The following is a 57671-nucleotide window of genomic DNA, read 5'->3' as shown; positions in this document are numbered from 1 at the left end:
AGAAACGTTTGACCCAATGGGGATTCCTGTTGGCACGATTGCTCCAGAAACATATGGCATGATGGACGGAGAAAAAGCGTTGAAAGATGTCTTGGGTTTGATAAAAAAATCAAAAGCGACAAAGTAGAGTGACAAAATGAGATTTTCGATCGAAGAATTATGTCCTCAAACAAAAATAAAGCAACTGGATGGGAGGAAGAAACATGCAAAAATTTTTGGATTGGTTAGAACGTGTGTTAACACCAATGGCGAAAACAATCGGTGAAAACAAGTATTTGATTGCGGTTCGTGATGGTTTTTTGCTATCAACACCCTTATTGATCGTAGGATCGCTCTTTTTAGTTTTGACTAATTTTCCAATTCCAAATTGGAATGAAACGATGAGCCATATTCTCGGAGATAACTGGTCAACGATGTTGAATATGCCTGCCACGGCAAGTTTTGATATTATGACGATTTTAGCAGTTGGGGGTATTGGCTATAGTCTGGCAAAACAATTTAAAGTAGATGCCATGCAAGCGGCAATTATTTCATTGGTCGCTTTTTTTATCGTGACCCCTTTTACAACCCTGTTTACACCAGAAGGCTCCACTGAAGTCTATGAAGTAGGAAGCTTGCCATTACGTTGGATGGGCTCTAGTGGCCTGTTCTTAGGGATGGTCGTGGCTTTGGTTGCTACCCGATTCTTTGTCGCTTTATTACGTAAAGGTTGGACGATCAAAATGCCAGAAGGTGTGCCACCAACCGTCGTACAATCCTTTGAAGCGTTGATCCCAAGTTTTGTGATTGTTACTCTTTTTATGATTGTCAATTGGTTGGCCAATCTAACCTCATATGGTAATTTACAAGAAATACTATTTAAGTTCCTACAAACTCCTTTACTTAGCTTAGGAAATACTCTAGGCGCGATGATCATAGCCTACTTATTCTTGCACTTTTTTTGGTTTTTCGGTATCAACGGTTCGAGTGTGGTTGGGGCAGTATTCAATCCGATTTTACGAGCACTATCCGTTGAAAATTTAGATGCTTTCAAAAATGGCGCAGATATACCAAATATCATCACAGGTCAATTTCAAGATATGTTTGCTACTTTTGGTGGTGGGGGATCTACGCTTTCATTGATTCTAGTCATGATTCTAGTATGCAAAAGCCAACGAGTGAAAAAACTGTCGCAATTGTCACTAGTACCAGGGATTTTTGGAATCAATGAACCGATTATTTTTGGTTTACCAATTGTTTTAAATCCAGTCTTACTTATTCCATTTGCACTCGTACCCACGATCAATATCATCATTTCCTATTTTTGTATGGATTTAGGATTAGTAAACTATACAAATGGTATTCAACTGCCGTGGACAACACCACCGATCATCTCTGGCTTCTTAGTTAGTGGGTGGCAGGCATCTTTTTGCAAGCATTACTGATCCTACTAGGAATGGCTATTTATTATCCTTTTATCAAAGTGCTAGATAATCAGTATTTAAAAGAAGAAGCAGAGGCGATACAGGAAGAAGAAGAAATCGATTTTGACGAATTCGATTTTGATGATTTATAGGAAAAGAGGCCGTAGGAATGAAAAAAATAGTCTTGATTCTCAATCATTTAACTGCAGGCTTGGGCAGTGATGAAAATGCCCAGCTATCTCCTGGAGGCAAAAAAACAGCCCTTGGACCTGGGCGTACCTTAAATCCACTTTTTCAAGAGCACGATACAGAAATCATTGCTACATTGTATTGTGGTGATCAGTATTATCTCGATCACCAAGAAGAGGTGAATAAAAAATTTGTAGGATTTGCCAAAAAATTTAGTGCAGATGCTGTTCTTTGTGGACCCGCGATGCATTATGCTAATTTTGGCATGATGGCAGCCCAATTAGCCTTGGCCTTCAGCGAACAAGGAATTCCCAGTGTAGCAGCGATGTCTGAAGAGAATCCTGCCTTTGCCATTTACACTGAAAAGATCAACATAATCAAAATGCCTAAAAAAGGCGGAATTGGTTTAAATGATTCATATAAAAATATCAGTCACTTTATTTCAACCCTCGCTCATCAAAATCAATCATCATGACTAGATTTCGATGAATCAACTAGTTTGTGCTAAGCAATCATCAGAAATAAATACCTCTAGGTCGGAATAGAATCAACCTCTAGAATTAAGGGTAACAATCACGAAATTGTTCTATAAATGCTTGTGGTTGTTGCCCTTATTTTATAGAGGTTTTTTTTTTGACGTTTATTTGGTATAGAGTGACAGACAAAATTTACCGTAACTTTTGTCTCAAATTTTTTAATAATCGAGAGTATAATCTTTGACCAAAGCTGACCAAATGAGTATAATAATCATGTAAAGGTTAAAGAAAACGAGACTTTAGACGGATGTTATAGACGTTAGAGAAAGTTATAGTTGACTTTGACCAAACAACTTCTACTACAGGAGGGAAATATATGAATAGTGAAAAAATGACAACTACGCTCCAAGAAGCGATTGCAGAAGCACAACAAGTAGCGATGACAAGAAAACATCAAGAAATCGACATCGTTCATTTATGGAAGATCTTTTTACAGCCAAATCATTTTGGCCGTAATCTATATACAGATGCAGGTATCGATGCAGATGCGTTTGAACAAGAGATTGATCGAGTGTTAGATGAGTATCCAACAGTCTCAGGCAGCAATGTCCAATACGGACAAAATCTTAGTCAAAATCTTTTTCATTTATTGAATGAAGCGGATCAATTGAGAGAAAGTTTTGGTGATGAATTCTTATCCACTGAGATCGTGCTATTAGCTTTAATGAAATTAAAAAATTATCCACTGACTGTTTATTTGACAAAACAGGGACTGAATGAAAAAGAATTGCGTAAAAATATCGAAGACATGCGGGGAGGAGAGCGTGTGACCTCAAAAAATCAAGAAGAACAATATAAAGCGTTAGAAAAATATGGTGTCGATCTCATCCAACAAGTTCGTAGTGGCAAAATGGACCCGATCATTGGCCGAGATGAAGAAATTCGTGATGTGATCCGGATCTTGTCACGTAAAACTAAAAACAACCCTGTGTTGATCGGGGAACCTGGTGTTGGTAAAACAGCGATCGTTGAAGGATTAGCGCAACGTATCGTTCGCAAAGATGTACCAGAAAACTTAAAAGATAAAACCATTTTTTCTTTAGATATGGGTGCCTTGATTGCTGGAGCAAAATTCCGTGGGGAGTTTGAAGAACGCTTAAAAGCAGTCTTGAAAGAAGTGAAGAAAAGCGATGGACGGATCATCTTGTTCATCGATGAGATCCACAATATCGTCGGTGCAGGAAAAACGGAAGGTAGTATGGATGCCGGTAACTTGCTTAAACCGATGTTAGCTCGTGGGGAACTTCATTTGATCGGGGCGACTACTTTAGATGAATACCGCCAATACATGGAAAAGGACAAAGCGTTAGAGCGCCGTTTCCAAAAAGTATTAGTGAAGGAACCAACTGTTGAAGATACGATCAGTATTCTTCGAGGATTGAAAGAGCGTTTTGAGATCCACCATAGCGTCAATATCCATGACAATGCCTTGGTTGCGGCAGCTACATTATCCGATCGCTATATCACAGACCGCTTTTTACCTGATAAAGCCATTGATTTGATCGATGAAGCAAGTGCTACGATCCGAGTAGAAATGAATTCCATGCCAACGGAATTAGATCAAGTGACTCGTCGTTTGATGCAGTTGGAGATCGAAGAAGCAGCTTTGAAGAAAGAATCTGATGATGCAAGTAAAAAACGTTTGAAGAACTTACAAGAAGAATTAGCCGATCTTCGAGAAGAAGCCAATGCGATGAAGATGCAGTGGGAAACTGAAAAAGAAGAAGTAAATACCGTTTCTTCTAAACGTGCAGAAATCGATAAGGCAAAACATGAATTAGAAGACGCAGAAAACAATTATGATCTTGAGCGTGCTGCTGTTTTGCGTCATGGTACCATTCCACAATTAGAGAAAGAACTAGCAGAACTTGAAGCAAAAACAAAAGACAGTGATATCAAGATGGTACAAGAATCTGTCACTGAAAATGAAATTGCGCAAGTTGTAGGTCGTTTAACAGGGATTCCAGTAACAAAACTCGTGGAAGGTGAACGCGAAAAACTAATCAAGTTGAATGAAACACTTCATAAACGTGTCATTGGGCAAGATGAAGCGGTAGACGCAGTGAGTGATGCGGTCATTCGTTCTCGTGCGGGATTACAAGATCCAAATCGACCATTGGGTTCATTCTTATTCTTAGGACCAACTGGTGTCGGTAAAACCGAACTAGCAAAAGCTTTAGCAGAAAACTTGTTTGATTCTGAAGAGCATATGGTGCGGATCGATATGAGTGAATACATGGAAAAACATGCCGTTTCTCGTTTAGTTGGTGCGCCTCCAGGCTACATTGGCTACGAAGAAGGTGGACAGCTAACAGAGGCTGTGCGACGAAACCCATATACGATCGTTTTGCTCGATGAAATTGAAAAGGCACATCCAGACGTCTTCAATATTTTATTACAAGTATTAGACGATGGTCGTTTGACGGATTCCAAAGGTCGTCTCGTTGACTTTAAAAACACGGTGATGATCATGACAAGCAATATCGGTTCTCAATTATTGTTAGAAGGTGTCACTCCAGAAGGAACGATTCCAGAAGAAGTCGAAGAACAAGTGCGAACGCTCCTTCGTAGTCATTTCAAACCAGAATTCTTGAATCGTATTGATGACACGATCCTCTTTACGCCATTAAGTCTAAACAATGTCAAAGGGATCGTTGACAAAATGATTTCTCATTTGGCACATCGTTTAGAACATCAAGAAATCATTTTGGAAATCAGTGACGAAGCAAAAACATGGATTGCAGAAAATGCGTACGAGCCTGCATACGGTGCTCGTCCATTGAAACGATTCATCACAAAAGAAGTTGAAACGCCTTTGGCTAAAGAAATCGTAGCTGGTAAAATCATGCCAAAATCGAAAGTAACGATCACTTTGTTTGATCACCACTTGGCATTCGCAACTGAAAACTTACCCGAAGATGAATCATAAGAAACGCTTGTACCACCCTTATACATGACAGAAGGGGAAAGCATTACCTGTCAAAGTAAAAGACTATTACTAATAGTCTGCACTTTGACAGGTATTTTTTTCGTCTATACTTAATAAACAATTACATGGTTCATTGAAGGACCAGAACTAGAAAATGAATGGTGGTCGTCAAGTTAACGGCTAAACCTATGATTTACTGTATTCAAAACGGTAAAAGTAAGTGTTTTCATAAATCGGTAGACAAGCTAAGATAGGAAATGTAGATGAGGTGATAGTGTGATGATCAAGGAACGAGAAAAAGCAATCATTCAATATATTTTGATCAACGAACATACGACGGTCACAAAAATAGCGAAACACATGAATTTATCGAATAAAACAGTTTCACAATCATTAAAATTGATCGATGAACTATTTAGCGGAACAACCATCGAACTAATTAGAAAACCACGAGTTGGTGTTTCGATCAACGGTGATCCAAACGAAGTACTAAGTGGGCTTGATACGACGACAATGGTAACAGTTCCAGCTTCTAAAAAAGAACGTATCCAATTCCTCTGTTTTGAACTCTTGAAAAAAAAGACCTATTTCACTCGCCAAGAACTACAAGATACACTATTTATCAGCAAATCGACATTAGAAGGTGATATGAACCAAGTCCATGAGATTTTCCGCCATTTCAACGTTAGCATCGATCGCCTGCCTGGTAAAGGTTCATTTCTAAACTTATCAGAGCAAGAAAAAAGACGCTTAGCATTTGATCTAATCTACTATTTTTGGGGTAGTAATTGGAAAATCACCAAAAAGAATCAACTATATCTACACTCGATCCAAGGGATTCCTCCTTTTGTCAATGAGTTCATCGACATGAAGAACATCAAATTAGTTGATACATTATTGCAGGAATACCTAAAAGAGGCACAAATAAGGTTGAATGATACGACCTACCATTCATTATTGCTCCATCTGTTGATTATGATTGATCGCGTAAGAGAAGATAACTATTTAGAAAGTGAAGGAGTATTTGGAAAAGTCAGAGAAAATAAACCATTTGATTTATTCATTCGAAAATTAGAAAAAACTTTCTTATTGACACTACCTTCTTCTGAAGTCCGTTATATTCTCTTACACTTAGAAGGTGATACATTGCTTGAACAAACGAAGCAAATGCATGAAGTGACAGATGAACACATTCGACAATTGATTCACGAAAATGTAACCCTTTACAACGAAAGTATCATTTTAGGGTTAGTTACGCACATCAAAGAAGCAGTCTTGCGTATCAAAAAAGGATTATTGATCCATAATCCTTTTTTACAAGATGTGAAGAAAAACTTTCCTGTGGCTTTTACAGAAGCCATCCAATTAGCGAATGCCTTAAGCCAAGATTTTTCCATCAACGTCCCAGAAGATGAAGTCGCTTTTCTTGCTGTCCATATCCAAGCAATGAAAGAGCAAAAAGAAGAAAAACATCAAAAGAAAGTCAGTGTCTTACTTGTTTGTAGCAGTGGCAAAGGCACCTCACAACTCTTGGCTGCCCGACTTCGTAGAAATTATGAGAAGATCGAAATTTCTAGGATACTTTCGATCCAAGAGTTGATGCAGACATCGATCGATGAAGATCTGGTGATATCGACTGTCAACTTGAACCTAGAGACGATACCAACGATCAATGTTTCACCGGTTCTCAACAAATTAGAACGTCAGAAAATCGAGCAATTTTTAAAAAATGCCCAAAATAAACCAATCAAAACAACGAATCACTTTGGGAAGTTGATCAAAGATGACTTGATCTTTTTGGATCATTCATTCACAGACTATCAAGAAGTGATCCAATTCGTAGGACAACAATTGATTAAAAAAGGATACGCAGAAGAAAAAATCATCTCTTCTTCTTTAGAAAGAGAACAGCTTTCTTTTACCTCTTTTGGAAAATTTGCAACACCACACGGGGTCCCTAAATATGTTAAAAAATCGGCGATCGTCTTTTTACGATTAGCTAATGAATTGATGTGGGGAGAAACGAAAGTCAAATATTTATTTTTCATCTGTATTAAAGATGAAACAGCACAAGAGCTGGAAGAAATCTATGATGTCATGCTAGAGATCATCGAATCTGGTGAAAAAAACTATTTGTTAAAGGGAACAAAAAATGAGATCAAAAACTATTTGAAAGAGGAATTTTAATATGAGCATTGCAACTTTACTACCTTCTGATCATATTTTTTTAGATATGGAGAGTACAACCAAAGAAGAAACGATTCGTCAATTAGGGGAAGTTCTAACGAATAACGGCTTAATCAACAACAAAGAAGCATATATCCAGTCTGTATTAGAAAGAGAAGAACATTCGACGACAGGCATTGGGAACAATATTGCCATTCCTCATGGGAAAAGTGAAGTAGTCAGTGAGCCAGCAATTGTTTTTGCTAGATTGAAACAACCAATCGATTGGCAATCATTAGATGAAGAGCCAGTCTTTGTGGTCATATTATTGGCGATCCCAGAGTCACAAAAAGGGGATACTCATCTAAAGATCTTATCTGAAATTGCGATGAAATTGATGGATGATGACATTACGGCACAGTTAAAAAATGAGACAGATAAACAACAAATCGCGAAACTATTATGCGAATAAACAAATGAAAAGAGGAAAAAGAGATGAAAAGAAAAATTATCGCAGTTACAGCCTGTGCTACAGGGGTCGCTCATACGTATATGGCAGCCCAAGCACTTAAAAAAGCAGCAGCAAAACGTGGAGATTTGATCAAAGTGGAAACACAAGGAGCAACAGGTATCGAAAATGAATTGACTGAAAAAGATTGCAACATTGGCGAAGTCGTTATTTTTGCAGTGGATACAAAAGTGAGAAATGAAGAGCGTTTCAAAGGAAAAACAATCTTAAAAGTACCAGTCGCAGCACCAATCAAGAATGCCGAAAAAGTCATCGAAGAAGCTTTAGGAATGATCGACTAATCAATTAATCAGTGGGGGAGAAAGTAAATGAAAAAAATAGCAAGTGAAATCAAAAATCATGTTTTAACAGGAATTTCTTATATGATACCTTTGGTAATCGCTGGAGCGGTCATCATGGCCATTTCTCGTGTGGGTGGTTCATTTTACGGGATTGTTGATATTTGGGACGGTTCTCATGGCGAGAGTGGTAATGCAATCATTCGTTTATTGCATAGTTTAGATTGCTTCGGTGGCACAGCCCTTGGTTTGATGTTCCCAGTGATTTCCGCATTTATTGCCTATTCGATCTCAGACAAATTAGGAATTGCTCCTGGTTTAATTGGTGGGATGCTAGTGAAAGATATCAATGCAGGCTTTTTAGGCGCCATCGTTTCTGGTCTGATTGCTGGTTATGCGTGCTTGTTGATCAAAAACAAAATCAAATTGCCAAAATCAATGGCATCCGTTGTACCAGTATTTCTAGTACCAGTATTAGGCACATTGATCACCGTTCTATTAGTCAATTATGTGATTGGGACGCCATTTGCAGTATTGAACGTTGGTTTAGAATCATGGTTGAACGGTTTAAGTGGTGGGAATGCCATCGTTATGGCAGCGGTCGTTGGCGCAATGGTTGGATTTGACTTAGGTGGACCAGTCAATAAAGCGGCAGTGACCACAGCAATGGCACTATTGACTAGTAATGTTTATGCACCAAATACTGCGGCACAAGTGGCCATCATCATTCCACCCATCGGATTAGGGTTAGCCACGATCTTTGCGAAAAATAAATACAACAATGAATTAAAAGAAGCTGGGAAATCAGCTGTGATCATGGGGCTTGTCGGTATTTCTGAAGGAGCGATCCCGTTTGCCGTTGAAAATCCATTGAAAGTTATCCCGATCAATATGATTGGTTCTGCTTTAGGTTCTGCGATGGCAGTTGGTTTAGGGGCAGTGAACACTGCACCGATCTCAGGATTCTATGGCTGATTCACCGTAGAAAAATGGCCGATCTATGTACTTTCGATCGCTACAGGTGCGTTGTTTATCGCGATCCTAACTAGCGTGCTACGTTCAAAAGATGCTGGACAAGAAGTAGAATCAGCAGTTGAAGAATTTGATGAAGCTGCTTGGGAAGAACAGTGGGAAGCGTAACTATGACAAATATACACATTGTAAATCACACACATTGGGATAGAGAATGGTACTTTACTTCAATGGATTGCATCGTTTTAAGTGATCAGTTGTTTACAGGTGTTTTGGAAGAGTTGAAAAGACAACCTAATGCTACTTTTGTTTTAGATGGACAGCTTTCGATCCTCGATGATTACTTGGAACTATATCCAGAGAAATTAGCAGAGATCAAAGAATTAGTTGCGAAGGGTCAATTATTTATTGGCCCTTGGTTCACACAAACGGATGCGTTTTTTGCCTCAGGGGAATCTATTTTAAGAAATGCAATGGTGGGCGTCTTTGAAAGTAAAAAATATGGGGAGTATCTACCTATTGGTTATCTTCCAGATACATTTGGATTCAACGCACAAATGCCGACGATTTTAAACGAAGCTGGGTTTGACAATATCATTTTTTGGCGTGGGATCGACTTAGGCGAACATGTCCAATCGCCATATTTCAAATGGAAGAGTTTAAGCGGGGAGAATGAATTGTATGCAGTGAACTTTCCCCAAGGATATGGTGCGCAACAACAACTAGAGCCAACGAAGAGTTATGTGGAAGGACGATTAGACAAAGGCATTGATTTTATCAAGAGCTACGCAGATGAAACAGAAATTTTGATTCCAACAGGAAACGATCAATTAGGGATCATCTCGTCTTTAGAAGAAAAAATCGATAAAATCAATCAAATCGGTAAATATAACTATAAAACAAGCACGTATCAAGCGTTCATGGATTTGGTCCGTCAAAAGGATCTGGAAGAGTATCAAGGAGAGTTTCGCGCGCCTGTTTTTGCCCGTGTGCATAAGACGATTGGTTCTGTCCGCATGGATCTAAAACGTGAGATTTTCAGATTAGAGAATAAACTGACACTTGAAATCGAACCAATGGTCGTGATTGCCAAGGAGCTAGGCATCGTTTTGAGCAATCGGTTAGTCATGAAGGCATGGAAAAAATTATTTGAGTGCCAAGCACATGACAGTTTAGCTGGCTGTGTGTCAGATAGTGTTGCGCAAGACATCGCCCATCGTTTGAAAGAAGTATCAGAAATCTGTGACAGTATCGAAAACTTGGTATTGAAAAGAATTTCTGAAGGACTACAGCTGACAGATCAACAATTCTTGATTTTGAATACTTCAGTTACACCTTTCAAAGGAAAAAAAGTGGTAAAACTTATCTCAAAAGTCAATCAAATCGAAGTATTGGGCCATGATTCTGCTGTCATCTCGGTGGATTATGTGCCTAGCCGCCAAAATATCATGCAAGAAACACCTGCCGGCAATCGATTTATTGAAGAGCCAGGGTACTATATTTTACAAGTAGCAGTTGATTGTTCCTTTGATGGACTAGGTTATCAAGTCTTCGATTTCGTCGAACAGACTACAGCTGATCTACCTGATATGACGCCACGAACGATGATCTCAAAAGGGAACTATTCTTTGACTTTTGAAGAGGGACAACTTGCCTTTTCAGATGGTGACCAAACGATCAGAGACTTCTTGAAAATCGTGGATGATAGCAATGCCGGAGATACTTACGATTATTCGCCGATACCTAATGATCACCCAGTCTCTTTGACATTTGATTCATGTAAAGGCAACGAAGAAACCTTGATCTTGGAAGGAAAACTAGAGCTTCCTTATACATTGGCAGAACGTATCGCCGGTCAAACAACGAAAGTCTTCGCTTACCAGCTGACATTGAAGTTAACGGAACAGGGAGAGGTCCAAGGTTGTCTTTCTTTTAGAAATTCTGTATTAAATCACCGTGTCCGTATCAAAACAAAGTTGAATCAATCGATTGAAAAGGTCGTCTCTGCGATCCAATTTGGTTACTTAGAAAAAACAAGCCAGTCAATGAACGATTGGGAACAAAAATACTCTGAGATGCCAGTAAATATCGAGCCCTTTGAAAAACAAGTGATCGCGTATAGTTCTGAAGAGGCATTAGTGTTTTATACCGAACAAAGTAAGGAATACGAATATATCAATGACTCCTTATACGTCACGGTATTAACCACGACGGATTCGTTAGGGAAACCAGATTTGCTGTATCGTCCAGGGCGGGCTTCAGGAGATACGACGAAAAAAGGGCATATCATGATGGAGACACCGCTTGCTCAAATGGAAAATCAACGGATCGATTTTGACTTTTCAGTGCGCATGGCGCCAACTGATATTTCAGAACACACATTAGTGACATGGAAATCAGACAAAGAACAACCGTCGATTTCGTATCAATTGCAAGATTTGAATTATTTCGTTTATCGAATCGACAATAAGATCCAAAGTAGAATCCAACCACTTCCTTTGAGTGAAACGACGTATACGCAAATTTCGTTAGATTTGGAAGAAGGATTGGCTGTCAGTGCGATCCATAACGCTTATTATTCAGAAGGCGTAGTGATTCGATTAGTTAATGGAACTTCAGAAAAGCGTTACCTTGAGCCAGAGAAGCTTTTTGCAGGGTTCAAATACACACGTATCAATGCCTTAGAAGAAGAAGTGACAGAGACAAAAACGATCAGCGGCTATGGCTTAGCCACTTATTTATTAACAAAATAAAAAAACGTTGAGGCACAAGTTGATTCTCAAGGAGTTGCTTCTGGAACACCGTTTAGCGGGTTTTAGGAACAGCAAGTTGACTACTTGTGTCTCCGTTTAGTTGTAAAATTGAAAGAGGAGAAATCATGGCGATACACCTTTTATTTTTAGCTTTGATCCCAGCATTAGGGTGGGGCATGATGCCAATATTATCTAAGATCATGGGGGGCAAGTCAGAAGAACAATTGATTGGCACCACCATTGCTGCTTTATTATCTGGGTTGATATTTAGTTTGTTTCAGCAAGTAACATACCAAACGGTTTCATTCATTGTTTGTTTTTTGTCCGAAGTATTCTGGGCGGTGGGGCAATATTTTCAGTTCCGCGCATTAGAAAAGGCTGAAGTGTCAAAAGCGATGCCCATATCTGTTGGGACACAATTAGCCTTTGTCACGCTTATTTCAGGAATTTTTTTATTGGAATGGACGAGTTTCTTTGTCGCTATGATGTCGATCGTGGCGTTGGCGGTCATTTTAGTCGGTGTGCTATTGGTGACTAAGACAAGCAATGGAAACAGCGCAGTGGCGAAACAAGTGATTGTCTTTTTTGTGCATTTCATCTGCGTTTTTGATGCTATATGTAACGATCACTAGTTATTTTGATATTCATGGACCGCAAGTGTTTCTACCTCAATCCATCGGCATGTTTGTTGGAGGGATGATCCTCTCAATGAAGAAAATCAGACAATTGAAAGTCAACGCTATCGCTCGAAATATCCTCACTGGTAGTTCCTGGGTGATCGCTAACACGACGTTATTTGCTGTGTCTGCGTCTTTAGGTGTGGGTATTACTTATGCCTTTTCGCAAATGAGTTTACTTGTCGCAACTTACGGAAGCATCATTATTTTGAGAGAGAAGAAGACATCATTAGAAAAACGCTCAATCTATTTGGGTACATTGGTGTATGTAGTGGGTGTGGTTGGAATGAGTCTTTTAAAATAAAGAATTGAAAAAAATGACAAAGGATCAAACAAAATCCCTTGCCAATTTTTTTTATTTATCTATCATACTTGTTACGATTGATCAGTGATCTAATTTTTGTAGTCGGTAACTCTCAAAATGTGCTGGGTCTTTTTTCACTTGGACCCACGCATAAACACCCATGATAAAGGCGCCGACTGTATTTGTTAGTAAATCTCCCATTGTATCCATCAATGCTTCGCGTCCGACGAAGAGTGTACCATCAGATGCAGCAAACCGTTGCAAGTTCATTCCTAAGAATTGGTCGCATAAAAACTCCCAGAATTCCCAGAAAACACCGCATAACCCAGCAAAAGCAAATCCAAATAAAAGAAATAGCCAAGGACTTGTTTTCTCGATTGGTGCGTCTTTCAGCAAGAAGCCGATCAAACCGTAACCTAAGGCAGTCAGAACCATCGGGCTAACGGCGTGTAAGATTTTATCCCAAAATGAAATAATACTGATCAAGTGCATACCTGTTCCTAAAAAGACAGAAATGAACAAGAAAAACCAATAAAATAAAACAATGGCATCAGGAACATGGATCTTGAATAATCGGCGAACGATCTGTGGCAAATAAATCAATAGGATACCTGCCAGTGATTCGACGATAAAGGTGATTCCTTGTGTGGTCGAATATTTGTTTGTTACAAATTCGAAAATGTTATAACCAACAACAAATAGACCGAAAATCGTTAATGCAATCTGAACTTTTTTTACTGTCTTACTCACTAATTTTTCCCCCAGCTAGATATGATTTCAATGCTTTGAACAATGCTTCTTCAGAAGACACGATCGTTCCGTTCAACTTGATCAAGCCGACCGTATAAAGATTTAAATAATGGAACTGATTTTCACCAGCCTGTTGCAAGGCAGCGACTTTTTTTGGATGAGTCGCACCTTGTTGGCGGCTGTCTGTATATAAACCAATGATCGGGATGCCTTTAGCATAGGCGACACCGATCTCAGAAGCAACTCCGGCATCGATCGTCAATCCGTCTAAAAGTGCGATCATCAAGTCACTTTCTAGTACTTTTTCTGTATCAGCCAAGGCAATCATTTTGCTGTCTGCATATGCAGTCTTATCATTGATTGCTTCGTTTTCTTGTGGTAGATAGATCGACAAATCAGAAGAAATCTCTCTGATTTTTTTGACAAGAGATTCGTTATAAAGCAAATCTCCTTTTGCAAAAAGTGGTGCTGCAAAATAAATATTCATTCGTTTCAACATCCTTTGTATTAGAAATAGTCACTAAAATAAGCTTCCATGTTTGGGATGATTCGCTCTAATGTCTTGACCATCTCCTCATCTGTGGTTATGCGCTCGATTCGAGCAAGGTAAGAAGCACGACGATAATTCATCATTAGACACGTCAATGTTTGGATATCTAAACGAACCATTTTACCAATCGGTTCATTAACGATTGACAAGTGGCCATCTCGCCACGTCAAGCCAAATACGCCATTATTCCAAGGTGCCACGGAATCTTCCACGATGAAATGGAAGTCTTCTGCTGTACCAGAAAAAGGGAAGCGCTGGATAAATTCTTTGACGTCAACGATCCTTGCCATAAAGTAAGGTTCGATCTGTTCTTTGATTTGACTATCTTCTAATAAAAAAGCAAGGGGTTCATTTTTGTAGATATCGCCATGTACCCAGTAAACCATTGAAAAATGTGCAGAGATGAAGTTCCACAATCCGTTACGCGCCTCTTGGTTCAAATAAAACATCTCTTTGACATGGAAGACTTCTTCGGCGACCCAATAAAAAAGCACTCCGGTTGGTTCATTGTCACTATTGTAATAAATCGCCGCAGTCCGTTCTTCTTCATTTTCAAAACGCCAATATTCTTCCCAGTGAAAGGCACTACGAAACAGCGCACCATGATTCTTTCCCGCAAACTGTTGATAGACACGGAAAACATCTTCGTGATCGACAGGCAGTCGTTCCACGATACCAGAAACAGGTACTTGTTTAGGTAGTTGCGTATCACGTATTTTAAAGGATAACTTATCTGACATGATTTCCCAACCTTTACGCCTGTAATAAGGGATATTGTAAGGATAAAGATAAGAGACCCACTGTTTGTTTTTGCGCATGTTGTCTAATGCGACGATGATCAAGTCTTGCATCAATCCATGGTTGGCATATTCAGGATAGGTTCCAACACCAGTCACTCCGCCCATTTGGTACCGTGTACCGTGGATATTAACCTCGCAAGGATAGATCGCGATTTGAGAAATCAATTTTTCTTTATGAAACCAGCCGAATACATTTGATAATTCTAGAATCGGTCGCTTGGAACGTACAAATTCCCGTTTGTTTTCAAATCCACTTTCTTCAATATCAGAGTCAGTGACTTGAAAAACGTAGGAAAGTAACTCATTGAACTGGTCAACATGTTCCTCCGTGACAGGCTTCAACTCAAAATTTTCTCTAAAATCTGTTTGGTCCATTTTTTCAACTCCAATTTAGTTACTTGTTCACAGTATAACAAAAGTTTCTAAAAAAAACTTCTAAAGTCCTTAGAAGGAAAAAGTCTTTAAATTCCTCCTTTTCGTTGGTATAATGAAAAGTGCTGATTATATGAAAAGAGGAGACGCTATGGATATAAAGAAAATGAAACAACGCCAACAGCAAATTCGAAATTTTTCGATCATTGCTCATATCGACCATGGGAAATCAACTTTGGCCGATCGGATTTTGGAAAAGACGAACACTGTGACGTCTCGCGAAATGCAAGATCAGTTATTAGACTCCATGGATCTAGAACGTGAACGTGGGATCACGATCAAACTTAATGCCGTAGAATTGAACTATACGGCTAAAAACGGGGAGACGTACATCTTCCATTTGATCGATACCCCAGGGCACGTCGATTTTACCTATGAAGTATCTCGAAGTTTAGCTGCCTGTGAAGGCGCAGTCTTAGTCGTGGATGCCGCTCAAGGGATTGAAGCACAAACATTAGCCAATGTTTATTTGGCATTAGATAATGACCTAGAGATTTTACCAGTCATCAATAAGATCGATTTACCAGCCGCAGATCCAGAGCGTGTGCGTAATGAAATCGAAGAAGTGATCGGCATCGATGCCAGTGAAGCGGTCTTAGCAAGTGCGAAGTCTGGAATTGGTATCGAAGAAATACTGGAACAAGTAGTGGAATATGTCCCAGCACCTTCAGGCGATCTAGAAGCTCCTTTGAAAGCCTTGATTTTTGATTCAATCTATGACAGTTACCGCGGGGTTATTTTAAACGTACGTATCACCGATGGTGTTGTCAAAGCAGGGGATAAAATCAAATTGATGAGTAATGGCAAGACCTTCGATGTGACCGAAGTCGGCGTTTTCTCACCAAAAACGATTGCTCGTGACTTTTTGATGGTCGGTGATGTCGGTTATATCACCGCAAGCATCAAGACAGTTCAAGATACAAGTGTTGGGGATACAGTGACACTTGCGGATAATCCAGCTACAGAAGCATTACCAGGTTATCGTAAAATGAACCCAATGGTCTATTGTGGTTTATACCCGATCGACACATCACGATATAATGATCTGCGTGAAGCATTGGAAAAACTTCAACTGAATGATGCTGCTTTGCAGTTTGAACCAGAAACATCACAAGCACTTGGCTTTGGTTTCCGTTGTGGCTTCTTAGGATTACTTCACATGGATGTCGTCCAAGAGCGTTTAGAGCGTGAGTTCAATCTTGAATTGATCACGACAGCGCCTTCTGTAATCTATCATGTCAACAAAACAGACGGTTCGATGGTCGTTGTTGATAATCCTGCTGATTTTCCTGAACCAGTCACGATCCAAGATGTCGAAGAACCTTTTGTGAAAGCACAGATCATGGTACCTAATGAGTACGTTGGTGCAGTCATGGAACTTTCGCAACGTAAACGTGGCGATTTTATTACAATGGATTATTTAGATGATTATCGTGTCAATGTCGTTTATAACTTGCCTTTGTCAGAGATCGTCTTTGATTTCTTTGACAAACTAAAATCAAGCACGAAAGGCTACGCTTCACTTGACTACGAAATGTCAGGTTATCAAAAGAGCAAGCTAGTGAAAATGGATATCTTGCTGAATGCTGAAAAAGTCGACGCATTAAGCTTCATCGTTCACCGTGATTTTGCCTATGAACGCGGAAAAGCCATCGTTGAAAAACTGAAAAAACTGATCCCTCGTCAACAATTCGAGGTACCGATCCAAGCGGCGATCGGACAAAAAATCGTTGCCCGTTCAGACATCAAAGCCTTACGTAAAAACGTGTTGGCCAAATGTTACGGTGGTGACGTTTCCCGTAAACGTAAACTTCTTGAAAAACAAAAAGAAGGTAAGAAACGAATGAAACAAATCGGTAACGTCGAAGTCCCTCAAGAAGCCTTCATGGCCGTTCTGAAAATGGATGAGGATGAACCGAAGAAATAGCCTAATAGGCTATTGCAAAAAAACTTAGTTCTTTGTCAAATGATGTTGGTTAAGAGGAATATTAGAATAATTATGACAGAAAGAAGTGGAGAATTTCTTTCTGTCTTTTTTTCTGGAAAACAATGTTTTTCCATGTTGAAACAAGATCCTTCATTTGAAAAGGTAATGACTTCTATCACTTTAAGGGTTTCGCTTTAATATCTTAAGATAATTGTTAGCTATCCAAGCATTCTATTAGAATAGCTAAAACATAGTAGGTTCTTGATGCGTATTTTTTAGATTGATTACTTAATCTTTATACATAATAAGGCTAAAGTCTAATTGTTACTACAATTTTCTTATGCTACCTTAAATTTAGATATGTTAAATGAGGAGGCAACAGATAAATGTTTAAGTTGATTTTAAAGCAATTTTTACAGCATTGGAAAATTTGGCTATCCATCCTACCTATTTTTATTGTTTCTGGATTAATATTTAGCACTGCTTTTGTGATATTAAATGCTTTAAGTAGGGCTGATCTTAACAGTTCAGTTGATTATGGTGTTTTTATGCAGTTACCAATAGTAATAGGGATAGTAATGTTTTTTTTATTGACTATCAATGCAATGAAACAGTGTATAGACTTTTTTGATGGAACAAATGACATATTGCTTCTTTTAGGAGCTTCTCCTGCTCAAATCAGTTTGGTGATGACTGGACAAATGTTAGTAATTGGTATGATTGGAGCTGTTATTGGGAGCGGCTTTTCCTTAAAAGCTTCACAGCTTTTTTTGACCACCTTACCTTCGAGTTCTGCTAAAGATTCTCTTGTACATATCCCGCTTCAATTCTCATGGAATGTTGTTTTTGTTGTGATATTGATCCAACTAGCAATTATTCTATATACATGTATGCGTTATTGTCTTAAAAATTATAAGAAAAGAAAGGGGAGCCTTTCTTCCAACAGAGCGTTTATTAAAATGAAGAATAGCGGCAAATTTTTGGGAATACTTGCATCACTAGTGAGCGTAGGGGCAACAATATATTTATATTTAAAAAATGTTCCTGATCCAACTTTAATAAAAGAATATACTCGAAGTATGAGTAACTCGATGAATTTATTGCTTCTTCTGTGGTTGTCTGTACTGATTACTATGAATTTTTTGATTCGTCCCATATTTCGAGGGATAGTACATAGAATTGTTAGGGTGCCAAAAATGACAAAGAATCCGATGATCCGCACTGCACTTTACAATATACAATACAATATAAAAGAATTAATAAAATTAATTCGTCCAGTCAGCATCATTACTATGCTAGTTGGGAATTTTATAGCTTTGTTTCTCAACACTAAACTACTAATTGATGGAACAAATGATAGTTCTTATATCTCAGATTTGATCATCAACCTTATTTTTGTATTCGGGGCGCCAATACTCATTAGTTTAGCAAATGTAATTGTGTCAATTTGCCTTTTTAGAATAAAAACAAAAGTTGAATCTAAAAATTATTTTTATACTGGATGTACACCAGATTGGATTTTTAAAATGAGAATCATTGAAATCAGTTCAGTTTCATTCATTTCAATAATAATTACCTTCATTGGAACAATATTGTTTGCGATTCCACTGCTAAGAGTGACCTATCTGGGTGGTGGCAATATTTTTAAGGCAAATTGGTCGGTTAATCTCCTATTATCGTTAGGCGCTTTTCTAATATTCGGTTTATGTTTTATTGCAATTTATTGGTTTGAGCACTATACGTTAAAAAAGTATGTCGAGTAGATTTATTAATATACTAAAAGAATAGATTGTTTTAATTGAATCAAACATAAGAAAGTAATTAATTCAGATTGAAAGAAGGAAAGAAATTGCTGAATTGGGAGATCCTTCTACTATCAATGAGTAGTTTGCGTCCTACAGTTTTGTATGAGAGTTTGATTTATAAACTAGAATGATTTTATGGAGGTTAATATCGATGAGAGAGATAGTTATTTCAATAAACGAATTAAAAAAAGAGATACAGCTTGCGAAAGGAAATCTTTTACAAGTGCTGACTGATATTTCTTTTGAAGTAAAGCAACAAGAGTTTGTATCGATCGTAGGACCTTCTGGTTCAGGAAAAACAACGTTGCTTCATTGTATTTCTAGCTTATTACCTCCTACAAAAGGAGAGGTGTTAATTGATGGTTAATCACCATATGGATGGAGTGCAGCGAAATTAGCAAAGTTTCGTCGTAAAAAAATTGGTTTTATTTTTCAAGATTTTCAACTCATACCTTCATTGTCAGCCTACGATAATATGGTACTCCCAGGAACATTGAATGGGCACAAAATAAAAAGGGGAAATGTCGATACTTTGGCAGAACGATTGGAATTAAAAGCGGATTTACACCAGCCTATTGATGCTCTTTCGGGTGGTGAACAACAAAAAGTTGCAATTGGGCGCACAATATTAGCAGATCCAGAAATATTGTTTTTAGATGAACCTACTAGCGCATTAGATACTCACTCACGTATCCTTATTATGGAAGTACTTAAAGAATTAGTAAGCAAAGGAAAGACAATCGTTATGTTGACTCATGATCTAGAGCTTGCCAGTCAATCTTCCAGAGCAATTGTTATAAAGGATGGGCGCATTCATAATAATATAAGTTCGCCAACATTGGAAACCCTCATATTCTAAATGATACGATTCATTCATTTCTACCTTAGCTCCATCTACTTTTACTAAATGAAATTAGCGTATGCTTCCTTTGGTTCTCAAATAGATTAAACAAATCATTCGGACAAAAAAATAGATTCATGTATAATTTAATCAGAGTTTATATTACTATCGTTATAATATTTTTAGGAAACATCTTATGTAAAATCTATTGCTATTTTTTGTTCATTTATGAGGAGGAAAAAGATGAAAAGGGGATTTATTTCTAAGGGGATTTGTGGGTTCACGATACTTGCGATTTTAGCGAGTTCGTTTGGTGTGAGTCAAGTTTTTGCAGAGGATTCGTCTAGAATGGAAACCTCGACTGAATCGACTCAAACGTCAGCAGCTCCACAGATAAAAAGTACAGAAACGAATGAAGTCAGTCAAGAGAAAGAAACAGAGATACCCGCGCAAGAGACACAACAAACACCACCAGTACAAGCGAGTGAAGCAAAAGAAGCTCAACCAGAGCAACCACAAACTGCAATCGTCGATGGAGTAGAAGTAGTTTTGCAAGCGCCGGAAAAAGCTGGTAAAAACGAAGCTGATATCACGCAAGCGCCAAAAGAGGAATTGATCGAAGGTTCTCCAAGATTATTTCGAGCAGCTGTGCAAACGATTCCAATGTATCGTTTATTCAATCCACATAGTGGGGAGCATTTTTACACGAGAGATACTGGTGAACGAGATCATTTAAGAAGGATTGGTTGGAATTACGAAGGTGTTGGTTGGCAGGCACCGACAAGTGGTGATCCAGTCTATCGTTTGTACAATCGCTACAATGGAGAACATTTTTATACGTTGAACGCAAAAGAAAGAGATAGTATCACGAAACAAGGCTGGAAGTATGAAGGAATCGGTTGGTATTCCTATAAAGGAGCGAATGCCATTCCTGTCAGTCGTTTATATAGTAAACGAGTGAACTGGCACCATTACACATTAGATGAAAACGAGAAAAAAGTAATCACGAAACAAGGCTGGGTCTATGAAGGTGTTGGTTGGTACGCAGTTGGCAGTGGTCAACAAAATCAAGAGGACTATAAGCTATTGGGTGTGAAAAATTACAACCAATATGCGTTGGGTGCGCCAAGTGGATGTGAAGGGGCTTCTTTATTACAGGCACTTCAATATAAAGGAAAGATCACCAACTGGAGTTTGACTCAATTTTTGAATACAATTCCTAAATCTCCGAATGGTAATCCAAACAGCGGTTTTGTCGGCAGCCCATTTGTCGAAAACTCATGGACTTATTCTGCAATTTATCCTACACCTTTGACGGCGTGGGGCAAGAAGTACGGAAATGTCCAAAATATTTCAGGTAGCTCGATGAGTACGTTGTTAAACGAAGTCAAAAATGGCCATCCGGTTGTTGCTTGGGTGACGATCAACTTTCAGCCAATCCGTTGGGGAAATTGGAATTTTGGTATCGCAGCGAATAATAATCATGCGGTCACTCTTGATGGATATAATAAAGGAAGTAATCAAGTCCATGTATCTGATCCTATCAGTGGTTCTTATTGGATGAATCGGGCAACATTTGAGAATATTTATAATGCACGTAAATATGCGGTAGTTGTAAGATAGACTAAAGCTTAACAAAAACAATGGTTGCAGTAATTCTTTTCCCATAACCTGTAAAATCCGAGAATAGTTTGGATTTTATGGGTTTTTTTTATTGCATTATTCTATCTAGTTCAAAATCAATGGTTAGAAACAAATTCTATTACGTTAATGTAAGTTAAACATAGGAAGAATAGATTTCGGATCATTGCCTTATTTTATAATTTAGACAGGAAGTGAAAAAGAATAGGGAAGTGGAAATGATAATGGGAAAACTAGTAAAAGGATTATTAGTAATTGCGCTTATTTTAGGAATCGGTGCATTTTTTATTGAATCAAAGACAGAAGGCTTTCAAGCATTAACGGATAATTTTTTATCTGATAAAGAAGTGAAAGAATACTATGTCAAAACAAGTAGTGGGGATAAAAAAGGGAAGGATTATCTCTAGACGTTTGAAGGATACGATGAAGATGACACTCAACAAACAGTAAATAAAATTAGCGGATCACAAATTAAAGTAAGGTCGATACTTGTAAAATCGATGCAAAAGGTTTACAAGGAAAGCGCTGGAGTGAAGTATCAGAAAACGAAGTGCCTACGAAAGCATTGCAAAAAATCAATATATAATGGCTGAATTGTTTAATTACATTTGAGGTAGTTAATAATAAAAAAAGCTCACCGTGATGGATGTGATACATATCATGGGTGCTTTTTCAATGTTCTCAAAAACACACGCTCAGTACAAGGTCGATCAGCCATATTTTTTATTAGTGTTACTTTTTTGACAAACAAATAAATACATGGTATTGTTGTTCTGCCTAAAACGTAATAGTTACGATTTGGATAATATAAAGTGAAATAAAGGAGCAGATTATTAGTGGCAAAAAAATCAAAAATTGCAAAAATGAATAAGCAAGTAGCTTTGATCAATAAATATAGTGAACAACGTCAAGAGTTGAAAGCAGCAAATGATTATGAAGGACTAGCTAAGTTGCCCAAAGAGTCTAATCCTAATCGTTTAAAACTTAGAGATCAAACAGATGGACGTCCTCGAGGCTACATGAGAAAATTTGGCATGTCTCGAATCACTTTTAGAGAACTGGCACATCAAGGATTGATCCCAGGAGTAAAAAAAGCAAGTTGGTAAAATAGGAGGAAAAAGTTATGGCAGTACCAGCAAGAAAAACATCGAAAGCAAAAAAACGTTTGCGACGAACACACCAAAGTTTGACGAAACCAGAGATTTCTTTTGACGAGTTGACTGGTGATTATCGTCGAAGCCATCATGTCTCTTTAAAAGGCTACTATAAAGGACGCAAAGTGACAGAATAACCGATTGGAAGCTGCAAGGGGGTTCAAGAAATGGAAATTATTTATCCGCCATTAGTCGAACAAGGAATCAAATATTATTCGGAAACGGTGAAAGAACCTGTAGATAAAGGGGAATTCTATCGTGCGATGGTCGATAAGAAACTGATCACAGAAACTGGCCTTCCTACAGAACATGCGCTAGAGCAAGGCCTTGTCAAAGACTATTACGAAAAACAAAACTTGTCCTTTGAAGAATTTTTGGACATTTATCCTATTTTTCAAAAGTATGACGCCGATTTGTTCAAATCTATTGACGGCTTCTGGGAGATTCCTGTAGACTTGAAAATAGAATTAATGGAAATGCTTGAAACTGATCAACTGGATTATGATGACGAACAACAAATCAACATCTATTTAGAAGATCGATAAAAGGATAGAATAAGAAAATCCAAAAGGACAATCAATATGCACAACTTTCGTAAATCAGGTATAAAACCTTGGGATATCATCATTATTAGTGTTCTGGTAGTTGCTTCTTTCGTTCCGACAATTGTCTTTGCTTTGTCATTTGATAACGCAGAAAGCGGTAATAGTGTGAAGTATGCAGTAGTCAAAATCGACGGAAAAGAAGTCGAACGTTTTGATTTAGATGAAATCAGTAGTAAGATGGTGACTTATCATCCTTCTGATACCCAATACAATATTGTCGAAATCCAAGAAGGCAAGATCAGAGTCAAAGAAGATAATAGTCCCGATCAAATCGCTGTCAGAACTGGCTGGATCTCGGAACCTGGACAAACGAGTATCTGTTTGCCGCATCGACTAGTCATTACAATTGAACAAGAAGGACAGTCGGATTATCATATTTATTAAGTAAGAGAAAACTGCTACTATCAGCTTAGATAAAGTTGATGGTGGTAGTTTTTTTAGTTGTCTCAAAAATAGAGAAGATTCGGAATTATTATATTTTTATCTAATGAATCATTGAAATTGTGTTAATGGTTCATTTGTTTTTTATATATAACTAAAATAAAGATGAATTTAAAACGTTATAAATATAGCTGTTTATCAAAATTTATGGATGAAAAATATTAATATGTGAATGGTTTTAGATTAAAAAATAACGATAAAATATAATATGTAAAAATAGTTTATGATATAATCAGTATCTGAACGCTTGATATTAAAGATTATTATCATGTAGGAGAATTGTAATGAGAGAAACGGACAAAAGAAGTGAATTGTTGAGTATCGGAGAATTGGCGAAAATAACCGGTGTCAATATTAAATCGTTAAGATATTATGAACAAGTCGGGGTATTATTGCCGGTATACATCAATCCAGATTCTGGCTATCGCTATTATTCCTTAGCGCAAGTGAGTGCGGTCGAGCTGATTCAAGCATGTGTAGAGATTGGGTTGCCTTTAAAGGAATTACATCGCTTCAGTGATCCGAATAATTCCATCGATTACCTATCTTTTTTATCATATAGCGAAGAATTAATGAAACAAAAAATCGATTCGCTCCAACAAAATTTAAAAGGAATGCAAGAGGTAAAAGAAGAAATTAATTTGTTAAAAACATATCGACATTCTAAAAAGCAACATATTCGGCAATTGTCAGAAAAGTACTTATATGTTTTTCCTTATCAACAGACTGATAACAAAAAGACACTTTATACAGAAGCAGCCAATTTGTTTGATCGCTCGATGGAAGCAGGGTATGAGCCTTTATATGATTTTGGTATTCTCTATGAATTTATTGATAAAAACGTGCACCAGTATATGTATATAGAAATCAAGCCTACAAAAAATGTCGGTAACAATATCAAGATTTTACCTAGTGGAGAATACGCATGCCGATTTAGTCCTAAAAGTTACGGTGAGCGCCTTCCAGAGTTGTTTCCAGAAATATTTAAAAAAAGTCGACTGTTCTTGCGATCGAAGCAGAAGCTTCCACTGGAACATTAGAAGAAATCGTTTATGAGATTCGAGTTTTCAGCGAGGGAATGAATGATTGAAAAATCCGTCATCACTGAACAAACGACGAAAAGTCAAAATGTTGAAGTAACTAATCATGCTGACAGACAATCCAAGTTTTATTATAGTTGATTGGTTTCATGAGGGTTTCAAATAAAATCTATCATAAAAGGGCATAATAGCGAATCAACAATAAAAAAACTGATTTCGATCGACGATCAAAATCAGTTTTTTTGGGCTCTTTGTCAATAAGGACTGATGAGTTGTGCAAAATCAAATCTGGGTCAGAATGAACCTCATTCTGGCTCAGATTTTTTGTTATCTTACTTTGATTAATTGATTGATCAAAAAGATTCTAATTCTCATGTTCTCGAATGATTTAAATCCGTAGGATACTCGTTTCATTGTCTTTATGTGGGTATTCTTCGCTTCTATTTTTCCATTGGAATAAGGATAGATCATTGCGTTGGTGATGCCTTTTTCATAGGTCAGAAGGTTTTGAAGCTTTTCCCGAAAGCTGTCATCCAACGTTTCGGGAAGTTCTGCTAATAAGGAGAAAAATAAGTCAGGGTCTTTGTCTCGAAAGGCTTCAACTAATTCATGAAAAAAGGGATACGCCTCTTTTAGGGGCGTAGAAAACTCAAGCAATCGATCAATCATCATTGCTTCAGAAAGAAATGGGTATTTTGGTGCTCGGAAACTTTTCCATGTTTTGTATTCATAATGGTTGATGTTTGCACGATTTTTTAGCAAAAAGCGCCAGTTCTTTTTCAGTTTTTCTGCCTGGCTTTTCTGTCCTGCTTTACGAAGTTCATTCATTTCACGGATACGCAACTCATTGAACGCTTGATTCATGTGTTTGACAATATGAAACCGATCAATCACTATTTTCGCATTTGGCAGAACACGTTTGGTGAGCTGGAAGTAGGCGGCGTTCATGTCTGTCACCAAGAATTCTACTTCTTCTGGATTGGTACACTTTAAGAAATAGCTTGTTAATCGAGGTAATTTACGCGTAGGCAAAACATCTATTAATTTTCCTGTTTCGCCATCTGCGCAAATAAAGCTCATTTTATCTTCTATGGAAGCATGCGAACGAAATTCATCAACCATCAATACTCTTGGGAGAATCTTCTTAGATTGCTTTGGTAAATAGCTTTTAAACTCTTTCAATGTACGAATAACAGTGGTCAAAGATACCTGACAGCTTTTCGCAATAAAAGATAAAGATACTTTTTCAGTCAGTAAAGAAGCAATTTTATATCTAACATGATTTGCGATTGAATGTCTGGATTGGACAAAATAACTTTGAGCAGTCCAATGGGTTCGGCAGTTTTTACAGGTATAGCGCTGCTTTTTTAGGCGCATAACCAAAGGCATATGATTGTATTGTTCAAAACGGACAATCGTTTCTTTTTTTCCATTTTTCACTATAATTGCTTTCCCGTTTCCATCTACCACAGTAGAACCACAACTTCTACAAGCACGAGGAGTAGGCGAGAGAACAGCATCGACGACCTACGTCTTTTTCTTCTGAAGGGTCTCGTAAGAGACCTCTGTAATCATCAAATCTTTCTCTATTATTCTCAGCATTTTTTTGATAGAATCATTCATATAGCATATCGTCCTCTCAGTTGTTTATTTTGTGGTGATTTAATCATACTAGAGAACGATATGTTTTTTAATACCTAAAATGAAAATGGGACTGAAGAATCAATTCTGATTCATCAGTCCCATAAATTATAGAGCTTTTTTTTGTTCATGTTACCTATAATTTGTTGTGAAAGTTCTATGATTTGTTCATATACCTAAAACAAAGAAAGCGTTATCATTTTTGTGAATCAATTAAATTTAGGAGGAGCGGAGATGAAGGATAAGAAAAAAATGGCGGTCGGACTCTTTTGTGCAGTAGTAATAGCAAGTGCAATTGGTAGTGGGACAACGTATCACGCAGAGACTAAAACGTTTGATTACAAAGAAACAGAAGCAGCAACTTACCAACGAGGAATGGATAATCAGCCAGAATCGTCTTACTGGTTTCCTAAAGACTTGCTAGAATGGGAATTTTCTAAAGATCCAGATGCACCTTATAATGTTAGCCAAGTACCTTTGGCAAAACGGATCGATAAAAACGCACTGGCAACTTCAAATGACACGCAGACACCAGAAATGAAAGTTGTTGCTTTGTCGATCATGAATAGCAGTACAAGTGGGAATGCGCCTAGAGGTATCAATACTTTTGATGCCAATGTATTTTCCAATTGGCAATATATCGATCAACTTGTGTATTGGGGTGGTTCGTCTGGTGAAGGGATCATTGTACCGCCAAGTCCTGATGTCATTGATGCAGCCCATAAAAATGGCGTGCCAGTATTAGGGACAGTTTTCTTTCCGCAGTCTGCTCATGGCGGTAAAATCGAATGGTTGGATACATTCTTGCAAAAAGATGAGGATGGTACTTTTCCTTTAGTCGATCAATTGATCGAAGTAGCTACTCGATATGGGTTTGATGGCTGGTTTATCAATCAGGAAACGGACACATTAGTCACAAGTTTCGACGATGCAAACAATCATAAAAAGGTAGAAGGGGCGAATACGACAGAAGGATTGAGTAAAAAACATGCGGATTTGATGCAAGAATTCATCAAACAATTCAAGCAAAAAGAAGCAGCATTAGAAATCATGTGGTATGATTCAATGACTTCGGAAGGGAAGATGGATTGGCAAAATGCACTGACGGATAAAAACCAAGCTTTTTTAGTCGATGCGGAGATGAATCCTTTAGCAGATAGCATGTTTTTGAATTTCTGGTGGAACACCGATCGTTTAGCTAGTCAAGAGCTATTGAAAGCTTCTAAAAAGAAAGCAAATGAATTAGGCATTGATCCTTATCAATTATATGCGGGCATCGATGTCCAACAAAATGGCTATGATACACCAGTGAATTGGCGGTTGTTCACAGATGAAACGGGCACTCCGTATACTTCGTTAGGTCTATATGTGCCAAGTTGGACATACTCATCAGCTAGTGATCCTGCTGATTTTCAACGTCGTGAATTGCGTTTTTGGGTAAATGAACAAGGTGATCCAACGAAAGGGAAGGCACCGGTAGAAAAAGAATGGCCTGGGATCTCTACGTATGCAGTAGAGCAGAGCGCTATTACCAGCATGCCTTTTGTGACGAATTTTAGTATGGGGAATGGGTATGGATACTTTATCAATGGAAAAAAAGTATCTGATCTAGAGTGGAATAATCGCAGTATGCAAGACGTGATGCCAACGTATCGTTGGATCTTTGATCATCAAGGAGAAAATCAATTAGCCGTTGAGATGGATTACGATGAGGCGTTTCGTGGCGGAAATTCTTTGCTTCTTAAAGGGAGTATGGTGAACGAGGCAACAAGCACAATCAAACTGTATCGAATGGATGGAATCATTTCCGATAAAACTTCTATCACAACAACGGCAAAAGCAACGAGCACGAGCCAACTTGACTTAGTTTTAGAAATGGCTGACGGACGAAAAGAAATCATCTCGGCAAGTGAGCCAATCGGTCGGGATTGGACGACTGTCAGCTATGATGTCAGTCGGTTAGCAGGAGAAAAAATCAACACACTCTCTTATCAGCTTGCTTCTTCAGAGACTCAGTCCGATTACGCGCTACACTTGGGTCAATTAGCACTGACAGATGGAAAGGAACTTCCAACCACAAAAGTTTCGGGACTGAGGCTTGAAGATGTTGCATTTGATGAAGAGGAAGGGCGATACGCTGGCATACGACTGGCTTGGGATGAGACGGAGAGTCAAGCATGCTACTATGAGATCTACCGGTTAAATCCTGATAACTCAAAATCTTTCTTAGGAGCAACACCAGCTACGAATCATTATATCAATGCCCTTGAACGAACCTTAGACACCGCGCAAACCAAATTGATTGTCGTGCCTGTTGATGCGCTGGGTAATCAAGGTGAACATTCAGAGGCCGTTTCTTTTGATTGGCCGGATAATAAAGTGCCGAGAGCTGATTTTACTGCTTCAAGAACGTTAGCTGCTCCAGGATCAGCGATTACTTTTACAAACACGTCATCCTTAAACACTGAAACGGTTACTTGGGAATTTGAAGGTGGGGATATTACGACAAGTCATGAACATTCGCCAGTTGTCACTTACCACAAAGAAGGTGTTTATAAAGTCAAATTAACGGCAAGCAATCAAGCAGGGGAGACACCTGCTGAAAAAAATGGTTTGATTACAATTTCTAATAAAGTACCAATGGAGTTACCGCTGTTATCACGAAACGCGAAAGCGACCGCTTCCTCTTATACCAACGAAGCGGAAGCCCCTCATTTTGCAATCGATGGCGACTTGACGACTAAATGGTGTGCAACGGGTATGCCACCACACGAATTGACACTTGATTTAGGGAATGTTCAAACCATTAGTGAAGTTCGCATAGACCATGCGCAAGCAGGTGGAGAAAGTCCTGACATGAATACAAAAGCATATGCGATCGAAATAAGTGAAGATGGAGCGATATATAAAGAAGTTGCCAAAACTACCAATAATACGGCGAGTAGCTCCGTCGAGACTTTTGCAGTACAATCTGCACGATATGTCCGATTACGTATTGACAAACCAACACAAGGATCAGACACTGCAGCAAGAATCTATGGATTTGAAGTATTTGGATTGCCAGAATTATTACACTAACTTAGTGGGAAAAAAAGTATACGTGTCATGCCATCAGTTCTATCATTTAATATAATTGAGATGTTTAAAATCCACATCATAATAAATAAGAGTCACCCTTTTCGAAACCATGAAAATGATTTTTGAGGGGTGGGGCTTATTTTAGCCATGCATTTCTAATGCAGTTTTCGTTGCCTTTATATAATCAAAAGAGTTTTACTTATTAAGGTTTGAGCGTCGCTTTTTTTCAAAGAACGTCAATCCAGCAATAATTAATACTACAACAAAGTATGTTGTCCAACTGATCACATTAAAAAGTAATAAAGCTAGTCCAATGATCAAACATAATAGTAAAGTCCATACGGTTAGATTCTTTTCCATAGCATATTGAAAACATCGAAGCGTCAATTTCTGGTGTCACATAAAGAATGAGCTATCGCTGATTTCACTTCTAAACCTCCTTGTCAACGGCTTATAAAGACAAAAATATTTTCATCATGAAAAAGAAATTTTAGCACAAAGTAAAAAAGATTGTAAGGATTAGTTGAAGATTAGTGCAAATCAGGTACTTATTCAAATTGCTAAAAAATAGGATCAAATAATTGAAAAAGAGAATATTCCTAAGAACAAGCTAGAATCATTCGATCGTCATATGTAAGATAAGAGTGGAGTTACATCACGCATATAAAATTTAAGACACCTACTTTGACCTTTCAAGTAGGTGTCTTATTGTGAACTAGAGTTGCAATCGTCCATTCGAGGTTTTCACTCCTATGCGGATTTTTTTAGTTCTTGCACTGCTTGTTCGATCGTTACACCAGTCGCTACACGATTGCTATCTTCTTTGTCGAATACAACGAAAAGATTTAAATCGGTATTAAGAGTGACACGATATTGTAATTCTTTGTTATAGAATGTCATAGTCATTCTCCTTTCTTATTGTTCTGTTGAAAGGCAACGATACGTTGATAACGAAATTCCATTACTATTATAGCACAGATAGGTGAATTGAATCAACTGTATTTTTATTAAATAATAATAATTATTATTTGAAGTGGATCATTGACACAAAAAAATTGGATTACATAAGTGAAAAGGAGGGATAAGAAGATGTAGACTAGATTATGAAATTGATAAGAAAAAAGCAGTATACGAGATCAGAGCGATCATTTCGTATACTGCATAAATTATTTTAGTAACATTTTTCGCAAGGGGTCAATCCGCGTGCCAATGCTTCACTCATTGTCGCAGGATAGTAGTCACCGTTACCACACTTATGCGTATGGTACTTTGCTCCAGTTCTGGTAACTAAGACTTGTGCTTCATTTGCTTGTGCCTGTTGCGCTTGAGCTGCGGCTGCTTGTTCTTGTGCCACGCGCTGGGCTTCTGCTTGTACAGCAGCTACACGAGCTTCTTCAGCGATACGCGCTTGTTCCGCTGCCTGTGCTTGTGCTGCCTGTTCTGCTTCGAGACGAGCTTTTTCTTCCTGAGCTTTCTTTTCCGCTTCAAGTCTTGCTTGTTCTTCTTGCGCTTTCTTATCTGCTTCACGTTTCGCTTGTTCTTCTTGCGCTTTCTTATCTGCTTCACGTTTCGCTTGTTCTTCTTGCGCTTTCTTATCTGCTTCACGTTTCGCTTGTTCTTCTTGTGCTTTTTTCTCAGCTGCTAATTTTTCTTCTTTCTTTTTCTCTTCTAATTCTTTCTTTTCCGCCGCTTCTCGTTGGGCTTTTTCTTCACTAGATGTTGAAGTTGTTTCCGAAGTAGCGGTATCTGCTTTTGACGCTTGATTGGTACCAGATCCGCAAGCGCTACTGATCAGTAGTAAACCGAATAAAGCACTAAATAAAATGAGATGGCGCTGCCAAGCTTTTCCATTTCTTTTACTTGATCGACTAAATAGATCTAGACCAAGCATCAAACTGATTAATCCTAACAATAACAACAATAAATTCATTTTTTCCTCCTGTTTCTACGAAAAATAGATCGCTTTCATGCAAAGCTCCCCCTAATAAAAGCGATTGGTTTTATTTACGGTGATTGACCGTATTCTCTATGTCGGAATCGAACCGACGAAAGCCAGTTAGAGAGTGTAGATAAATCAAAAAAGAATAGTAGTAGAAGAAAGCACAACGTTATAATTATATAAAGAAATAATAACAAACAAACTTTATTTTATCATTAAGATGAACATAATAACAGAGAGTTTTAATGGATGATGATTTTTTTAATATTTGTTTTTTTAATGTAAAAAATGTTATATTTGATGAAGAAAAGTATCGTTTTGATATCATAATCGTTCGAATATAAAAATAAACCAAGAGTTTACATGAAAAAGAGAGTCAGGATGAAAAACTGGGTAGAGGAGGAGTTAATATGCGCATTTTGTTTATTAATGCAAGCCCGAACAAAGAGGGGATGACCGTTAAATGGGGAGAAAAAATCTTAAAGGATATCGACTATACGGTCCTGCATTTAGTTGATTATTCGATCAATCAGTTAGGGCAGATGACCGAAAAGGATGAATTTGACAAAGTCATGGGAGTAATCAAACAAGCTGACGTCTTGGTGATTGGTACGCCCATCTACTGGTGGGATGTGACCGGTTTGTTAAAAACATTTATTGATCGCTGGACGGATCTATTTGAGTATGGGTTAGACACACCAGATGCTCCTTTGTATCAAAAATCGGTTTTCTGGTTTGTTCAAGGATCTGCGCCAGAGGAAGCTATCAGCGGAATTAGACGAATGCTGTCTAATGTGAGTGACCGGTTTTTGATGCAGAAGTTAGGAATGATTTATCAGAAGAAAGACATTGCTTCATCTAATGAACAAATCAAACAAATCAGATGAATAGAGAAATTGAAAGTACCGAGGGTTTATAGTTGTGTTTTCTAAAAGGGCATGCTATAGTATAAAAGTAATCTATTTTGAAACGTAATTTGAGCTATAAGTTAAACATTATAAGACTCCTTTTGCCTATCAAATATTTATTGCACTATAAACGTACGTTGATACGTATCAGGAGGAAATATACATGAATAACGGTACAGTAAAATGGTTTAACGCAGACAAAGGTTTTGGATTTATCACTGGTGAAGATGGAAATGACGTATTCGCTCATTTTTCAGCTATCCAAGGTGACGGTTTCAAAACATTAGACGAAGGTCAAGCTGTGACTTTTGATGTTGAAGATGGACAACGTGGCCCTCAAGCAATCAACATCGTTAAAGCATAATCAAACGATTGATATCTTACTGCTCTTTCTTATGAAAGAGCAGTTTTTTTTATGTCTAATTTCAATAAAAGCCTCTCGATCAGCAATCGAGAGGTTTGATAGAGCAATGTATTATTGCTTGTTTACAAGATGATCCCTTTCTGTTCTAAGTTTGCCACACATTCGGCTAAGTAGATTTGATCATGTTCTGGATAAAGTGGTGAGGTCCATTCAATAGGGGAAAGGGTAGAATAAGGTTCACAAATTTTTCCACGATACAAGGGATCAAACCATTCCTCACCAGGTTTACAATTTTGTTTCTTCATTTCTTCCATTACTAACAAATGATACTGAAATAATTTGTAAGGCGAATGTGTAAAAACGTAATCGACAGTCGCATGTTTTCGTCCCCAACCATTGCCTCTCAGAGCACAACATTCGCGATGTTGTCCTAATAATTGTTGGCGCGGAAGTGATTGCAAGAGGCTTTGATGCCATAAGCGCATATAATATTTCCTTCTTTCTAAAACAGTGAATTAAGTGTTTAGGATGCTTCCGTTCGACCAATCAAATAATCGATGGTCGTGTCGTAAAAATCTGCGATAAAGATCAATTCGATGATACTAGGTATATTTTTTCCATCTTCATAGTTTTTATATGTCTCAATCGGTAAGTTCACTTTTTCAGCAACCTGTGGTGTAGTTAAATGCTTTTTATCTTTGAGGAAGTTTAAACGGCAATGCAGTGTATCCAGTAAAATCGCTTCTTCAATCGTCATTTTACCTCACCTTTCTCTAAATAATCATCTATGAGAGTTAACGTTTATTTTTTCTGTTTAGATAAAATAAATACCCAATGACAAAGAGTATGGAGAAAATGAACCCAACTAAATTAAATGTGAAGATCTGGAAGGGTTCGAAAAACTGATAGTTTAATATTTTATACATAAAATAGATCGCAGGCAAACTACTTAAAGCGATTTTTTTCGTTCTTTCGTCCATTTGATAAACGAAAAGACAATCGGTACAAATATAAAAACAGGAAAAATAAAAGCAAGTCGGCTCAATTCCAGCATAATAAATAAACTCCCATAGCTATATTTTATTCGTGCATAAATTGTATTTTGAGTTATTCTATTTGAGAATATACTAGATTTATATTCACTAGATAAAAGATAGCATGTTATGCGATTCTGAACAAATATTTCGATAAAAAACATGATTCTTCTGTAGACGTATAATTTGAAAAAAACATAAAAAAAGGTGGAACTTTCATTCCACCTTTTTTTATGTTTTTAGATTCGTTTCGACCATTTAATCTTTGACATAGACATTAAAGTCTTTTAGAAGTTTAAGTGCTTGTGGCTCGTGAACACGGCTGCTGACTAGTGACGAATCAATGATAAAGTCAGCTTCTGGAAAGGCGCTTTGTAAAGCGATTGTGTTGGATAAGACACACAAATTAGTTTCGATCCCAACCACTTCAATCGTTTTTTGTTCTTCTTTACGTTCAAAAAGGGAATGCTTGATCTCTGTTAATGTTTCTGGCGGCAGAGTAAAGTAGTATTTTTTGATTTCCCGCTCATTTGGTAGAGGAGAGAGCGTGGGAATGATTTTAAGATCTTCACTTTCTGCCTCATCTTTCCGATCAATAGGGATATCACGAGTGAATAGTACGTATTCATTCGCTGCACGTGCTTGGTTTAAACGTGTGTTTACTCGCTCAACTAATGCTTCAGCATCTTCGATATAAAATTCACTAGTTGGATCTAAAATATGATTTTGCATATCGATAACAACTAACATCTATCATCTCTCCTTATAAAAAGTGATCATTCAAAAAGTTTGCGACACCGGCTTCATCATTGGTTTCTGTCACCTCATCTGCTAAATCCTTCACATGTTCTTGCGCATTGCCCATAGCCACGCTTAATCCGCTGAATTCAAGCATTGCCAAATCATTTTCTTGATCACCAAACGCCATGACGTCTTCTGAAGATAACCCTAAGTACTCAGTTAGAAATAAGAGTGAGTGGGCCTTTGTAATATTTTTAGGAGTGATTTCTAGGAAATGTGGGTCTGAAAAAACAGAATCAATTCCTTCTTTCTTCAACTCTGCTTGGATTTTTTGTAGTTTTTCCTCATTTTTATCCGTCAGAGCTAATTTCAAATAGCTTAAGGAAGGATCGTCCAACTGTTTTGTGATCTCATCAAAGGAATGATTTTGCAAGTTGAAGTGTTGATAATAAGGATCGTCTTTTACTAAAGCAGTTTCATCAAAAGTGATTTGATCATCTTGTGTTTCTCGACTTGCGATGATCGATATTTTTGCTTCTTTTGCTAAATAAAAGGCCTTTTTAAGTATAGGTACTTCGATTTTTGAGCGTCTTAATACATAATCGATCTTGCCATCTTTCATTTCGGAAATCAATGCACCGTTAGAAGAAATCAAATAGCCGCTGACGCCTAATTGTGCAAAGACATCCTTGGCAGAAATACTATTTCTTCCTGTTGCAATCGTTACGATTCCTCCATTAGAGGAGAAAGCTTTTAATGCGCGTATATTTTCTTGTGGGACAACTCCTTGGGAATCAAGCAAGGTCCCGTCTAGATCAATAGCTGCTAATTTCATCTTTTTACGCTCCCTTAGTCTTTTTTCTTTCACCAATAGCTTAAATGAGAAACTTCTAAAATAAAAATAAAATGCTTTAACTCTTTGAACTTTTTCAAAAAAGATTTTTCATAAATGGAGAAAAGAATATTAGTAAGAAAATGGTTAAGACCGCTGTATAAAAAAGCATAACAATCTTAATGTTTTCGTTTTCATTTTCATAAAAAAGGGCAAATTTTGGGTAATATTCATAAAAAACAAAGCATATCTTTTGCTTTCATGAAAAAGTAGGCATATTGTAGATGTAGAAAAGGTTAGAAAAAGATTAAAAAAAGGAGTGATTTTGATGGAGATTAAGTATGGGACTGTACCGGTTGTGACTGCTTCAGATGAAAATTATGCTCCTTATCTAAGCGTAATGATTGCAACGGCACTGGAAAATGCGAATAAGATGAGACATATATATTTTTATGTGATTGATGATGGCCTATCAGAATATAGTAAAGAAGGATTGCGTCAGACAGTTGCACAACACTCAGAACATGCAAGCATCCAATTCTTGACAGTGGAGAAAGATGTATATGAAGATTTCTTAGTCAGTGACCACATTACAACAACGGCGTATTTAAGAATTTCTCTACCTAAGATCTTAGCAAAATACAATTATAAAAAAGTGTTGTATCTAGATGCAGACGTTTTAGTGTTAGATGATATCGTTGCATTATATGACGAATCATTGAACGGTAAAACAATTGGGGCAGTAATTGATCCAGGACAAACGAAAGCGTTGAAGCGCCTAGGGATCGATTCAGAAGAATACTATTTTAACTCAGGTGTCATGGTGATCGATATTGATCAATGGAATGAAAAAGACATTACAGATAAAACGATCCAATTCCTAAAAGAAAATGGTGAACAGATTATCTATCATGACCAAGACGCATTGAATGGTGTCTTATATGGAGATTGGGAACAACTTCATCCAAAATGGAACATGCAATGTTCATTGATTTTTGAACGCCATCCAGCTCCAGATAAGAAATATGAAGAATTATATAAGAGCGGGAATGAAGCTCCTTCAATCGTCCATTTCACAGGGCATGATAAACCTTGGAATACATTAGAGGATCATCCTTATACACAAATCTATCTAAAAAATCTAGCGCATAGCGTATTAATGAAAGTAGGCGAGGTAAATGAATAGAAGAAAAGAAGTAGCAGTTGTCTCTAGTTGTAATACAAAATTTGTGCCTCATCTAGCAGCACTGTTTGTGTCGATTTTAGAAAATAGTGACCCGAAAGTGTTTGTACGTTTCTACGTGATTGATGATGATATTGAATTAGAAAGTAAAAATCTTTTACGTTACTCAGTGAAAAATTCACGAATGAATACAGATGTTGAATTTTTGAAAATCAACAAAAAATTCTTCAAAAACTTAGTGACAAGTGATCGTATCCCTGAAACAGCATACTATCGTATTGCGATCCCTGAGTTATTTAGAGGGAAAAATGTCGAACGTATCCTTTATATGGACTGTGACATGATCGCGTTGAATGATATCAGTAAACTATGGGATCTAGAGTTTAATGGCGCAGTGATGGCAGCAGTTGAAGATGCTGGTTTCCACCAACGTCTTGAAAAAATGGAGATTGAAGCAGATTCAATGCGTTACTTTAACTCCGGCTTGATGCTGATCAATGTTGAAAAATGGTTAGAACAAAACATCACGAAAAACGTTCTAAAATTCATCGAAGAAAACCCAGAAAAACTTCGATTCCATGACCAAGATGCTTTGAATGCTATCTTACACGATCGTTGGATTGCTTTGCATCCAAAATGGAATGCACAAGGTTACATCATGGCGAAAGCAAAACAACATCCAACGGCTCAAGGAGAAGAAGAGTACGAAGAAGCACGTCGTAAGCCTTATATCATCCATTACTCTGGGCATATCAAACCATGGAGTGAAGAGTTTAAAGGTGCTAGTAAAAAATACTATGAAAAGTATGCAAATATGACCGCTTTTCGTTGTGTTAAATCATTCCCTAAATATCCATTGTACGCTCGTGTTCAACGAAATACTGAATTGAGTCATTGATCGATAATAGAAAAAACTTACTATTAATAGAGGAGATGATCGATATGGAAATTACGCTGACAAGAAATGCGATGGACATCTTAAAGGAAAAAGCAGGCGAACAATCAAAATTAGCGCTTGCATTGATCAATAGTAAAGATCCTTTCCTTAGAGACAAAGGAGCGTGTGCGAAAGGTAGCTTTTTTCAAATTATCCCTTTTGTTACTGAGTTTGGACTATACGTCACAAAAATCAATCATCCTTCGCTAGAAATCTATACATCACAAAGTGAACAATGCTATTTAGGCAAACATTTGACGATGGATTATGATCATGTATTAAATAGTTTCTCATTGGAAAACGAGATTGCTGTACTAGATCATAACATCAAACTAACTAATTGTTTCTTTAGCTGAGTGCACACTAGAAAGGACGATTCACCATGCTGGAATATTACTTGATTGATGAAAATAAGAAAGTAATAGCCGCAGATGAAGAACATTTTAATTGGCTTGTTATTGATACGAGCGATACTGAGGAAATCGAACAGGTAACTCGAACCTATCAACTCCCTGAAGATATATTTGTCGGTATGACTTATCCAGAAGAGGTCTCCCGCTTAGAACATCTATCAGGAACAAGTTTGAACAACCCGATTTCCTTAGTACTGCTCAACCTTTCAAGTGAAAAAGAAAAAATCGAACGTCGTCTGACACCATTATCTTTCGTCATATCAAATGACTTATTGATTACTTGTCGAGACGAAAAAACCAATTTTATCGATCGGCTGATTGAACATCATGGTAATAAAATCGATTCTTTCGAAAAAGTGATTGTTTATGCGGCATTAGATATTTATACCCATTTTGTCAAAGAACTTCGTGAAATGAAAACGCGTATTGATTCGCTAGATCAAGAAGCACGAAAAACGACAGAAAATGAAGAATTGTATAAGCAGGCTGATTTAGAAAGAGATATTGTTTACATCGATCATACGTTGCGGGATCAAAAAGAGACAATGGACCTCCTCTGGGAGACTCCTGAATTCAAAGAACGTGTCAATGATGAACAGTTGCTTTATGACGTTCGTTTGAGACAACGTCAAACAGAGAAGATGATTTTGATTTATCGCGATCTGTTAGAAAGTATCGGTGATCTGTTCAATGGCATGATGGACAACAATTTGAATCATCTGATGAAATATCTGGATTCTACCGCATTGATCATCTCTGTGCCTGCGATGATCGCAGGTATTTGGGGAATGAACACAGGCGGTTTACCAGGAGAAGATTCAGCAACTGGTTTCCTCTTAGTATTAGGGGGCTCAATCGTTGCTGCTGCTGCTTTAGGGTATCACTTATTTAGAAAAGATTACACGAAATAACCAATATGGGCTTAAACGCCCAAATTTATAACGTCAGTTATGACTAAAAACTAGGAGGATCAACATGACAGAACCAAATTTAATCGACCCAAGAAAACTATATCACACAGAAGAATTTCCAAAACAGGATCAAGAAACTCCGGCTTTGCAAAAGGATATGAAACCTGTACCTGATTGTGGAGAAGAAAGCTATAAAGGCACAGAGCAATTAGCAAATCGCCGTGTCTTGATCACAGGTGCAGACTCTGGTATTGGACGTGCCGCGGCTATTGCCTTTGCACGAGAAGGTGCAGATGTAGCCATTCAATTTTTCCCAGGTGAAGAAGAAGACGCGCAACAAGTGGCCCATTATATCGAAGAAGCTGGACGTAAAGCATTACTATTACCTTATGATTTGCGAGATGAAGCTGCACCAAAAGAAATCATCCAAAAAACAGTGGATGCTTTTGGTGGATTAGACACACTTGTTCTTAATGCGGCGCAACAAATTTCGTCCCCTTCAATTGCAGAAATCCCATTGGAACAAGTAAAAGATACTTTTGCTGTAAATATCATCGCAATGTTTGCACTTGTGAAGGAAGCAATTCCACATATTCCAGCAGGAGGAGCAATCCTTACAACGACTTCAGTCCAAGCATTCAATCCAAGTGAACACTTGTTAGATTATGCAGCGACTAAAGCTTCGATTGCAAACTTCACCATTGGTTTAGCAAAACAATTAGCACCAAAAGGAATTCGTGTCAACGGCGTAGCACCAGGACCAATTTGGACACCATTACAACTAGATGCAGGTCAACCAAAAGAAGATCTACCTGAGTTTGGTCAACAAGCATTGTTGGAACGTGCAGGACAACCAGCTGAATTAGCGCCTGTTTATGTCTTTCTTGCATCCAACAAAGCAAGCTATGTCACAGCACAGATTTACGGTATCACTGGTGGAGAAGCCATTAATCTATAATCAGTGACAAGAAGCTAGGAGGGCGAGACAATGAACAAAGGAGCCAAAACGATAGGAGCGATCTTACTGATCCTTCTGCTGTCTATTTTAATATTTGCAATGTTGCTAAGCTCAGTTTATCCATTGCCGTTTAAGTTAGAAGAATTTCGCTTTTTATCATTAACTAACTTTTACGTACAACAATATGTCTTTTGGGTAACCGCAGCTTTTGCTGTGTTGACACTTATATTGATTCTAGTCTTATTATTCTACCCAAAAACTTACCGTTCATTCTTACTAAAAAAAGGTGATGGCGAGTTAACATTAGACAAAAAAGCAATCGAAGGAATGGTTCGTTCACGATTGACGAAAGAAGAGTTTGTTTCTTCCCCAAAAGTAACGATCAAAGCAACAAAAAATAAAATTGACGTAAAAGTAAAAGGCGAGTTGAAACGTACGTCATCATTAATCGGTAAAACAGGAGCACTGATGACAGACATTGAGCGTGATGTAAAACAAATCATCGGTACAGATGAACCAGTGAATGTCCTGATCAATTATACCGGTTTTGACTCACCACAATCAAAAAGAGTCGAACACTCACGAGTACAGTAAGGGGGAGAGAAAATGAACGAGATCTTTTCGACATACAAGCTCCCAATTATTTGTGGCGCGCTTGGATTGATATTAGCTATTTTACTAGTAGCTGTCGGATTTTTTAAAACATTGCTGATCGTGATTATGGTTGCGCTTGGTGTAGCCATCGGCATGTATTTAAAAAGAACCGGAATTTTAGAACATTACTTTAAATCTTAGGAGGCTTTACCATGGAAAACAATCATTCAAATCAAAACGGAAATACACCGAAATCAGCACATCCAGATCCAACAACACCGAATCAAGCACAAGGGATCAAAGATGAAAAAAATAAAACTGCGCCAGTGTCTGCACATCCAGATCCAGTGGTGCCGCATGTAGAAGAAAAAGTAGCGCATGATCAAAAAGAACACCACGATCATCCACATCATGAAGCAAAAACTCCTGGTGTGCATACTCCAACTCATGAGGCAAACAAACAGAAAAATGAAGTGAAGGGCAGTGAAGAATCGATGAACGGTGAAGTAACTTATGATGACAAAGTCATTCAAAAAATTATTGCGATCGCATTAGAACGTATCGACGGACTATTGACAGTAGACGGAGGATTTTTCTCTAATGTAGCTGGAAAATTAGTCAATACTGACAATGAAACAGCTGGGATCGAAACAGAAGTAGGTAAGAAACAAGTGGCTGTTGATATGTCGATCGTCGTTGAATACGGCAAAGACATTGAAGATATCTTTAAACAAATGAAAGAGATCATCAGTGAAGAAGTAGCGAATATGACACACTTAGATGTCATCGAAGTGAATGTCAATGTAACAGATATCAAATCAAAAGAAGAATTTGAACAAGACCAAGTCACTGTTCAAGACAAAGTAACAGATGCTGCAAAAGCAACTGGAGAATTTGCGTCAGAACAAACAGATAAAGCAAAACATGCAGCAAGCAAAGGAACAGAAAAAGTAAAAGAAAATAACGAGCCAAGAGTACAATAAAATATCTTGGTGAGTCAATACTTTTAATTAAAAAATGAGATGTCGCATTGAAAAAATCGGCTAGACACTATAGGAGGAAATACAGATGGGTTTTATTTGGTCATTAATCGTAGGTGGAGTTATCGGAGCAATTGCAGGAGCAATCACAAATAAGGGTTCTTCAATGGGAATCATTGCGAACGTCATTGCAGGACTTGTTGGTTCAGCAATCGGGCAAGCCTTATTAGGAACTTGGGGACCAGTCATTGGCGGCATGGCAATCGTACCTTCACTGATTGGGGCGATCATTTTAGTATTGATCGTGTCATTCTTTGCACGTAAATTATAAGAATAAAGAAGAAAATTTGCGATAGATGCAAAAATTCTTTTACTTTGAAATAATCGGTAACATTCAATTATCTGGAATTTGATTGAAGGATCTTTACAAGTTGACTTGTTCAACGAAGTGAAGATCCTTCTTTTTTGTTGTCCTTTCGGGGTTCTTGCAAGTAGCTGATTAGAAAATTATTTTCTCACAAAAATCCTTCTTTCAATTACTCCTTATTGAAAGGGAAAAAATGACGTTACGCAAGATGGTGATGACCGATAAACTTGAAGAAGTAAAGATTTTCAATGCTTTTCTAAATGATTTGAAAAAGGAGTGAATAGTAAAAAGACGATTAAAAAACGAAAAATACATAACGTTTTTATAAAAGAGTCATTTGAATTACTACGAACATCTTTTAAGAAAAAAGAAACGACTATCAACAGAGAATGAACCAGACGAAAAAGTTTTTCTCTGATTGTTTGATAAAGGGAGGAAATGATTTGAGAACAAGAAGAAAACTGTTGAACAGTGCTTTGATCCTAGGTTTGACTTTAGGTAATCTCAATGGCTCAGTTGTTCAAGCAGTGACCGCATTCAATGCACTAGGTCCGATTCAAAGTAGACAGGCAAGAACGACTACTAATGAGAGGGAAAAAAAGAATGAGGAAAAAGTAAAAAAAGAAACAACTGAAAAAGAGAAACAACCAGAGAAAGAGCAAACTGACTCGAAGGAAATAAATGAACTAAGCAAAGAGGAGTTAAAGAATCTAAGTAAAGAAGAAATAAAAGAACGGAGTGATTCGTTAGACCAAATATTAAATCCCACCCACGCACAAGATGTACCTTCGTGGATTCCGGATGTAAGTAATCTACGCGATAGGCAATTAGGGGACATGTTGACGGATCGCTTAAGGGATGGGATCAGAAGTAACCTAGATCTGACAGAAGATAACTTAAATATAGGTGATAAAATTATTTTAAGAAATGTTACCCCGATGTACTACCGAACTCCTGGTTTTGCTTATGATGATTTTATACGATATATCGTCGAAGATCTAAGCCCTTTGCGCCGAAATGATCATACTCAACGAGCAGTGTATACGGTGATTGCTGATTCAAAGAGTGGGAACTGGCGAATGCAAGTGACACCTTCATTAAGCGCCTTACATAATAATCTAACAGACGGGGAAATGAATGTTGTCTTTACCCGTTTAAGAATAGCACCGCCTCAAGAAGAAGAATTTGAGATCCGCAGATTCCCATTTTCTTATTGGGGGGAATCGCAAGGAATTAATAATGGGCGTTGGCGATTAGAGAGTAGCTCAGCTAGTTTTACGATTGATTTTTCTGGAACTGATATTGGCAGTATTCGTCTTAATCCAAAATCTGGGTCACTGATTCTGGAACATCAACAGAGTATTCCTGACCCAGAACATTTTGTTGATGCTCACAATACGAGGGGAACGGTACGGTATGAATGGGTAACACAACCTGATACAAGTCAATTAGGTAAGCAACGCATAGAAGTGAGTGTTACTGATCAAACCGGTAGACCTGCTGTCACGCTTCCTATTGAAATCGAAATAAAACCATTGATTTCCGCGACCAATCCTCAAGTGACGATTCGTCAAAATGATCCGAATCCTATGCCGCAAGAGCTATTTACGATTGCTCATGATGGCAGTTATCAACTCACATGGGTAAATACTATCAGTACCGCTAATTTAGGGAATTTCATTTGGCATGCAAGAGTGCGTACCCAAGATGGCAGAGAAGCAACAGAAAGTGTGAATGTGACGATTGTTCCAGATGAAGGATTACAGTTAGAATTAAATCCTGCGGGTGTTCAAAGACTTGGAAGTACAGAGTCCTTATTTTCCGGTAATTTATATAGAGACTTGATCAAGGATGTGACATTCCGAGGAATGCCGGTCGATCGAAATAGTTTACAGTTGATTATGGATGACTCAATAGAGCCAAACTTCAATTTAGTGGGAGAACAACCATTCAGATTAACTGTTCAAGCAAGACGTCCAGACGTGAATGCAACAACTCGAGGCACAATTGAAGGAACAATTAATGTTCGTTGGGAAGATACCATTTTGATGAAGTCTGCCACCGGTCAATCAGCAGGAGCATTCTCTTTACTATTGAGTAATACGAATTCAAATACTATTCCATTAAGGATGACGAGTGGTTTGCCAACAGACATGAATGCACCTGTAGGACCACAGACTGCTCCATTTTCTAGATATTATTCGTTCGAAATTTTACGAAATAATCATGTGATCTATCATCAGGATATCTTAAATAGATCGACTCTGCAACAAGTGATCAATCAATTTGGAAATACGGATAATATTTTTAATGTTCAGTTGGGAGATGTGATCCGAATCCATCATCCGGAGCGATCAGCCAATAGCTCAGTCTTAATGATGAATGAAGAAGAGCATGATTTTACCTATGATACAGAATATGTATACTTTGAAGTCACTTCTTCTGGATTCAAACCAGTGGCAGTCATGGAAGGTGAAGCTGCACAAAAAAACTTTGTTTTGGGAGAGAATACCTCAACAATTGACCCAGGCTCTTTACTTGATAATGTGACGATCAATGGTCGAAGAATCGATAGTAGTCAATATACTGTAGAATCATTGATCGATTTTGATACGAGTACGATTGGTACACGTAAGATGCGTTTGAGGATCAATATGAACGATGGTTTGGCCTCTAATGAAATTGAAGTAGATTATGGTGTGAATTGGGGAGATACTTTTGTCTTAAGAGGACTAAACGAAGCAACAGTTGGTGCGTTTAGTCTCCTTAAAGAAGACGGACGATTTGCACTGCATGCGTCCCAAGGCGTAAGTGGTACGAATCTCGCGGGACCAGTCAACAACCACTTTGGTCGTGATACCTATTATTCAATCGAGATCATGGGAGGAACTAGCTCGAATTATACATACGAAGTAGCCGGTAATTCCACGATCAGAGACGCGATCAATGGCTTCAATAATGGGCAGCCACTACCAGTTGAAAAAGGGAGTGTGATCAAGGTCTACCATGCAGATCCACAAGGTGCTTCGCAAGGGCGAAACTTGCTCATGCAAGACGAATTAATTCGTGATTACACAATTGGTTCAAACTATGCCTATTACGAAGTGACAGATAATGGGTTAGAACCAATTATTGCCGTAGCTGCAGAATCTTCACCACAAGAGTTTAATTTAGGTGATAGTACAGCAGGTATCAATGGAGAAAATCTGATCGATCATATCACAGTCAATGGGGTCGAATTAGCACCGAGTCTATATACAGTGACTCAATTAGAAGAATTTGATACATCCACTGCTGGGAAGAAAAATCTACGCATCCAATTTGAAACAAGGGATGGGGTAGTGTCAAAAGAAATCACTGTCCCTTATGAAGTCAAGTGGGGAAATACAATTGTGATGCGTTCAGCGAATGGGGGAGCGGCAGGTGCTTTCTCATTAAGACCAGGAAGTAATAATTCAGTACGTCAGTTAACGATGTTCCCAGGGATTGATTCGCCACTTAATGAGCAGTTAAGTTCAAATCCTTCCTTGTACTATTCAATAGAAATCATTCGTGGCGATCGAACAGTTTATTCACAAGAAATGCCAGGACGAGCAACTTTACAACAAATCTTGGACAATTTTGGAACGAACCGTACGGTAACCGTTCAATTTGGTGATGTGATCAAAATTTACCATCCGCAACGCTCAGAAAGAAGCTCAGTATTATATGTCAACGAAGAAGAACGAGATTTCACGTACAATTCATCTTATGCATACTATGAAGTGACTGCCTACGGTTTTGAACCAATGGCAGTGATGGATGCTTATACTGCTAATAAAGAACTAGTTTTAGCACAAGATACGACAAGTTTTGAGCTGGGTGAATTGTTGGATAGCGTGACGATCAATGGAGAACCTGTGGCAGAAAATACATATACGATCGAGCGTTTATCTGATTTCGATACTTCAACCATTGGTGAACGAGAAGTTCGTTTGAGAATGGCAATGAACGATGGCTTGGCCTCCGTTGAATTGGAGATTCCTTATGAGGTGAAGTGGGGAAGTACGTTCTTACTGAAAGGCTTAGAAAATGCAACTGTTGGTGCATTCAGTATCATCAAACAAGATGAGGTATCAAAGATCCATGCGACACAAGGGGAACAGGGAACGATTTTAAACAATGCGGTGAATAATGTTTTTGGTCGTGATACGTATTATCGAATCGAAATTTTAGCTGAGCCAGAGCAACCAGAAAGTCGCTTGTTCCCAGATAATATCAAGTACAGCTATGAAGTGACCGGGCATATGACGATCAAGCAAGCAATTCAAGGCTTTAATAATGGGCAACCGTTAGAAGTTAATGAAGGGGATATATTCAAAGTTTATCATGCGGAAACAGAAAATCGTAACTTATTGATGCGCGATAACTTGGTCAGAAACTTTACGGCGGGATCTAATTATGCCCATTACCGAATCCAAAATGGTGAGTTTGAACCAATCACTATGATCCATGCAGAAAAACAAAATCAAAGCTTAGTTTTAGGTGAAGATGCAAGTGGATTGGATGCAACAAAGCTGATCAATGAAGTCCGCTTTAATGGACACCAATTATCTAGTTCGTTATATAATGTGGAACAAATCGATGCGTTCGACACACAAACAGCTGGCCAAAAATCAGTGACTGTTCGCGTATCCACAGCAGATGGTGTCACCGCTACAGACATTGAAGTCCCTTATGAAGTCAAATGGGGCAGCACGATCCATTTAAAGAATCGCCAAAATGAGACAGTGGGTTCATTTGGTTTAGTGAAAAGTGGTCGTCAAATCGAAATCCAATCAATACAAGGATCAGATCGCACGATTTTAAATAATCGTGTGACACAAGTGGATGACAATAATGTGTATTATGGAATCGAGATCATCGGTCAAGATGGACGATCGAAATATCAATATGAAGTTCGCGGAACGCAAACGATCCAACAAGCAATCTCACGTTTCAATAGTGGAAGTGCCTTTCCAGTAGTTGAAGGAGATGTTGTAAAGGTCTTCCACCAAGATGCGAACAACAATATCTTGATGCATGAAGAACAAGAAAGAAACTTCACTTATGGAGGACAGTTTGCTGTTTATAATGTGACAGAATATGGGTTTGAGCCTACAGGGGAGTTAGATGTTAGAACACGAGTAGCTTCTATTGCGATTGGGACAGAAAGAGTCGATCCGAAATCTATGGTTGAAACAGTAAAAGTAAATGGTCGCGAAATTCCAGCCAATTCTTATACGGTTCAGTTACAAGAAGATTCACAAATCGATACATCTGCACTTGGAAGTAACAATATCGTTGGTTTAGATATCCAAGTCAATGAAGCACATGGTGGTTTTACAACAAGTGCTGAAGGAAGATACTCAGTTGTTGAACAAGGTGCAGAAGATACACCAGGTGCTAGTGAAGAGGGTGCTGGAAGTGAGACCGGTGAAAATGGAGAAGGTGGACAAGATGACGGAAGTGATCTTGAAGCAACAGGTAACTTGCCACAAACAAATGCCACTCAAAACACACTTCTCATTGTGCTAGGAACTATGTTACTTGCCTTGGTTGGCGGTATCATCCTCTGGAAAAAACGATCTACTGAAAAAGAGGCCAATAAATAAAATCATTTTATATCCACTTTTTTATTCATAGTAGAAAAAAAGTTTTTAGAGAAGAAAAAAAACCTCTAAAATTAAATATGGGAAACACTCAAAGGAGGGGAAACCCAAATTTGAGTGTTTTTTATTTGTTTGTGAGGTGAATAGAAATGTTGAAGATTTTGTCAAAAAAATTAAAAAGACAATTGAAGTTACTGGAATACTTATTTGAAGGTGATACCTATCGCTTTAACGACTTAGAAAATTTACTTGGTTGTTCAGCCAAAACGTTAAGAAATGACTTGCTTGATATTCATTCTTATGCCAACGATATCAAAATCCAAATGACTCGAGAAGAGGGAGTGAAAGCAACAATTCTACCTCATGTCACGGAAGATTATATCTATCAAGTGATCAAGCAAGAGTCGATTGAATATCGCTACTTGGAAGCTATTTTATTACATAAATTCAAGAATTATCTTGAATTAGCAGACTATTTATTTATTTCTGAAAGTACCTTGCGGCGAATCGTCGATAAAATCAATCCAATGTTACAGAGTTATGATCTGAAAGTACAAGCACTGATCAAACTTGTTGGAAACGATCAAGTCATTACTGAAATGACCGTTCAGTTCTTAATGGAAAAATATCATTATTTTGAAGATGCATTTCCTGCATCCTTTCGGTTGATGGTGACTCAACTTGCGCAGGATTTTGTTGAAGAAAACAACTTGCAACAAGCACTGATTAGTTTGGAACCGCAAGAAGAAAAAATATTTCATTTTTGGATTGCTGCTCGGATATTATTGCTACAAAATGATAATGGGGTAGTTTCGGTTAGTAAAAAACAAAAAAAATTCAAGTACGAAATACTATCAAATAAACGTTTGCGTCTACCAAAGAGCAACGAATTGATTAATGAACACTTGGCAAGTTTTATATTCGATCAAGCATTTATTTTTCAATTATTCGACAGAGGTTCTTTGAATCAAAAAAATCCAATTCTATTTGCAATTGATAGTTTTATCAAAGAAGTGGAAGAAAAATATGGAATTGTGTGCGAAGATAAAAAAAAGATCTTTCGTAAAGTAACTATTTTATTACAACAAAGCACGGTGCCTTTCTCTATAAGTTATCAAAAAAATTCTCTTTTTTTTAAAAATAGTCACTCAGAAATGAATAAAATCCAGCTTCGATTATGGAATAAGTTAAAACATTATGTACATACACATCATATCCTACTAAATGATTTCGAAGAATTTGCGACAACTATGTTTACAGAAATATTATTGTATTGGCCAGATTTAATAAAAAAATTCGAAGATAATAAGCAAGTTCGCGCGTTAGTCATCACCAACTCTACACTAAAATATGACGCCTATTTACTCAGTGAATTAGACCAACAATTGGGTAATCATTTTGAATTTGTTGCTAGAAATAATCAAACCTTGTCCCAAGATTTAATCAATTATGAAAATTTTGATTGTATTATTTCAAATATTACGATTGATAAAACCTATAATATCCCTATATTCGGTATATCCGTCTTTCCAAAAGCGAGAGAGATCCATAATCTGATCAACTTTTATCAAGAATTACTGGCTTGATTACGAATAAAAAAATGCAAGTCCTCCAAATCTTGAGATTATGGAGCTTGCATTTTTATAACACCAAAACTATTTAGATTTCTTGATCTTTTTCAAAGACAAGAAGGTCTCCTGGCTGACAATTCAAAACTTCACAGATTTTATCTAATGTGGTGAAGCGAATCGCTTTCGCTTTTCCAGTTTTTAAAATTGAAAGATTAGCCATGGTAATACCCACTTTTTCACTTAGTTCTGTTACTGACATTTTCCGCTTTGCTAACATTACGTCTAAATTAACAATGATCGCCATCTCACACCTCACACGGTCAATTCGTCATTTTTCTTCAAACGAATTGCTTCTTCCAATATTTTGATCAAGACATTCATTAATACTAACCCAGCAAAAGGTAAGAAAACCAGTGCAAAACCTAATAGCATCAATCCAGGCGCGTCATCCGCATCTGCCATTTGATAGAATTTTGGTAAAATACCAAAAGTACTGAGTGATAAGAAAATCATTACTTTTCGGATATAGCTAACTAAACGATGTGAATGATCAGAAAATGTTTGGTCTTTAGAGATGATTGTTAATAATTTAAAAATGATACCGCCAATAATGATACCTGATAGTAGAGTGGTGAAAATGACTAAACTCAATAGGGTGGTTTGCCAATCTAAGGGGGCATTTGATTCTTTGGTCAGTAACTGAGTACCCAACAACAGACCAAAGAGTCCGAAAACAACACATATTCCGATAGTCGTTGTTTTTAAAAAGCGTGAATGATTTTTCATTTATTTAACCTCCTAATAGAATGTATATATTGATATTCAACTATAATATATCGTTTTTCGATAAAAAGATGGTTGAACGATTGCCTTTTCCGAAGAAAAGGCAATCTAACGAAGCATTGGTGTTACTTAAAACCTCTAAAGAGGCGATTACTCTATATTAACTCTTTCTCATTTAAACAATGTATTCCCTAACCACTAATACATCCTTGTAACCCTTTAGTTACGCCAGTGGGATTAAATTTCATAAAAACAAATTAAGATGTCGTATAACATATGATTCGCAATATATTTATTATAGCACAACATACAATTGATGTAAATAGACTATTACTTCCAGAAAAAATCCTTGGCTGCACCGAAAAAATGAAAAGTTCTACGCAGTTTATTAATCAACATGTAATCCAAAAGACTAGTGAAATGTGCTACAATCTTTTTTGGTGAAAAGGATTAAAACGTTTTTGTTATCGAAAGGTACATAAAATGAAGAAATTAGTCTTTGTCTAAGAGAAATGGGTAATGAAGCAATTCTTTGTTGTTTTTGGTTTGTTGTGCACGTGAGGACTTACTTAAATTAGGGGGATATTTTGTGAATTTAGACACGCTGGAAAGCTTGTTGATTGTCATCGTTCAAACGGCTTGCATCTTTTGGGTGACTAGCTATTTGGAAACGCATTTAAAAAATCGGTATTACGTCATTTTGTCAATCATTGGAATCATTTGCTATATGGCACTTTATTTTTTGATGAATTTTTTTGCAACTGCAGTTTTATGGGCTAGTTTATGTGCCGTAACCTATTACTTCCGGAGAAATATTTATATTGCGCTATTTATCCCTTCTGTCACATTCTGTTTATATATTTTTTCCGATTATATCATCAATTTTAGTTATACGATTCTTCATTTGGTTCTAAACATAAGATTAACTGTGATTCTAGGAACCCTTCTTTTTTTCTTCTTTGCATATATTTTCAAAACATGGTTATTAGAAAAGTGCTACAAAGATCTCTTGACGATGAAAATCAGCGGAATCATCGCAACAGCGACGATTTGTGTCTATTTTTGTCTGGTGGTCATTGAAAGATTTCCAAATTTGCGAATTTATTTGATCGATGCACATGAGCTATTCATGATATTGTATGGGCTGTTGTCAGCGATCATTTGTTTTTCTTTTATTTTCATAAAAAGAACGGAATATGAAAATAGAGAGCAAAAACGTCAAATGAGTTACTTGATCGAATATAGTGAACAAGCTGAAAAAAATTATTTAGAGATTCTAAAATTTAAACACGATTACAAAAATATTCTAATTTCATTGGAAGAGTATATCGAAACTGAAGATTTAACAGGTCTAAAGGATTATTTTAGAAATAGTATCAAAGCGACAGGATCGATTTTTGACCAAGAAATTTTTAGGATGTCTTCGATTTCAAATATAAAAATTCGAGAAATCAAAAGTGTGATCATGAGTAAGTTATATATGGCACACCAGAAAGGAATCCATGTGAGCATTTCTGTGCCTGAAGTGGTCAATCATGTGGAAGTGTCTACGATGGTACTCGTAAGAATGCTGGGGATCATCTTGGACAATGCAATTGAAGCCTCAGAAGAAATTGAACATCCAGAAATTGAACTAGCAATCGTGGCAGACCATAAAGACTGTACATTTATGTTGATCAATAACTGTCCACATGATTTGCCTAAATTACATGATTTAAAGAAAGCAAGTTTTACGACAAAACCCGGTAATTCTGGGATAGGTTTGACAAATCTGGATGAGCTAGTCCAGTTGAATGCAAATGTATTTTTAGATACAAAGATCCAAGATGAAAAGTTTATACAAATCATAACTATATGTGAGGTAGAGGGGTAACTATGTTAAAAATTTTTATTTGTGATGATGAAGAGATCCATCGTAACCGCATCACCAATATTATTAAAAATTACGTGATGATGATGGACTATGATGTGGAGTTCCAACTAGCTGCAGATAACCCGTATGATATTTTATCCTACGTGTCAACTAACAAAACAGAGGGTATCTATTTTTTAGATATCGATTTAAATTCAGATATCAATGGTGTGGAACTAGGAAAGCAGATCCGACAGTATGATCCAACAGCCAAAATCATTTTTGTTACGACTTATACCGATTTTGTCTATCTTACTTTTCTTTATAAGGTAGAGGCGTTGGATTATATAATCAAAGATAATGAAGAACAATTGCAACAAAAAATCAACAGTTGTATTGATATTGCGATCGAACGCTATATGAATACTGCGTTGTCTACCAGGGAACAGATCTGGTTAAAAAGCGGTGCCGTCGATGTAAAATTATATGTGGATGAAATTCTCTTTTTTAGTTCAAGTTCAACACCACATAAATTGATCGTACACTTGGACAATCGCATGATTGAGTATGCGGGGAGAATTAAAGAAATCGAAAAATTAAGTGATTCTTTGTGTCGCTGTCACCAATCGTTTGTCGTCAATTTGGCAAATATAGCAGAAATCAATAAAAAAGAGCGAAAAGTGATTATGACGAACGGGGAAGAATGTTTAGTATCTACCAGATACTTAAAAAAATTAGCTACTCGTTTTGAAAATGAGTTTTCGCCCAAAGCATAAACGCATCGTTTTTTGCACTTTTGACAAAAAAAGAAACACTTTTGATAAAATAATCCATAGATTTATAAAATAGGTATAATAAACTGCGAGGGAGCGTGAAAGATGACTGAAGAGTACATTTCAATAGAGGAAAAATTATCAAAGAAAATAAGTGGACATTTCGCTTCACAATTAGGACTTTCACCGATTGAACAAGCAAAGGTGGAATATGGGTTATCGATCCTATTTGTTGATCTGTTCAAGATGATCGTGATGTATGGTATTGCGTTTCTCTTACATATTGTGGGAGCAGTATTCATCACACACCTTGTATTCATCTCAGTTCGTTTTACCACGAAAGGATTTCATGCAAGTAACAGTGCAGTTTGTACAATACTTAGTGTGCTTTTCTTGGTTGTTTTGCCATGGATCACCGCTTCGCTTGGTTTTGAATCGACTCGTCCTGTGTTTGTTCTCGGAATTCTATTTGTGGGTTTAGGAATATTCGTAAAAGAGCGGACGATCAATCAAGCAAAAGGACCTTTCCGATTAAGAAAAGCGGTTCTTATTATTTTGTTCATCACAACGATCGGCTTGCTTTTACCTAGTGACAGTATTCGTACATATCTTTTGTTAGGTCTAGCAATTGCTATATTGTTGATGTTTATTAAAAATAAAGGGGTAGAGTAAATATGTTAACAAGTCTAAAAACAAAGAAATTACAAATGATGCAGGTTATCTCAACAATGGCGATTGCTATCGCAACTTACGCAATGGGAACGATCGGTGCAGATTGCACATTCGTTATCTACAAACCCAAAATGCCTGAAGCATTAAAAAATGAAATGAATAAATAAAAAAAAAAAAGCGATTTAGAAAAAATCTAAATCGCTTTTTTTTTTTGATATTCATACCCATTCATTTCTTTCGATAATTTTGTAGTAAGAGAACGAATAAAAAGAAAAACAATGATTCCCACAGAGTAGTGGTCCAACTAAATTCTTTAAACACCCCAAAAAATAGATTACCAGCATTGGAAACAATCAAGTAAATAATCGTTATTATAAATGCATATATGGATTTTTTTAGCATATGACACCTCTTTCTAAGAGTAATAGTTTTACTAAATTGAATAACTATTATTCTAACATTTTTCTTTTACTTATTATAAAATATTTTAATGGTTTTTGAAAAGGGTATCATCCTTTATAATAAAACATTAAAACATTTGGTTTGAAAGTGGGGAATGATCGTTTCTTGCTGCATTTTGTCATTTTTATTTTTTATTTTGTAATATAAATGAGCATTATCTTTGCAATTTTTAATCTTGAATACTATCCTTGTAGTATAGCCAGCAAGAAACAATAGAAGTTATATAATAATTGTTACTGTTATTTAAGATTTCTATTCAGGAGGGAGTACCAAAGTTATTTTGAGCCTGCACTTTTTGGTAGCGCTTACTTTAGGTAGGTATTTCTATGGGTTCCTCAAGCGATATACTTGTTGGTCATGTGTTGAAAAATAAAAAATAAGATACTTAGGAGGTGGAAAATGAATAAGGGGGTAAAGATCATCGGTGTAATTGTAAGCATAATTTTACTTTCAGTACTTTTGATCATCGCTCTAGTTAATGCACCATATATCTTACCTGAACAATTGGAACGTTTTCGCTTTTTTACGATAACAAATTATTATATGCAACAATTTATTTTCTGGGCTGCAGTCGTTTTTGCAATTGTTGTCGTTCTCATCTTATTATTTGTTCTTTTCTATCCAAAATCGAAAGGAACCTTCGTATTAAAGCACAAAGATGGAAAATTGACGTTGGATAAAAAAGCAATTGAAGGACTGACTCGTTCGTATCTACACGAAGAAGAGTTCATCCAATCACCAAAAGTCAAAGTACGATCAACAAAACAGAAAATCAATATTCATGTAAAAGGCGATTTAAAACGTACTTCTTCTCTGATTGGTAAAACAGAAATGTTGATGCAAGAAGTGAGAGATCAAGTTGCCAATGTCCTTGGTTCAGAACAAGAGATCAAAGTAGCTGTCAATTATAGTAGTTATCAAGAAGAAAAAGATCATGAAGACAACCAGCACTCACGAGTAGAATAGGAGGGCACACAAATGAAAGAATTTTTTTCACTATATAAGCTCCCTATTATCTTTGGGGGTCTTGGCTTACTATTAGCCGTTTTATGGTTAACAGTTGGATTTTTCAAAACTCTTTTAATATTGATCATGACCGCTATTGGTGTGGGTATTGGTTTTTATTTAAAAGAAACCAAATTGTTAGATGAATATTTCAAATCATAGGAGGAATTTAATATGGAAAACAAAGATTTCAAAAACGTGAACACTACTACAGGTACAAATCCAGTTGCTGATACTGCAGCAAAAGGTGAATTGACTTATGAAGACAAAGTCATTCAAAAAATCATTGGTTACGCATTGAAAGACGTTGACGGTTTGTTGACTCTTGATGGCGGATTTTTCTCAAATATTGCTGAAAAATTAGTCAATACAGATAACGTGACTGCTGGAATCAACGCAGAAGTTGGTAAAAAACAAGTTGCTGTTGATTTAGATGTAGTTGTTGAATATGGAAAAGATATCGAAAACATTTACGATCAAATCAAAGAATTGATCAGCACAGAAGTAAATGAAATGACTCATCTTGATGTGATCGAAGTTAACGTAAATGTTGTTGACATCAAAACACAAGCAGAATACGAAAAAGATCAAGAAACAGTACAAGATAAAGTAACTGATGCAGCAAAATCAACTGGTCAATTTGCTTCAAAACAAACTGACAAAGCAAAATCAGCTGTTGGCAAAGGTGCGCAAAAAGTAAAAGAAAACAATGAACCACGCGTACAATAAACTTAATTTTATAGAATTTTAGGAGGAAATAATCATGGGATTTATTTGGTCATTAATCGTTGGTGGTATTATCGGAGCAATTGCAGGAGCAATCACAAATAAAGGTTCTTCAATGGGAATCATTGCGAATGTGATCGCAGGTTTAGTTGGATCAGCTATTGGTCAAGCACTTTTAGGTACTTGGGGTCCAGTGATCGGTGGAATGGCAATCGTACCATCACTTATCGGAGCAATCATTTTAGTATTGATCGTTTCATTCTTTGCACGTAAGCTTTAAGCAAAGATCGCTTACTCAGATGTAATGATCTGATCAAGAAAGAGATCGACTAAACATTCTAACAGACCACAAAGAGTAGTTTTTATTCTAACTCTTTGTGGTCTGTTTGTTTGTACATATTTTCGAATATTCGTTGTTTGTCTTTTATCAATCGGTTAAGTCACTTGAATTCCGTATTTATCATAAAAATAATATGTAAATTACGATTTTTTTGATATTAAAAAAATAACAAAATGCTTATTCCATAGCAATCTTCGAGGTTTAACTGCTAGATAACTGTTATTTCTCGTATTGACGTTAAATATTGCTATAGATAAAGCATTTTTTCTTTGTTATCCTTTTATTGAAATATTATATGAAGAGTTTTTATAAGCATCATTTTATAACGTTGATTTCAATTTTTTACAATAAAACAAACATAAAAACTAGGAGTTAAGAATATTTTCAAGATATTTACAAATAATATATGTAATCTAAATATTCGAACGTTAAGATGAAGATGTGAAAGAAAACAACTGTCATAAAAAATATAAGGAAGAGCGGAGGGTCACTTATGATTGAGGTGATCGGATTACAGAAAACTTTTGATAATGGCTTTGAAGCATTGAAGCAAGTAGATTTTGCGATTGAAAGAGGAGAACTTGTTTGTCTTTTAGGCCCTAGTGGCTGTGGTAAATCAACGATGTTGAACCTCATCGCAGGACTATTACAACCGACAGATGGCGATATTCGTTTTAACGGGCAATCGGTCATAAAAACAGAACCTAAAGATCGTAATATTGGCTTTGTTTTTCAAAATTACGCGTTGTATCCACACATGACTGTCTTAGAAAACATCATGTTTCCTTTATTAGTTGGGGATAATAAAAAGAAAAAAGGCGAAGCAAAAGTGATTGCTGAAAAATATATGGATTTAACCAATATCAAAGAGTTGCAGAACAAGAAACCTGGGACTTTATCTGGTGGGCAACAACAACGAGTAGCCATCACGAGAGCCTTAGTACAAGAACCAGAAGTCTTATTATTGGATGAACCTTTAAGTAATCTCGATGCTCGACTACGCTTGAAGATCCGTGAAGAAATTCGCAGGTTAGTGAAAGAAGTGGGGATCACGACGATTTTTGTCACCCACGATCAAGAAGAAGCTCTATCGATCAGTGACAAAATCATCTTGTTGGAAGATGGCAAGATACAACAAGAAGATGACCCTCAAAATCTCTATTTAGAGCCAGAAAATTTATTCGTGGCGAAATTCATTGGTAATCCAATTATTAATTTTTTACCGATTGAAGTCATCGATGATCGGGTCAAACATGCATCATTTGATTTACCACTTACTCATTTTATGGAAAAGCGTTTCAAAAAATCAATCACAAATGGTAAATATTACTTAGGCATGCGTCCTGAAGATATCTTTCCAAGCGATAATGGACCTTTGAAAGGGAAGATTCAAAGTGTTGAGTTGATCGGTCGTGAACGGATTTTACACTTTGAACTTGCAGGAGAGCGAGTAAAGTCGATTGTACGAGTGGAAAATGAGATTACTGAAGGAACTGAGGTTACGTTTAATTTGGCTTATCCTAAAGTGTTCTTATTCAGTCTTGATGGAGAGAGGATCTATTGATGGGAAAGAAGAATTATAACTCTGAAAATCAGCTAAAGGCTTGGTATTTTTTGCTTCCAGCATTACTTGCAATTTTCGTATTCAATATTTATCCGCTTTTTCGAGCTTTTTTTATGAGCTTTCAAAAAGGGACATTGATCAATCCTCGCTTTGCAGGAGTTGAGAATTATCAACGGTTGTTTAGTGATCCGGTATTTTTTCGCGCATTGAAAAATACTGCATTCTACAGTTTTACCGTCGTACCAATTGCTTTGATTCTTTCATTAGCAATTGCGTGGGTGATTTTTGAAAAAGTAAAGTATAAGTCATTTTTTGAAGCGATTTTTTTTATGCCCTATGTCACGAGTACAATAGCGATCGGTATTGTTTTTCGCTATTTTTTCAACGGATCTTACGGACTCATCAATTATTTACTCGAGTTTGTTGGGCTTCCCCGCGTGAATTGGTTAGATAGTGTGTCAATGAGTATGCCGACTTTGATCCTCTTTGGTATTTGGACAAGTCTAGCTTTCAATATCATCATATTATTAGCCGGATTCCGTAACATTGACAAAGAGCATTACAAGATCGCGAAAATGTTTGGCGCAAATGAATGGGAGATTTTTTTACAAATCACTTTGCCCCAACTGCTTCCTACATTGACGTTTCTCTTAACAGTCAATTTGATTGGCGCATTTAAAATCTACACGCA

General features: G+C 37.1%; 53 protein-coding genes and 4 pseudogenes (2 of these 57 only partly in view). 45 read left to right on the top strand and 12 right to left on the bottom strand.

The features are described 5' to 3' along the window. The 11 genes and pseudogenes from IGJ95_RS07770 to IGJ95_RS07720 all read left to right on the top strand — a co-directional run. On the top strand, positions 1-127 hold the end of the coding sequence (locus tag IGJ95_RS07770) for a PTS sugar transporter subunit IIB (protein WP_010735328.1). It extends 209 nt beyond the left edge of the window; 127 of the gene's 336 nt are visible here — the last part of the coding sequence; its start codon lies beyond the left edge, outside the window; it ends in the stop codon at positions 125-127. Positions 128-203: 76 nt separating this feature from the next. Further along, positions 204-1555 (top strand): annotated as a pseudogene (celB, locus tag IGJ95_RS07765) (PTS cellobiose transporter subunit IIC). 17 nt (positions 1556-1572) lie between these two features. After that, positions 1573-2067, top strand: a complete 495-nt coding sequence (locus tag IGJ95_RS07760; RefSeq protein ID WP_194180091.1) for a GrdB-related putative oxidoreductase — start codon at positions 1573-1575, stop codon at positions 2065-2067. A gap of 377 nt (positions 2068-2444) precedes the next feature. Then, positions 2445-5057: an ATP-dependent chaperone ClpB gene (gene clpB, locus IGJ95_RS07755; RefSeq protein WP_023519757.1), complete on the top strand. Its 2613-nt coding sequence runs from the start codon at positions 2445-2447 to the stop codon at positions 5055-5057. A gap of 279 nt (positions 5058-5336) precedes the next feature. Next, a complete protein-coding gene (locus IGJ95_RS07750) occupies positions 5337-7244 on the top strand; it encodes a BglG family transcription antiterminator (protein ID WP_438761675.1) in 1908 nt (635 codons plus the stop codon). A gap of 1 nt (position 7245) precedes the next feature. Further along, complete coding sequence (locus tag IGJ95_RS07745; protein ID WP_023519755.1) at positions 7246-7695, top strand: PTS sugar transporter subunit IIA; 450 nt, start codon at positions 7246-7248, stop codon at positions 7693-7695. Positions 7696-7718: 23 nt separating this feature from the next. Beyond that, entirely contained in the window at positions 7719-8033 is a 315-nt protein-coding gene (locus tag IGJ95_RS07740) for a PTS fructose transporter subunit IIB (RefSeq protein ID WP_010735334.1), read from the top strand. A gap of 27 nt (positions 8034-8060) precedes the next feature. Continuing rightward, positions 8061-9170: pseudogene (locus IGJ95_RS07735) on the top strand (PTS fructose transporter subunit IIC). A 2-nt stretch (positions 9171-9172) separates the two neighbouring features. Continuing rightward, positions 9173-11755: an alpha-mannosidase gene (locus IGJ95_RS07730; protein WP_153829798.1), complete on the top strand. Its 2583-nt coding sequence runs from the start codon at positions 9173-9175 to the stop codon at positions 11753-11755. A 125-nt stretch (positions 11756-11880) separates the two neighbouring features. Next, on the top strand, positions 11881-12387 hold the full coding sequence (locus tag IGJ95_RS07725; RefSeq protein WP_267463344.1) for a GRP family sugar transporter: 507 nt from the start codon (positions 11881-11883) through the stop codon (positions 12385-12387). Continuing rightward, positions 12365-12736, top strand: coding sequence for a GRP family sugar transporter (locus IGJ95_RS07720; RefSeq protein WP_267463345.1), 372 nt, complete (start codon positions 12365-12367; stop codon positions 12734-12736). Before IGJ95_RS07725 ends, IGJ95_RS07720 begins: the two co-directional genes overlap by 23 nt. Positions 12737-12817: 81 nt before the next feature. Here IGJ95_RS07720 and IGJ95_RS07715 read toward each other — a convergent pair whose 3' ends face one another. From IGJ95_RS07715 to IGJ95_RS07705, 3 genes are read right to left on the bottom strand one after another with little or no spacing between them, the layout of a single operon-like run. Beyond that, the gene (locus IGJ95_RS07715; protein WP_019723399.1) at positions 12818-13486 is read right to left on the bottom strand and encodes a hypothetical protein; all 669 of its coding nucleotides are present in this window, start codon (positions 13484-13486) and stop codon (positions 12818-12820) included. Next, on the bottom strand, positions 13479-13973 hold the full coding sequence (locus IGJ95_RS07710; protein WP_010735339.1) for a nucleoside 2-deoxyribosyltransferase: 495 nt from the start codon (positions 13971-13973) through the stop codon (positions 13479-13481). The genes IGJ95_RS07715 and IGJ95_RS07710 overlap by 8 nt, the downstream gene beginning before the upstream one ends. A gap of 20 nt (positions 13974-13993) precedes the next feature. After that, positions 13994-15211, bottom strand: a complete 1218-nt coding sequence (locus IGJ95_RS07705; RefSeq protein ID WP_023519751.1) for a GNAT family N-acetyltransferase — start codon at positions 15209-15211, stop codon at positions 13994-13996. A 148-nt stretch (positions 15212-15359) separates the two neighbouring features. Here IGJ95_RS07705 and lepA point away from each other — a divergent pair, with 148 nt between their 5' ends. From lepA to IGJ95_RS07655, 10 genes and pseudogenes are all read left to right on the top strand, one after another. Beyond that, positions 15360-17195, top strand: coding sequence for a translation elongation factor 4 (gene lepA / locus IGJ95_RS07700; RefSeq protein WP_010735341.1), 1836 nt, complete (start codon positions 15360-15362; stop codon positions 17193-17195). A 386-nt stretch (positions 17196-17581) separates the two neighbouring features. Further along, positions 17582-18958: an FtsX-like permease family protein gene (locus IGJ95_RS07695; protein ID WP_153829800.1), complete on the top strand. Its 1377-nt coding sequence runs from the start codon at positions 17582-17584 to the stop codon at positions 18956-18958. Positions 18959-19151: 193 nt separating this feature from the next. After that, a pseudogene (locus IGJ95_RS07690) lies at positions 19152-19859 on the top strand (ABC transporter ATP-binding protein). Positions 19860-20084: 225 nt separating this feature from the next. Beyond that, positions 20085-21464 (top strand): C39 family peptidase, encoded by a 1380-nt coding sequence (locus IGJ95_RS07685; RefSeq protein WP_438761672.1) that lies wholly within the window; start codon positions 20085-20087, stop codon positions 21462-21464. Positions 21465-21706: 242 nt separating this feature from the next. Continuing rightward, a complete protein-coding gene (locus IGJ95_RS07680) occupies positions 21707-21889 on the top strand; it encodes a hypothetical protein (protein WP_023519747.1) in 183 nt (60 codons plus the stop codon). Between the two features lie 429 nt (positions 21890-22318). Next, on the top strand, positions 22319-22588 hold the full coding sequence (rpsN, locus tag IGJ95_RS07675) for a 30S ribosomal protein S14 (protein ID WP_010735346.1): 270 nt from the start codon (positions 22319-22321) through the stop codon (positions 22586-22588). A gap of 17 nt (positions 22589-22605) precedes the next feature. After that, the gene (rpmF, locus tag IGJ95_RS07670; RefSeq protein WP_010735347.1) at positions 22606-22773 is read left to right on the top strand and encodes a 50S ribosomal protein L32; all 168 of its coding nucleotides are present in this window, start codon (positions 22606-22608) and stop codon (positions 22771-22773) included. Between the two features lie 30 nt (positions 22774-22803). Further along, positions 22804-23181: a hypothetical protein gene (locus tag IGJ95_RS07665; RefSeq protein ID WP_023519746.1), complete on the top strand. Its 378-nt coding sequence runs from the start codon at positions 22804-22806 to the stop codon at positions 23179-23181. Between the two features lie 36 nt (positions 23182-23217). After that, the gene (locus IGJ95_RS07660) at positions 23218-23625 is read left to right on the top strand and encodes a NusG domain II-containing protein (RefSeq protein WP_010735349.1); all 408 of its coding nucleotides are present in this window, start codon (positions 23218-23220) and stop codon (positions 23623-23625) included. A gap of 341 nt (positions 23626-23966) precedes the next feature. Beyond that, on the top strand, positions 23967-24722 hold the full coding sequence (locus IGJ95_RS07655; protein ID WP_438761670.1) for a MerR family transcriptional regulator: 756 nt from the start codon (positions 23967-23969) through the stop codon (positions 24720-24722). Between the two features lie 327 nt (positions 24723-25049). On the opposite strand, the pseudogene IGJ95_RS07650 reads toward IGJ95_RS07655, so the two are convergent. Further along, positions 25050-26345: pseudogene (locus IGJ95_RS07650) on the bottom strand (ISL3 family transposase). A 252-nt stretch (positions 26346-26597) separates the two neighbouring features. Here IGJ95_RS07650 and IGJ95_RS07645 point away from each other — a divergent pair. After that, positions 26598-29441 (top strand): endo-beta-N-acetylglucosaminidase, encoded by a 2844-nt coding sequence (locus IGJ95_RS07645; protein ID WP_153829802.1) that lies wholly within the window; start codon positions 26598-26600, stop codon positions 29439-29441. A gap of 750 nt (positions 29442-30191) precedes the next feature. Here IGJ95_RS07645 and IGJ95_RS07640 read toward each other — a convergent pair. Continuing rightward, complete coding sequence (locus IGJ95_RS07640; protein ID WP_010735353.1) at positions 30192-30341, bottom strand: hypothetical protein; 150 nt, start codon at positions 30339-30341, stop codon at positions 30192-30194. Between the two features lie 271 nt (positions 30342-30612). Then, positions 30613-31371, bottom strand: coding sequence for a hypothetical protein (locus IGJ95_RS07635; RefSeq protein WP_096081561.1), 759 nt, complete (start codon positions 31369-31371; stop codon positions 30613-30615). 419 nt (positions 31372-31790) lie between these two features. On the opposite strand from IGJ95_RS07635, the gene IGJ95_RS07630 reads away from it, so the two are divergent. After that, positions 31791-32267: a flavodoxin family protein gene (locus IGJ95_RS07630; protein WP_010735356.1), complete on the top strand. Its 477-nt coding sequence runs from the start codon at positions 31791-31793 to the stop codon at positions 32265-32267. Between the two features lie 184 nt (positions 32268-32451). Continuing rightward, a complete protein-coding gene (locus tag IGJ95_RS07625; protein WP_010735357.1) occupies positions 32452-32652 on the top strand; it encodes a cold-shock protein in 201 nt (66 codons plus the stop codon). 122 nt (positions 32653-32774) lie between these two features. On the opposite strand, the gene IGJ95_RS07620 is transcribed toward IGJ95_RS07625, so the two are convergent. The 4 genes from IGJ95_RS07620 to IGJ95_RS07605 all read right to left on the bottom strand — a co-directional run bounded on the left by IGJ95_RS07620 (position 32775) and on the right by IGJ95_RS07605 (position 35262). Further along, complete coding sequence (locus tag IGJ95_RS07620) at positions 32775-33137, bottom strand: TIGR02328 family protein (protein WP_010735358.1); 363 nt, start codon at positions 33135-33137, stop codon at positions 32775-32777. Positions 33138-33175: 38 nt separating this feature from the next. Further along, complete coding sequence (locus IGJ95_RS07615; RefSeq protein WP_010735359.1) at positions 33176-33409, bottom strand: helix-turn-helix domain-containing protein; 234 nt, start codon at positions 33407-33409, stop codon at positions 33176-33178. Positions 33410-33944: 535 nt separating this feature from the next. Continuing rightward, on the bottom strand, positions 33945-34436 hold the full coding sequence (locus IGJ95_RS07610; RefSeq protein WP_023519739.1) for an isochorismatase family cysteine hydrolase: 492 nt from the start codon (positions 34434-34436) through the stop codon (positions 33945-33947). Between the two features lie 13 nt (positions 34437-34449). After that, entirely contained in the window at positions 34450-35262 is an 813-nt protein-coding gene (locus IGJ95_RS07605; protein WP_023519738.1) for a Cof-type HAD-IIB family hydrolase, read from the bottom strand. Between the two features lie 325 nt (positions 35263-35587). Here IGJ95_RS07605 and IGJ95_RS07600 point away from each other — a divergent pair, with 325 nt between their 5' ends. From IGJ95_RS07600 to IGJ95_RS07550, 11 genes are all read left to right on the top strand, one after another. Continuing rightward, positions 35588-36445, top strand: a complete 858-nt coding sequence (locus IGJ95_RS07600) for a glycosyltransferase family 8 protein (RefSeq protein ID WP_010735363.1) — start codon at positions 35588-35590, stop codon at positions 36443-36445. Next, complete coding sequence (locus IGJ95_RS07595) at positions 36438-37340, top strand: glycosyltransferase family 8 protein (protein ID WP_023519737.1); 903 nt, start codon at positions 36438-36440, stop codon at positions 37338-37340. Before IGJ95_RS07600 ends, IGJ95_RS07595 begins: the two co-directional genes overlap by 8 nt. Before the next feature lie 44 nt (positions 37341-37384). After that, positions 37385-37735: an iron-sulfur cluster biosynthesis family protein gene (locus tag IGJ95_RS07590; protein WP_023519736.1), complete on the top strand. Its 351-nt coding sequence runs from the start codon at positions 37385-37387 to the stop codon at positions 37733-37735. 26 nt (positions 37736-37761) lie between these two features. Continuing rightward, positions 37762-38703: a magnesium transporter CorA family protein gene (locus IGJ95_RS07585; protein ID WP_023519735.1), complete on the top strand. Its 942-nt coding sequence runs from the start codon at positions 37762-37764 to the stop codon at positions 38701-38703. Between the two features lie 64 nt (positions 38704-38767). Beyond that, positions 38768-39661, top strand: a complete 894-nt coding sequence (locus IGJ95_RS07580; RefSeq protein ID WP_023519734.1) for an SDR family oxidoreductase — start codon at positions 38768-38770, stop codon at positions 39659-39661. Positions 39662-39691: 30 nt separating this feature from the next. Next, positions 39692-40255: an alkaline shock response membrane anchor protein AmaP gene (amaP, locus tag IGJ95_RS07575; RefSeq protein ID WP_153829805.1), complete on the top strand. Its 564-nt coding sequence runs from the start codon at positions 39692-39694 to the stop codon at positions 40253-40255. Between the two features lie 12 nt (positions 40256-40267). After that, the gene (locus IGJ95_RS07570) at positions 40268-40456 is read left to right on the top strand and encodes a DUF2273 domain-containing protein (protein WP_010735369.1); all 189 of its coding nucleotides are present in this window, start codon (positions 40268-40270) and stop codon (positions 40454-40456) included. Positions 40457-40467: 11 nt separating this feature from the next. Continuing rightward, on the top strand, positions 40468-41238 hold the full coding sequence (locus IGJ95_RS07565) for an Asp23/Gls24 family envelope stress response protein (protein WP_010735370.1): 771 nt from the start codon (positions 40468-40470) through the stop codon (positions 41236-41238). 85 nt (positions 41239-41323) lie between these two features. Further along, a complete protein-coding gene (locus IGJ95_RS07560) occupies positions 41324-41566 on the top strand; it encodes a GlsB/YeaQ/YmgE family stress response membrane protein (protein WP_153829806.1) in 243 nt (80 codons plus the stop codon). Between the two features lie 479 nt (positions 41567-42045). Beyond that, positions 42046-47235: a putative mucin/carbohydrate-binding domain-containing protein gene (locus IGJ95_RS07555; RefSeq protein WP_438761666.1), complete on the top strand. Its 5190-nt coding sequence runs from the start codon at positions 42046-42048 to the stop codon at positions 47233-47235. A 146-nt stretch (positions 47236-47381) separates the two neighbouring features. Next, positions 47382-48818, top strand: a complete 1437-nt coding sequence (locus IGJ95_RS07550; protein WP_153829808.1) for a helix-turn-helix domain-containing protein — start codon at positions 47382-47384, stop codon at positions 48816-48818. Between the two features lie 73 nt (positions 48819-48891). Here IGJ95_RS07550 and IGJ95_RS07545 read toward each other — a convergent pair whose 3' ends face one another. Together IGJ95_RS07545 and IGJ95_RS07540 are read right to left on the bottom strand one after the other, a co-directional pair. After that, positions 48892-49107, bottom strand: coding sequence for a helix-turn-helix domain-containing protein (locus tag IGJ95_RS07545; protein ID WP_010735376.1), 216 nt, complete (start codon positions 49105-49107; stop codon positions 48892-48894). 8 nt (positions 49108-49115) lie between these two features. Next, positions 49116-49589 carry a DUF2975 domain-containing protein gene (locus IGJ95_RS07540; RefSeq protein ID WP_010735377.1) on the bottom strand — a complete coding sequence of 158 codons (474 nt, stop codon included), beginning with the start codon at positions 49587-49589 and terminating at the stop codon, positions 49116-49118. A gap of 586 nt (positions 49590-50175) precedes the next feature. Between IGJ95_RS07540 and IGJ95_RS07535 the strand changes: the two genes are divergently transcribed. The 10 genes from IGJ95_RS07535 to IGJ95_RS07490 form a co-directional block, all read left to right on the top strand. After that, positions 50176-51459: a GHKL domain-containing protein gene (locus tag IGJ95_RS07535; RefSeq protein ID WP_023519726.1), complete on the top strand. Its 1284-nt coding sequence runs from the start codon at positions 50176-50178 to the stop codon at positions 51457-51459. Between the two features lie 2 nt (positions 51460-51461). After that, complete coding sequence (locus IGJ95_RS07530; RefSeq protein WP_023519725.1) at positions 51462-52214, top strand: LytR/AlgR family response regulator transcription factor; 753 nt, start codon at positions 51462-51464, stop codon at positions 52212-52214. Between the two features lie 102 nt (positions 52215-52316). Then, the gene (locus IGJ95_RS07525; RefSeq protein ID WP_137072478.1) at positions 52317-52883 is read left to right on the top strand and encodes an accessory gene regulator B family protein; all 567 of its coding nucleotides are present in this window, start codon (positions 52317-52319) and stop codon (positions 52881-52883) included. A 2-nt stretch (positions 52884-52885) separates the two neighbouring features. Beyond that, positions 52886-53050 carry a cyclic lactone autoinducer peptide gene (locus IGJ95_RS07520; RefSeq protein ID WP_023519723.1) on the top strand — a complete coding sequence of 55 codons (165 nt, stop codon included), beginning with the start codon at positions 52886-52888 and terminating at the stop codon, positions 53048-53050. A 694-nt stretch (positions 53051-53744) separates the two neighbouring features. After that, a complete protein-coding gene (gene amaP / locus IGJ95_RS07515) occupies positions 53745-54311 on the top strand; it encodes an alkaline shock response membrane anchor protein AmaP (RefSeq protein ID WP_010735384.1) in 567 nt (188 codons plus the stop codon). 12 nt (positions 54312-54323) lie between these two features. Beyond that, positions 54324-54512 (top strand): DUF2273 domain-containing protein, encoded by a 189-nt coding sequence (locus IGJ95_RS07510; protein WP_010735385.1) that lies wholly within the window; start codon positions 54324-54326, stop codon positions 54510-54512. Positions 54513-54524: 12 nt separating this feature from the next. Then, positions 54525-55079 carry an Asp23/Gls24 family envelope stress response protein gene (locus tag IGJ95_RS07505; protein ID WP_019724584.1) on the top strand — a complete coding sequence of 185 codons (555 nt, stop codon included), beginning with the start codon at positions 54525-54527 and terminating at the stop codon, positions 55077-55079. A 34-nt stretch (positions 55080-55113) separates the two neighbouring features. Beyond that, a complete protein-coding gene (locus IGJ95_RS07500; RefSeq protein WP_010735387.1) occupies positions 55114-55356 on the top strand; it encodes a GlsB/YeaQ/YmgE family stress response membrane protein in 243 nt (80 codons plus the stop codon). 553 nt (positions 55357-55909) lie between these two features. Beyond that, on the top strand, positions 55910-56980 hold the full coding sequence (locus tag IGJ95_RS07495; protein ID WP_062805200.1) for an ABC transporter ATP-binding protein: 1071 nt from the start codon (positions 55910-55912) through the stop codon (positions 56978-56980). After that, positions 56980-57671, top strand: partial view of a carbohydrate ABC transporter permease gene (locus IGJ95_RS07490; protein WP_041684204.1) — the 5' portion only. 196 nt of this gene lie beyond the right edge of the window; 692 of the gene's 888 nt are visible here — the first part of the coding sequence; it begins with the start codon at positions 56980-56982; the stop codon falls past the right edge of the window. Before IGJ95_RS07495 ends, IGJ95_RS07490 begins: the two co-directional genes overlap by 1 nt.

This window comes from Enterococcus sp. AZ156 (assembly GCF_051714165.1).
Lineage (GTDB): Bacteria > Bacillota > Bacilli > Lactobacillales > Enterococcaceae > Enterococcus_B > Enterococcus_B pernyi.
This window is presented reverse-complemented; position numbering and strand designations above follow the sequence as displayed.

What these genes read in the sequence shown, in the direction of transcription:
- IGJ95_RS07760 (WP_194180091.1), top strand. Translation starts at nt 1,573, where the DNA reads ATGAAAAAAATAGTCTTGATTCTCAATCATTTAACTGCAGGCTTGGGC.
- clpB (WP_023519757.1), top strand. Translation starts at nt 2,445, where the DNA reads ATGAATAGTGAAAAAATGACAACTACGCTCCAAGAAGCGATTGCAGAA.
- IGJ95_RS07750 (WP_438761675.1), top strand. Translation starts at nt 5,337, where the DNA reads ATGATCAAGGAACGAGAAAAAGCAATCATTCAATATATTTTGATCAAC.
- IGJ95_RS07745 (WP_023519755.1), top strand. Translation starts at nt 7,246, where the DNA reads ATGAGCATTGCAACTTTACTACCTTCTGATCATATTTTTTTAGATATG.
- IGJ95_RS07740 (WP_010735334.1), top strand. Translation starts at nt 7,719, where the DNA reads ATGAAAAGAAAAATTATCGCAGTTACAGCCTGTGCTACAGGGGTCGCT.
- IGJ95_RS07730 (WP_153829798.1), top strand. Translation starts at nt 9,173, where the DNA reads ATGACAAATATACACATTGTAAATCACACACATTGGGATAGAGAATGG.
- IGJ95_RS07725 (WP_267463344.1), top strand. Translation starts at nt 11,881, where the DNA reads ATGGCGATACACCTTTTATTTTTAGCTTTGATCCCAGCATTAGGGTGG.
- IGJ95_RS07720 (WP_267463345.1), top strand. Translation starts at nt 12,365, where the DNA reads ATGCTATATGTAACGATCACTAGTTATTTTGATATTCATGGACCGCAA.
- IGJ95_RS07710 (WP_010735339.1), bottom strand. Translation starts at nt 13,973, where the DNA reads ATGAATATTTATTTTGCAGCACCACTTTTTGCAAAAGGAGATTTGCTT.
- IGJ95_RS07705 (WP_023519751.1), bottom strand. Translation starts at nt 15,211, where the DNA reads ATGGACCAAACAGATTTTAGAGAAAATTTTGAGTTGAAGCCTGTCACG.
- lepA (WP_010735341.1), top strand. Translation starts at nt 15,360, where the DNA reads ATGGATATAAAGAAAATGAAACAACGCCAACAGCAAATTCGAAATTTT.
- IGJ95_RS07695 (WP_153829800.1), top strand. Translation starts at nt 17,582, where the DNA reads ATGTTTAAGTTGATTTTAAAGCAATTTTTACAGCATTGGAAAATTTGG.
- IGJ95_RS07685 (WP_438761672.1), top strand. Translation starts at nt 20,085, where the DNA reads ATGAAAAGGGGATTTATTTCTAAGGGGATTTGTGGGTTCACGATACTT.
- IGJ95_RS07680 (WP_023519747.1), top strand. Translation starts at nt 21,707, where the DNA reads ATGGGAAAACTAGTAAAAGGATTATTAGTAATTGCGCTTATTTTAGGA.
- rpmF (WP_010735347.1), top strand. Translation starts at nt 22,606, where the DNA reads ATGGCAGTACCAGCAAGAAAAACATCGAAAGCAAAAAAACGTTTGCGA.
- IGJ95_RS07665 (WP_023519746.1), top strand. Translation starts at nt 22,804, where the DNA reads ATGGAAATTATTTATCCGCCATTAGTCGAACAAGGAATCAAATATTAT.
- IGJ95_RS07660 (WP_010735349.1), top strand. Translation starts at nt 23,218, where the DNA reads ATGCACAACTTTCGTAAATCAGGTATAAAACCTTGGGATATCATCATT.
- IGJ95_RS07655 (WP_438761670.1), top strand. Translation starts at nt 23,967, where the DNA reads ATGAGAGAAACGGACAAAAGAAGTGAATTGTTGAGTATCGGAGAATTG.
- IGJ95_RS07645 (WP_153829802.1), top strand. Translation starts at nt 26,598, where the DNA reads ATGAAGGATAAGAAAAAAATGGCGGTCGGACTCTTTTGTGCAGTAGTA.
- IGJ95_RS07640 (WP_010735353.1), bottom strand. Translation starts at nt 30,341, where the DNA reads ATGACATTCTATAACAAAGAATTACAATATCGTGTCACTCTTAATACC.
- IGJ95_RS07635 (WP_096081561.1), bottom strand. Translation starts at nt 31,371, where the DNA reads ATGAATTTATTGTTGTTATTGTTAGGATTAATCAGTTTGATGCTTGGT.
- IGJ95_RS07630 (WP_010735356.1), top strand. Translation starts at nt 31,791, where the DNA reads ATGCGCATTTTGTTTATTAATGCAAGCCCGAACAAAGAGGGGATGACC.
- IGJ95_RS07625 (WP_010735357.1), top strand. Translation starts at nt 32,452, where the DNA reads ATGAATAACGGTACAGTAAAATGGTTTAACGCAGACAAAGGTTTTGGA.
- IGJ95_RS07620 (WP_010735358.1), bottom strand. Translation starts at nt 33,137, where the DNA reads ATGCGCTTATGGCATCAAAGCCTCTTGCAATCACTTCCGCGCCAACAA.
- IGJ95_RS07615 (WP_010735359.1), bottom strand. Translation starts at nt 33,409, where the DNA reads ATGACGATTGAAGAAGCGATTTTACTGGATACACTGCATTGCCGTTTA.
- IGJ95_RS07610 (WP_023519739.1), bottom strand. Translation starts at nt 34,436, where the DNA reads ATGTTAGTTGTTATCGATATGCAAAATCATATTTTAGATCCAACTAGT.
- IGJ95_RS07605 (WP_023519738.1), bottom strand. Translation starts at nt 35,262, where the DNA reads ATGAAATTAGCAGCTATTGATCTAGACGGGACCTTGCTTGATTCCCAA.
- IGJ95_RS07600 (WP_010735363.1), top strand. Translation starts at nt 35,588, where the DNA reads ATGGAGATTAAGTATGGGACTGTACCGGTTGTGACTGCTTCAGATGAA.
- IGJ95_RS07595 (WP_023519737.1), top strand. Translation starts at nt 36,438, where the DNA reads ATGAATAGAAGAAAAGAAGTAGCAGTTGTCTCTAGTTGTAATACAAAA.
- IGJ95_RS07590 (WP_023519736.1), top strand. Translation starts at nt 37,385, where the DNA reads ATGGAAATTACGCTGACAAGAAATGCGATGGACATCTTAAAGGAAAAA.
- IGJ95_RS07585 (WP_023519735.1), top strand. Translation starts at nt 37,762, where the DNA reads ATGCTGGAATATTACTTGATTGATGAAAATAAGAAAGTAATAGCCGCA.
- IGJ95_RS07580 (WP_023519734.1), top strand. Translation starts at nt 38,768, where the DNA reads ATGACAGAACCAAATTTAATCGACCCAAGAAAACTATATCACACAGAA.
- amaP (WP_153829805.1), top strand. Translation starts at nt 39,692, where the DNA reads ATGAACAAAGGAGCCAAAACGATAGGAGCGATCTTACTGATCCTTCTG.
- IGJ95_RS07570 (WP_010735369.1), top strand. Translation starts at nt 40,268, where the DNA reads ATGAACGAGATCTTTTCGACATACAAGCTCCCAATTATTTGTGGCGCG.
- IGJ95_RS07565 (WP_010735370.1), top strand. Translation starts at nt 40,468, where the DNA reads ATGGAAAACAATCATTCAAATCAAAACGGAAATACACCGAAATCAGCA.
- IGJ95_RS07560 (WP_153829806.1), top strand. Translation starts at nt 41,324, where the DNA reads ATGGGTTTTATTTGGTCATTAATCGTAGGTGGAGTTATCGGAGCAATT.
- IGJ95_RS07550 (WP_153829808.1), top strand. Translation starts at nt 47,382, where the DNA reads ATGTTGAAGATTTTGTCAAAAAAATTAAAAAGACAATTGAAGTTACTG.
- IGJ95_RS07545 (WP_010735376.1), bottom strand. Translation starts at nt 49,107, where the DNA reads ATGGCGATCATTGTTAATTTAGACGTAATGTTAGCAAAGCGGAAAATG.
- IGJ95_RS07540 (WP_010735377.1), bottom strand. Translation starts at nt 49,589, where the DNA reads ATGAAAAATCATTCACGCTTTTTAAAAACAACGACTATCGGAATATGT.
- IGJ95_RS07530 (WP_023519725.1), top strand. Translation starts at nt 51,462, where the DNA reads ATGTTAAAAATTTTTATTTGTGATGATGAAGAGATCCATCGTAACCGC.
- IGJ95_RS07525 (WP_137072478.1), top strand. Translation starts at nt 52,317, where the DNA reads ATGACTGAAGAGTACATTTCAATAGAGGAAAAATTATCAAAGAAAATA.
- IGJ95_RS07520 (WP_023519723.1), top strand. Translation starts at nt 52,886, where the DNA reads ATGTTAACAAGTCTAAAAACAAAGAAATTACAAATGATGCAGGTTATC.
- amaP (WP_010735384.1), top strand. Translation starts at nt 53,745, where the DNA reads ATGAATAAGGGGGTAAAGATCATCGGTGTAATTGTAAGCATAATTTTA.
- IGJ95_RS07510 (WP_010735385.1), top strand. Translation starts at nt 54,324, where the DNA reads ATGAAAGAATTTTTTTCACTATATAAGCTCCCTATTATCTTTGGGGGT.
- IGJ95_RS07505 (WP_019724584.1), top strand. Translation starts at nt 54,525, where the DNA reads ATGGAAAACAAAGATTTCAAAAACGTGAACACTACTACAGGTACAAAT.
- IGJ95_RS07500 (WP_010735387.1), top strand. Translation starts at nt 55,114, where the DNA reads ATGGGATTTATTTGGTCATTAATCGTTGGTGGTATTATCGGAGCAATT.
- IGJ95_RS07495 (WP_062805200.1), top strand. Translation starts at nt 55,910, where the DNA reads ATGATTGAGGTGATCGGATTACAGAAAACTTTTGATAATGGCTTTGAA.